Consider the following 52,405-nt stretch of genomic DNA (forward strand, 5'->3'; position numbering starts at 1 on the left):
GGCGCGCTGCCCGCCCGCGCCGAGGCCGAGGCGATCCGCCGCCGGGTGCTTTCGGCGATGGCCAACGAGGGCGCGCGGCTGGTGGGGTCTGGGGCGGCGCTGCGGCCCTCGGACATTGATGCCGCGCTGTTTCTGGCGATGGGCTTTCCGCGCTGGCAGGGTGGGCCGATGCACTGGGCCGATACCGAGGGGCTGATGGTGCTGCGCCGCGATTTGCGGCTTTGGGCCGAGGAGGCGCCGGAACTTTGGGGCGTGGCGCCGCTGATCGACCAGTTGATCGGCATGGGCCTGCATTTTTCCGACATGAACGCCGGGTAGATCAGCCCAGCAGGATGCCCGCCACCACCGCCATCAGCCCGATCACCGAAACCCCAAGGGCCGCCATGTTCAGCATCACCACATGCTGCAGCCGGGCGCGCAGCACCTCGTCGGGCAGTTTGGCACGGCGGGCCTGCATCGCCAGAAAGATGCACCAGATCAGCCCGCCCACCCCGGCCAGCGACAGCACCGCACCGATCCAGATCAGATATTGCATGGTCTTGTCCCTTCGTTGCTGGCGGCTGCGGCAGGGGCTTTCCCTTTGCGCCGCTTCGGCGTAACCGAGGCGTCGGGCCAAGACAAGGCCCGCGCAACACGAGGTGTCGGGATGGACGAGTCTGCAGCAGCAGCGGTGCGGAACATGCGGCAAAGGCTGGGCGAAATCGCCCCCGATGGGCTGGACCTGCTGTTTCGCGACGCCCGGACCCATTACGGCTGGGACGGCCGCCCGGTGACCGATGCCACGCTGCAACAGGCGCTGGCTCTGGCGGCGATGGGGCCGACCGCCTTCAACCAGCAGCCGCTGCGGGTGATCTTCGTGCGCTCGCCCGCGGCCAAGGCGCGGCTGGCTCCGGCGCTGAGTGCGGGCAATCTGGAAAAGACCATGGCGGCCCCGGCAACGGCGATCATCTGCTTTGATCTGGAATTCTGGCGCAACCTGCCAGAGCTGTTTCCGGCCTTTCCGGCGGCGCAGGGCATTTTCGAGGGCAATCCCGACGGGGCGCGGGCTTCGGCACAGCGCAACGGCACCTTGCAGGCGGGCTATTTCATACTGGCCGCGCGGGCGCTGGGTCTGGATTGCGGGCCGATGTCGGGTTTCGATGCGGCCAAGGTGGCGGCAGCCTTTCTGGACGGTCGGCCCTGGGAGGTGAACTTTCTGATCAACCTCGGCCACGGCGACCCCGCACAGGTGCAACCCCGCGGGCCGCGGCTCAACTTCGCGCGGATGGCGCAGATTCTGTGACCGCGGCGGCTTGATCCGGCCCCCGGCCAAGGGTAGGGAGGGCGGCAATCCGCACCGCAGAAAACGAGGCCGCCATGTCCGATCCGACCGACAACTACGCCGTCACCGCCGAAGAGCTGCGCCAGTTCATCGAACGCTTCGAACAACTGGAAGCCGAAAAGAAGGACGTGACCGAGCAGCAGAAAGAGTTGATGGCCGAAGCCAAGGGTCGCGGCTATGACACCAAGGTGCTGCGCAAGGTGGTGGCGCTGCGCAAGCGCAAGCCCGACGACATCGCCGAGGAAGAAGCGGTGCTGGAGCTTTACAAGACCGCGCTGGGGATGGCCTGAGCCTTACGGCGCCAGAAAGGTGACGCCCGGCATCTGCGCGATCCAGGCGGCATCCTGTTCGTATTGCAGGGTCATCGCCGCCACCAGATCCTCGGTCCAGCCGGGCATCTGCAGCTCCAGGTCGATCTGCTCGGGCCGGGCGAACTTGTCCAGAAACGCCGAAACGATGCGCCGCCGCTGTTCCACGGTCTGCGGCGCATGGCTGTCCAGATAGCCGGTCATGCGGCGGAAGCCGTCTTCGGTCATGATCGAGGCCAGCAGGTCGTCGCAATCGTCAAGCCGGGTCAGCGGCGCGTGGCCCGACACCGATTGCAGCACCTCGGGCCAGATCAGCGGCGTGTCCTCGTCGCACCACACATGCAGCGGCACGCCGGGGTTGCGGGCCAGGATATTCTCGATCAGGTCCGACCAGCGCAGGTCCATGGGCTGACTGCCCTCGATGAACTCGGCATAGCTTTTGCCGCGCAGCTTTTTCAGCAGGCAGGGCAGGAAGGTGGCCGGGTTGCGGATGGCCAGGTGAAACTCGGCGTCGATTTCGGGGAAGATCTGGGTGATGGCGCGCAGCCGCTCGCCGCCCGAAGGGTAGAGCGAGCCTTTCAGAACCCATTGCGGGAACGACAGAAATCCGTCCCACGAAAGCACCAGCCGTTCGGCCACGTCTTCGTCCATGATCTGATCCAGCACCAGCGCCTGGGTGTCGCGGCTGGCGGCGGTGCCTTTCAGGGTGATGGCGGTATCGCGGATCAGGCTGCGGTAGCGGGCAGGGCCGGGCACCACGATACCCTGCGCCGACAGCGCGCCGCGGTTCTTCAGCAGGCATTTCAGCAGCCGCTCTTCATCGGTGCAATGGGCGCCGAGGTGATAGACGATGCGCATCGGGTGTCGGGGTCCAGCGTTTGAAAAGGCGGTTTTGCTGGCGCGACTATACGGGCTTTTCTGGACAGTTAAACCGGTTTCCTGTAATTCGGGGCGGTGATGACCAAGCAAAACAGTCAAGTTCAGCCCCGCAGGCTGCCGCGCCCCGATCTGTGGTCGCTGGGGGCGCTGCTGATTGCCGCCCTGGTGGCGGCGCCGATCTTGTCGGTGCTGTGGATCGCCTTTCATCCGGTGGAAAACATCTGGCCGCATCTGCTGGCCTCGGTGCTGCCGCGCTATCTGGCAAATACCGCGGTGCTGATGCTGGGGGTGGGGCTGCTGACCGCCGCGGTGGGGGCGGGGGCGGCCTGGCTGGTGACGATGTATCGCTTTCCCGGCAGTCGGGTTCTGGATGTGGCGCTGCTGTTCCCGCTGGCGGTGCCGGCCTATGTCGGCGCCTATGCGCTGGTGGATTTCTTCGATTATTCCGGCGTGGTGCAGGTGGGCCTGCGCAGCGCCGCGGGCTATGCCTCGGCGCGCGACTACTGGTTCCCCGAGGTGCGCTCGCGTTGGGCGGCGGTGCTGGTGCTGGCGGCGGCGCTGTATCCTTACGTCTATCTGCTGGCGCGGGCGGCGTTCCGCGAGCAGTCGGGCTGCTCCTACGAGGTGGCACGGGCCTTGGGCGCCGGGCCATGGGGGCTGTTTTTCCGGGTCGGCCTGCCACTGGCGCGACCGGCGATTGCCACCGGCGTGGCGCTGGCCTTGATGGAGACGGTGGCTGATTACGGCACCGCCACGCATTTCGGGGTGCAGACCCTGACCACCGGCATCTTTTCGGTCTGGCTGACCGGGGGTAATGCCGGGGGGGCGGCGCAGATCGCGCTGGTGATGCTGGCGGTGATCGTGCTGTTGCTGGCGCTGGAGCGCAGCAGTCGCCGCAACGCCCGCTATCACCGGCTGTCGCGGGCCAGCCGTCCGGTGGAACCGACGGTTTTGCCGGGGGCTCGCGGGTTGCTGGCCATGGGGCTGTGCGCGGTGCCGTTCGGGATGGGCTTCGTGTTGCCGGTGGCGGTGATGGCGGGGCATGCGCTGCGCAACCCGCAGGCCTGGGTTTCGCCCGGGCTGGGGCAGGCGCTGGTCAACACGTTGCTGGTCGGTGGCTCGGCGGCGGCGCTGACGGTGGCGGCGGCGCTGTTTCTGGTTTACGGCGTGCAGCTTTCGGGCCGCGCCTTGCCACGCCTGATGCTGCCGGTGACGACTTTGGGCTATGCCGCACCCGGAGCGGTGCTGGCGGTGGGCCTGCTGGTGCCGCTGGCGGCGCTGGACCATCGGCTGGCGGATGGCATACTGGCGCTGACCGGGCATGACCCCGGCCTGCTGCTGACCGGCACTTCGGCGGCGATCGTGCTGGCCTATGTGGTGCGGTTCTTTGCCATTGCCCAGGGCGCGGTGGATGCGGCCTTCGGGCGAATCTCGCCCAATCTGCCGCTGGCGGCGCGGTCGCTGGGGCGCGGCGCGGGCGGCACCTTGCGCAGCGTCTATCTGCCGTTGATGCGCGGCTCGGTCGCCACGGCACTGCTGGTGGTGTTCGTCGATTGCGTCAAGGAACTGCCGGCGACGCTGCTGCTGCGGCCCTTCAACTTCAACACCCTGGCCACCCGCACCCAGGAACAGGCCAGCCTGGAGCGGCTTGGCGAGGCGGCGCCCGCGGCTTTGCTGGTGATGCTGGTGGGGCTGGCCGCGGTGGTGCTGCTGGCCCGGGCCAACATCCGCAGCGCCCGCGGCTGAAACGTCGCGGGTGCCTGCGAGCCTCCGACAGGCCGCGCCCGCGCGTCTTTTGTGCTTCCTTGACGCATGTCATGGCGATTTTGCCATGTTGGTCGTGAAATTCCGCCGTTGGTGACAACTCGGAGAGGTGCGACATGCGCGACAATTCTCTGAACCGGAGCCGTTTCTTTCTGGCATTGGCCGTGTGCACGGGCGTGGCGGTGGGCGTGGCCTCGCGGGCGCAGAACACCCTGAGCGAGGCCGATCTTGTTGGGGTCTGGCAAGGCGCGGAGATCACCGGTGATCTGGTGATTTCGGGCGAGGTGATGTTCTTTCCCGACGGCCATTACCAACGCAGCCATGTCCTTGGGCAGTTGATGACCATGACCAGCGGGCCTTACCGCGTGGCTGAAAACTGGGTGCATTTCGCAGTCGATGACTATGAGCCCAAATGGTATGCCGGGGTGGCGCAATATCCGCCGCCATCGGAAACCTGGGTTCTGGAGCAGTTCGATGGCGTCCAGCTGAGTGGATCGGTAGGCATCACCCGGATCGACTATCACCGGGTGCAATGAAGCGGTGGTATGGCTGCGGATTGGGCTGCGGTTTGGGTTGCGGTTTGGGTTGCGGTTTGGGTTGCGACTGGTTTGCGAAGCGGCTATAAAACGCGCGAAGCACCCGTAGCTCAGCTGGATAGAGCGCTGCCCTCCGAAGGCAGAGGCCACACGTTCGAATCGTGTCGGGTGCACCAATCTGATCAATAGCTTGGGTGGTGTTTGGCCCGGTGCCTTCTGAAACGGGATGCACCCGGACAGCACGAAGTGGGTCAGGGCAGGTTCTGTCACGCGAATCCGCGCGCATCACGCTTGATCCTGCGCGGGTCCCTGGTGCCCGGTCACGGATCACCCCAGCAGCCGTCCGATCATCCCGGTCAGCCGGTTCACCCCGCTTGTATAGGGCGGGAACAGCAGCGGCAGCGCCGAAAAGCGGTTGGCAAGGATCGCGCGTTCGTGACTGAAGGCGCGGAAGCCGTGCAGCCCATGCGCAGCCCCGATGCCGGAATTGTTGACGCCGCCGAACGGCAGGCCGGGATGGCTGTAGTGCAGCATCGTCAGGTTCACCCCGACCGCGCCGGAACTGGTGGCGGCGATGATCCGGTCCACCCGGGCGCGGGTTCGGTCAAAGACATACAGCGCCAGCGGCTTGGGGCGGGCGTTGATGCGGGCCAGAACCTCGGCCAGATCGTCATAGGCGATTATCGGCAGGATCGGGCCGAAGATCTCTTCGCGGTCGATGGCCATTTCCGGGGTGATCGCCTCGATCAGCGTCGGGCCAAGCCCGCGGCCTTGCTGGCCACCGTCCAGCAGCAGGCGCGCACCGCGGGACAGCGCGTCGCGGGTCAGCCCGGCCAGGCGGGCGGCATGGGCGTCGTTGACGATCCGCGCCAGATTTGGGCTGGTGGGGCCTGAACCATAGGCATGGGCGATGCGCTCGCGCAGCAGCGCCAGAAAGCGGTCCTTGACCGCGACATGCACGAACAGATGATCGGGCGCGATGCAGGTCTGGCCGGCATTGGCGAACTTGCCGAAGGCCAGCCATTTCGCCGCCTGCTCCAGATCGGCATCCGGGCCGATGATGGCCGGGGATTTGCCGCCCAGCTCCAGCGTGACCGAGGCCAGATGCTGCGCTGCCGCCGCCATCACGATCTTGCCCACCTCCGGACTGCCGGTGAAAAAGATGTGATCGAACGGCAGCGCCAGCAGCGCCTGCGCCACTTCCTTGCCGCCCTCGACCACCGCCACCAGGTCGGGCGGGAAGGTGTCGGCCAACAGCCGCGCCAGCAGCGCCGAGGTGGCGGGTGTCAGTTCCGAGGGCTTCACGATGGCGCTGTTGCCCGCCGCCAGACAGGACACCAGCGGCCCCAGCGCCAGGTTGAACGGGTAATTCCAGGGGGCGATGATCAGGCAGACCCCGCGCGCCTGCGGGGCGATGCGCGCCGAGGTGCCGAAGGTCGTCAGCGTCGGTGCCACCCGGCGCGGCCGCATCCAGCGGCGCAGATGCCGCGAGGTGTGGCTGATCTCCTGCAAGACCGGCAGGATCTCGGTCAGGATCACCTCGGCCTCGGGCTTGCCGAAATCCTGTGCCAGGGCTGCGATGATGGCCGCCTTATGGGCGCGGATGGCCGAAGCCAGCCGGTGCAGCGCGGTGCGGCGCTCGGCCAGCCCGAAGGTCAACCGGCGGTTTTCCACCCCGGCCTGCTGGGCGGCAAAAAGCGGCTCTGGCCCGTGGTCCGCTAGGTCTTTCACACGCGCCTCCTTCGGCCCGGCGCCGTGCGATGGCGGCGAAGGGCGTTTGGCATCAGGCCGCTGCGGATCGAGGCCGCGGCCAGTGCTGATCCTGACACCGCGCGCCGATCTGCGCAACACGCACGGGCAAATCCGTGCCGCTGCCCGACAAGGCAAAGGCCGCGCCGGTTGCCCGACGCGGCCTTTGATTGCGGTTGGGAAGGCCTTAGAGGTCTTCGCCGTCCTGCGCCGCACCCATTTCGTCGAACAGGTTGGCGATTTCGAAATCGGCTTCGGCTTCGGCTTCGGCTGCCAGTTCCTGGATCGACTTGCCCGAGGCTTGCAGTTCGGCCTCTTCGACCGAACGGGCGACGTTCAGGGTGATCTTGACCACGACTTCCGGGTGCAGCACCACGGAAACCGCGTGCAGGCCCAGATCCTTGATCGGACGGTCGAGCACCACTTGCGCCCGGTTCACGCTGAACCCGGCGGCGGTGGCAACCTCGGCGGCGTCACGCGTGGTGACCGAGCCGTAAAGCGCGCCCGAATCGGAAGCCGAGCGGATGACCACGAAGATCTGGCCATCGAGCTTGGTGCCGACGACTTCGGCTTCCTTGCGGGTTTCCAGGTTCTCGGCTTCGAGATGCACCTTCTTGGCCTCGAACGAGGCGATGTTGGCGGCATTGGCACGCAGCGCCTTGCCTTGCGGCAAAAGGAAGTTGCGCGCGAAGCCGTCTTTCACGTTGACGACTTCGCCCATCTGGCCAAGCTTGGCCACGCGTTGCAGAAGAATGACTTGCATGGGTTTTGCTCCTTAGCGCACGGCATAGGGCAGCAGGGCAAGGAAGCGGGCGCGCTTGATGGCCGTGGCCAGTTCGCGTTGCTTCTTGGCCGAGACCGCGGTGATGCGCGAGGGCACGATCTTGCCACGCTCGGAGATGTAGCGCTGCAGGGTGCGGGTGTCTTTGTAGTCGATGGCCGGTGCATTGTCGCCCGAGAACGGGCAGACCTTGCGGCGGCGGAAAAACGGTTTGGTCGCCATTTGGTTGGTCCTTTCCTGTCTGGGGATCAGCGACGCGGGCCGCCGCCGAAGCCGCCCCGGTCACCACCGAAGCCGCCACGGTCGCCGCCACTGCGTTCGGGACGATCACCAAAGGCCGGGCGTTCGCGGCGTTCGCCGCCAAAGCCGCCTTCGGGCCGGTCGCCGCGGTCACGCTCGTCACGCTTCTGCATCTGGACCGAGGGCCCTTCGACATGGGCATCGACCTTGATGGTCAGCACGCGCATCACGTCGTCATGCAGGCGGGCAAGGCGTTCCATTTCCTGAATGGCCGCCGACGGCGCGTCGGTTTTCAGGAAGGCATAGTGGCCCTTGCGATTCTTGTTGATCTTGTAGGCCATCGTCTTGACGCCCCAGTATTCGTGTTCAACGACTTTGCCGCCGTTGTCCGCGATGACCGTGGAGAAGTGTTCGATGAGGCTTTCGGCCTGCGTCGAGGAAATATCCTGACGCGCGATCATGACATGCTCGTAAAGCGGCATGTAGGCTCCGTTCTGTCTGGGCGCATTTCATCGGTCGGGCGTGTGCTTGCCGCTGCCGGACCACGAGGGGATGCGCCGGGTCAAGGGACTGCGGCAAGATGCGGGTTTCTACACGGCGGGCTGGGGGGATGCAAGCGGGAAGATTGGTGGGTTTCGATTTGGCAGGGTATTGAAATTGTGGGGATTTGCGGGGGGGCAAGCAGGGGGGCTGTCTGCCCCCCTCGGCCTTCGGCCTCACCCCCCGAGGATATTTTCGCAAAGGAGAATGGGGAAGGGGTGGAATTGCTTGTGGGGGAGGGCGGGCTTAGGGTGAGCGGGGCGATTGGAGGGCATGGGGTGCGGCATCCGCGATTTCTGGTGTTTCTGGCGGTGTTGGCGCTGGTGGGCGGGGCGGCGGCCTGGGGCCTTGGCGCGGTGTCGGGGATCGTGATCGGCTTTGATGCGGCGGCGGCGGTGTTTCTGGCGACCTGTCTGCCGTTGTGGCTGGACGATCATCCCGACCGGATGCGGGCGCGGGCGGCGCGGGACGATGGCGGGCGGGGCTTGCTGTTGCTGGTGTCGGTCAGTGCGCTGGTGGTGGTGGTGCTGGCGTTGGCGCAGTTGATCGGCGGGCGGCAGGCGCAGGATATGGGAAGTTTCGCGCTGCTGGTGGGGACGCTGCTTTCGGCCTGGCTGTTTGTCAATCTGGTCTTCGCCTTTCACTATGCGCATGTGTTCTATGATCAGGCGGGCGGCAAGGATGTGGGCGGTTTGGGGTTTCCGGGGGCCGAGCCGCCGATCTTTGCCGATTTCTGCTATTTCTCCTTCGTGATCGGCATGACCAGTCAGGTGTCGGACGTGCCGGTGCTGGCGCGCAGTTTGCGGCGGGTGGTGATGGTGCAGGGGATCATCGCCTTTCTGTTCAATCTGGGGGTGCTGGCGCTGACGGTGAACGTGCTGGCGGCGGTGCTTTAGCCGGGCCACGCAGTTGTGAGTGTTCGGCGGTGAACAGGGGCTGTTCGGGGCTGTGCATTGAGGCGGGGCGGCGGATCGGGCAAGTTGGGGGCAGCCGGAATTCTTCGGCAGAGCAATCGTTTACCAGAACCGGAGATCTTACCCATGCGTTTCACCCCTGTCGCGCTGATCGGCGCGCTGCTGGCCGCCCCGGCCTTTGCCGCCCCCGAGGCCTATGTGCTGGACCCCAGCCATTCGCAGATCGTGTTCAGCTACAACCACCTGGGCTATTCGACCACCACCGCGATGTTCTCGGGCTTCGAGGGGACCATCAGCTTTGACGCCGAGGCCCCCGCCGCATCGTCGGTGTCGGTGGCGTTTCCGGTCAAGACCATGCTGACCGGCTGGCAGGCGCGGTTTGATCATTTTATGACGCCGGATTTCTTTGGCGCCACCGATGACGAGATGGTGTCGTTTGTCTCGACCGGCATCGAGGTGACGGGCGAGAAGACCGCGAAGATCACCGGCGATTTCACCCTGAATGGTGTCACCAAGCCGGTGGTGCTGGACGCGGTGCTGAACGCCGCGGGCGAGCATCCGATGGAAAAGAAGCCGTGGCTGGGGTTCAGCGCCACCACCGCGTTGCTGCGGTCGGATTTCGGGCTGGGGGCGTTTGCGCCCTATGTGTCGGATGAAGTGCCGGTGACGATCTCGATCGAGGCGATGAAGGCGGAGTGATCCGGCTGCAAGCGTAAGGAAAGGCCGCCGGGGAAACCTGGCGGCCTTTTGCGTTTGCGGTCAGCGGCGGGTGGCGGTCAGGGCGATACTGACGGTGACGGGGAAGCCCACGGTGGCCTCGTCGGGGTAGGCGGTGCCGATCTGGAAGGCGCGGCGGTCGAGGGTCGCGGTGCCTTGCATCTGTGCGGTGTCGCCGGTGATCTGCAGGGTGAAGGGCAGGGTCAGCGGCTGGCTGATGCCGTGCAGCGACAGGGTGCCGGTGGCAAGGTAGGCTGTGCCATCGGCGGTGATCTCGGCGGTGAAGATGGCCGTGGGGTGCAAGGCGGCGTTCAGGAACTCGGGGCCTTTGGCCTGGTCGGTGACAGCACCGAGGGTCAGGGAGCTGGTGTCGATGCGGGCGGTGACGTGGTTGCCGGTGGCGGCCTCGGGGTCGAAGGTGATCTCGGCCGACCAGGTGGCAAAGCTGCCTTCGACCGCGGTGCCGAGGCGGGAGACCGAGAAGCTCAGGGTGCCGGAGGTGATTTGCCAGTTGCCGCTGGTGGCGGTCTGCGGGGCTTGCGCCGTGGGGGCGGGCGGGATCAGGGCGACGGCGAGGCCCGCGCCGAGGATATAGACGGCGAGGGCGGTCAGCAGCGGTTTGGTGGCGCGGCTGGCATGGGTTTGGCCTGCAGGGGTGCCGCGCAGCATGCGGGCCAGGGTGGAATCGCGGTCGATCAGGGCGTGTTTCAGCGCGCCTGCAACGTGCAGCAGGATTGCTGCGGCCATAAGCTTGGTGAACACCCAGTGCAGGGCGCTGGCCGCAGCGGCCAGGCTTTCGGATTTCGGCACCAAGGGCAGGTCTTGCCCCAGCGGCCACAGGATCGGCGCGAAGCCGGAGGTGGCGGCGTGATGCACCCAGCCCGACAGTGGCACCGCCAGCAGCGAGAGGTACAGCAGCCAGTGGGTCGCCTCGGCGGCGAAGGTTTCCAGCCGCCGTTCGGGGTGCAGCGGCGCGGGGCGGGTTTCGGTCAGCATGTAGGCGATGCGCAGCAGGGCCACGAAGAAGGTGGCGATGCCGAGGGTCTTGTGCAGCGAGAAAACGGCGGCCTTGGCTGCGGCGGCCTCGGCGCCGTCCACCGGCAGGGCATTGGCGTAAAGGCCAAGCGGGATGGCGGTCAGGATCAGCAGGGCGGTCAGCCAATGCAGGCTGCGGGCGGCTTTGCCGTAGGATCGGGTTGTGTTGCGCATGGGGTTTCTCCTGTTGCCGGGAAGGTAGCAGGGCGGGCCGGGGCCTTATACGGGGTGCGGCGCACAGGCCTTGTGCGAAAGATTGCACCCGGGCCGGGGGCGGAGTAACCAAGGGCAGGGTTGAAAAGGGGACCAAGATGAGCCGCGCATTCGTTTTTCCGGGGCAAGGGGCACAGACCATCGGCATGGGGCAGGCGCTTGCTGCGGCCTATCCGGCGGCGAAGGCGGTGTTCGACGAGGTGGACGAGGCCTTGGGCGAGAAGCTGTCGGCGCTGATCTGGCAGGGCGACATCGCGGCGCTGACGCTGACGCAGAACGCGCAGCCGGCGCTGATGGCGACCTCGATTGCGGCGCTGCGGGCGTTGCAGGCCGAGGGGATCGGAGTCGAGACGGCGGCGTTTGTGGCGGGACACAGCTTGGGGGAATATTCGGCGCTTTGTGCGGCGGGGGCCTTGGGGCTGGCTGATACGGCGCGGCTGTTGCGCATCCGCGGGGCGGCGATGCAGGAGGCGGTGCCGGTGGGTGTGGGGGCGATGGCGGCGCTGCTGGGCCTCGATTTTGCCGCTGCGGTGGAAGTGGCGGCAGAGGCGGCGCAAGGGGAAGTGTGTCAGGCGGCGAATGACAACGATCCGGGGCAGGTGGTGGTTTCCGGCCACAAGGGCGCGGTGGAGCGGGCGTTGGAGATCGCCAAGGCGCGGGGTGCCAAGCGGGCGCTGTTGCTGCCGGTCAGCGCGCCTTTCCATTGCGCGCTGATGCAGCCTGCGGCGGCGGTGATGGCCGAGGCTTTGGCGGGGGTGGTGATTGCAGCGCCTTCGGTGCCGGTGGTGGTGAACGTGCGGGCCGAGGCTGTGACCGAGCCTGACCGCATCCGCGATCTGCTGGTGGCGCAGGTCACAGGCTCGGTGCGCTGGCGGGAATCGGTGCTGTGGATGCAAGGGGCCGGGGTGACCGAGTTCTGGGAAATCGGTGCGGGCAAGGCGCTTTCCGGCATGATCAAGCGCACGGCTACGGGGGCTGTGACCCGCGCGGTGGGCACGCCCGAGGATGTGGCAGCGGCGGTGGCAGGGTAGGTTTCAGAGGCTTTCGATCACCGTGATGTCTGCTGCGGCGCTGGGGGGCAGGGTGTTGGCGGTCAGGATGCGGCGCAGCCGGGCCGTCACCTCGCCCGCGGTGAAGTTCGCATCGACCTCGATATAGGGCACCCCGGCCTTGCGCACCGCCTCGCGCTTGACGGAATCGCGCAGGAAGGCGCGGTTCTGGTAGTGGCCGCTGCCCTGATATTCGATGGCGGCGACCAAGCGGCCGGCGCGGTTGAACACCGCGAAATCCAGCCGTTTGGAGTTGATCGAGGCGAAGGCGGCCTGACGGTCGGCATCCGAGCCAAAGCCTTGCCGTGGCCGGATCACCTCGCCCAGCGATGTTTGCGCCATGACCCGGTGGCCGTCGCCAACCTCGCGGATCACGCTCTCCAGCACCGGAAGCAATCGGGCCTCCTCGCGGTTCAGCAGGGTGCAGACCTCGAATTCGACGGCGGCAATGGCATCCATCTGGGCGTGCGGGTTGGTCATTGCGGCCACTTGCGGCACGGCAAAGGGCACCACCTTGCGCCCCGGGGTTGGTCCTGACCGCAAGCTTGGGGTGCGGCGGCGCTTGCGACTGAACCGGGTGACCACCCAGCCGACCAGCAACAGGCAGATCACCGCCAGCCCTGCGGACAGACCCGGATCGTTGCCGAGCGCCGAGAAATGCGGGTTTTGCAGAATCATGGGACGACGCCGATTGCCAAAGCTGCCCCGTTCTGCACGCAGATTGCGGCGGCGGCATGGCCACGGGCAGGGCATGGCCGACCAGCCCCGGTTCAGGGCCTTGGCAAGCCGCCGGAATTGCCGCATGACGGCGGCGGGTTTGCAGGCAGGGCGCGGCGATGGCACAGGGCTTCGGGTTTCAGGTGGCGGCACGCGATGGCGCGGCGCGGACGGGCGTGATCTCGACCCCGCGTGGCGAGATCAGGACGCCCGCCTTCATGCCGGTGGGCACGGCGGCGACGGTGAAGGCGATGCTGCCGGACTCGGTGCGCGCCACGGGTGCCGATATCCTGCTGGGCAACACCTATCACCTGATGCTGCGCCCCACCGCCGAGCGGATTGCCCGGCTGGGCGGGCTGCACCGCTTCATGAACTGGGACCGGCCGATCCTGACGGATTCCGGCGGTTTTCAGGTGATGAGCCTGGCGTCCTTGCGCAAGCTGACCGAAGATGGCGTGACGTTTTCCAGCCACATCGACGGCTCGAAACACATGCTCAGCCCCGAACGCAGCATGGAGATCCAGAAGCTGCTGGGCAGCGATATCGTGATGTGTTTCGACGAATGCCCGGCGCTGCCCGCCACCGATGCCGAGGTGGCGAAAAGCATGGCGCTGTCGATGCGTTGGGCGCAACGCTCTCGCGATGCCTTTGGGAGCCGGCCCGGCCACGCGCTGTTCGGCATCATGCAGGGCGGCGTGACGCGGGAGTTGCGCGAGCAATCCGCCAAGGCGCTGACCGCGATCGGCTTTGACGGCTATGCCGTGGGCGGCCTTGCGGTGGGCGAGGGGCAGGAGGCGATGTTTTCGGTGCTGGACTACGCGCCCGGAATGCTGCCCGAGGACAAGCCGCGCTACCTGATGGGGGTGGGCAAGCCCGACGACATCGTGGGGGCGGTGCAGCGCGGCATCGACATGATGGATTGCGTGCTGCCCTCGCGGTCCGGGCGCACCGGGCAGGCGTTCACCCGGCACGGTGTGGTCAATATCAAGAACGCCCGGCATATGGATGACCCGCGGCCCCTGGACGAGGCCTGCACCTGCCCGGCCTGCCGCAGCTACAGCCGCGCCTATCTGCATCATGTGTTCAAAAGCGGCGAGATCATCGCCTCGATGCTGCTGACCTGGCACAATCTGCAATATTATCAGGACCTGATGGCAGGCTTGCGCGGGGCGATTGCGGCGGGGCGGCTGGGCGATTTTGCGGCGGATTTCCATGCCCAGCGGGCGGCGGGGGATATCGAACCGCTGTAAGGCCGGGAAAGACAAAATCCTTGGAAGGATTTTGCCAAGAATTTTCGAAAATTCTTGGGTCCGGACGGCGGGGCGGTCCGGTCAGTTCTTGCGCCGCAGTTCCAGCAGGATGGTCGCGCCGGGTTCAACCTTGCCGTCAAACTGGCTGTCCACCAGCCCGTCCTCGCAGATCACCGACAGGTAGGCGTTGGCGTTCAGCGAAATATCAGCCGTCATCTTTTGCCGCCCCGCGGTTTCCTGCAGCTTCCAGTCGGGTTCGGCCTTGAAGGCGTTCTTGAAATAAACCGAGGCCGCCACCAGCGCCAGCCGCACCGCGGTGGCACGGGCGAACTGGATGCCGACCACCGTTTCGGCCATCACCACGCCTGCGGACCTCTCGCGGCTGGCGGCGACCTGCATGCCGTTCGGCATCGGCTGCACCTGAAAGCCTGCCGCCGCGTTCATGCAACCCAGAAAACTGCCGGTCTGCATCAGCCCGGCCATCACCTGGGCGATCACCTCCATCATGCAGGCCGAATCGGGCGGTGCCAGCGCGGCATCTGCGGGGTGCATCTTCGCTGCGGCATCGGGATTCGGGCGGAAAATGTGGAACATTCTATTCAGTTTCCTCGGGGGCTCACAGCATCGGATTTCCGCCGCGATTGCGGCGCGATCAGGGCCGGATTCCGACGATTTCGCGGATTGCCGCCGCTGCAGCGCCCCTGCGGCACCGTGTCACCGCCGGTTTGGCAGGGGGAAGGGGCGCTCGATTGTGCCCTTGCCCCCACACCCGCTCGGGCGCATCATTCCTGACAAGCGATGGTTGACACGGGGCCACCCCGCCACCAGATATGACTGCTGACAGAGGGGAGGGGCGCGCTGCCGATGACCGGGGCCAGACCCTCCTGCCATACGAGGACAAGAGCATGAGCGACCAGCTTTTCCCCAGCTACCCGGTGTTGCCGCTGCGCGATATCGTGGTGTTCCCGCATATGATCGTGCCGCTGTTTGTGGGGCGCGAAAAATCGGTGCGGGCTTTGGAAGTGGTGATGGCCGAGGACCGGCAGATCCTGCTTTCCAGCCAGATCGACCCCACCGTTGACGACCCCGCCGCCGACGGCATCTATCGCGCGGGTGTTTTGGCCAACGTCTTGCAACTGCTGAAACTTCCCGATGGCACCGTCAAGGTGCTGGTCGAGGGCAAGTCGCGGGTGCGCATCACCGAATTCGTCGCCAACGACAGCCATTTCGAGGCCCGCGTGGCCCCCTTGACCGAACTGCCGGGCGATCCGGCGGTGGTCGAGGCGCTTTTGCGCACCGTGGCCGAGGAATTCGAGCGTTACGCCAAGGTCAAGAAGAACATCCCCGAAGAGGCGATGGCGGCGGTGTCTGATGCCACCGAACCGGCACGTCTTGCCGATCTGGTGGCAGGCCATCTGGGCATCGAGGTCGGGCTGAAACAGGCGCTGCTGGAGACGCTCGACGTCGCGGAACGCCTGGAAAAGGTTTACGGCCACATGCAGGGCGAAATGTCGGTCTTGCAGGTCGAGAAGAAGATCAAGTCCCGCGTCAAGACCCAGATGGAGCGCACGCAGCGCGAATATTATCTGAACGAGCAGATGAAGGCCATTCAGAAGGAGCTGGGCGACGGCGAGGATGGTCAGAACGAGGTGACCGAGCTGGAAGCCCGCATCGCGAGGACGCAGCTTTCCAAGGAAGCCCGCGACAAGGCCGATGCCGAGCTGAAGAAGCTGAAATCCATGTCGCCGATGAGCGCCGAAGCCACGGTGGTGCGCAACTATCTGGATTGGCTCTTGGGCGTGCCCTGGGGCACCAAATCGCGCACCAAGAAGGATCTGGGCAAGGCCCAGGCGGTGCTGGATGCCGACCATTACGGGCTGGAAAAGGTCAAGGAACGCATCGTCGAATACCTGGCGGTGCAGGCGCGCTCGGCCAAGCTGAAGGGGCCGATCCTGTGCCTGGTCGGCCCTCCGGGTGTCGGCAAGACCTCGCTTGGCCGGTCGGTGGCGCGGGCGACGGGGCGCGAGTTCATCCGTATCAGCCTTGGCGGCGTGCGCGACGAATCCGAAATCCGTGGCCACCGGCGCACCTATATCGGCTCGATGCCGGGCAAGATCATTCAGGCGCTGAAGAAGGCGAAAACCACCAACCCGCTGATCCTGCTGGATGAAATTGACAAGATGGGGCAGGATTTCCGCGGCGATCCGGCCAGCGCCATGCTGGAGGTGCTGGACCCCGAACAGAACTCGACCTTCACCGACCACTACCTGGAGGTCGAATACGACCTGTCGAACGTGATGTTCATCACCACCGCCAACAGCTACAACATGCCCTCGCCGCTGTTGGACCGGATGGAGATCATCCCGCTGGCCGGCTACACCGAGGACGAGAAGCGCGAGATTGCCAAGGGGCACCTGATCCCCAAGCAGATCGCCAACCACGCGCTGCGCAAGGGCGAGTTCAAGATCACCGATGCGGCGCTGACCGAGATCATCCGCACCTATACCCGCGAGGCCGGGGTGCGGAACCTGGAACGCGAGATTGCCAAGCTGGCGCGCAAGGCGGTTACGGAAATCGTCAAGGCCAAGTCCAAGACCGTCGAGGTGACGCCCGAGTCGCTGGAAAGCTGGCTGGGGGTGAAACGCTACCGTTACGGTCTGGCCGAGGCTACTGATCAGGTGGGGGTTGTTACTGGCCTCGCCTGGACCTCGGTTGGGGGGGAGCTTCTGTCGATCGAGGCGCTGCGCCTGCCCGGCAAGGGCCGGATGAAGACCACCGGCAAGCTGGGCGACGTGATGAAGGAATCCATCGAGGCGGCCTCCAGCTTCGTGCGCTCGATCAGCCCGGAACTGGGGATCAAGCCGCCGAAGTTCGAGACCATCGACATCCACGTTCACGTTCCCGAAGGGGCAACCCCGAAGGACGGGCCGAGTGCGGGCGTGGCGATGGTGACCTCGATCGTGTCGGTGCTGACCGGGATCGCGGTGAAGAAGGACGTGGCGATGACCGGCGAGGTGACGCTGCGTGGCAATGTGCTGCCCATCGGCGGCTTGAAGGAAAAGCTGCTGGCAGCACTTCGGGGCGGCATCAAGACCGTGCTGATCCCGGAGGAAAACGCCAAGGATCTGACCGAGATCCCCGACAACGTGAAGCAGGGGATGACGATCATCCCGGTTTCCAACGTGCGCGAGGTGCTGCGGCATGCCCTGGTGCGGATGCCCGAGCCGGTGGAATGGGACGAGGCCGCCGAGGAAGCCGCCGCTGCCGCCAAGGCCGCGGGTGGGGCGGCAGCCCCGGCGCAGACCGCGCACTAAGCGCAACGGCCAGAACAGCAAGGGGCGCGTCCTGCGGGGCGCGCCTTTTTCATGCCGCGGGGCAGGGGAAAGGCTTGGCTTTTCTGTTTCTTGGCAGTTCCGTTATCTGCCGATCTGGCGTAGTCTCGTTGCCAGAACCGCAACAATAACGGGACATCGCCCATGACCGCGCCCAAACCCGCCTCTACCGCCAAACCGGCTGCGAAACCGGCTGCCCGGCCCGCCCCGAAGGCTGCCGCCAAACCGGCGGCCAAACCGGCTGCCAAACCCGTGGTGGCTGCAAATCCTGCGCCGGTGGAAGGGGCTGTGGTTGCCGCCGCCAAAGCCAAACCGGCCAACGCCAAGGCCGCCTCGGTGCTGAAGCTGAAGGACCTGGTGGACCGGGTGGTGAAGGCCACCGGCGGCAAGAAGAAGGGCATCAAGGAGATCGTGGTGGCGACGCTGGCCAGTCTGGGTGATGCGCTGACCAAGGGCGAGGATCTGAACCTGCCGCCCTTGGGCAAGGCCCGCGTCGGGCGGCAGAAAGACCAGGCCGAGGGCGAGTTGCTGGTGGTCAAGCTGAAGCGTGGCGGGGCTGGCGGTGCAGGCCGGAAAGCCGCGAAAGAAGCGCTTGCAGCCGCCGAAGACAACGGCTAAGACGCGCTCCACGGGTGATTAGCTCAGTGGTAGAGCGCTTCGTTCACATCGAAGATGTCAGGGGTTCAAATCCCTTATCACCCACCATTCCATTTTTTCCGACTTGATCGACGAATGTGCCGGGGTGCAACCATGGGGCTGCACAACGGCAGTTTTTTCTGTTAGGATGCTTGGATGCGCTGTGCCGAAGGTGCGGGGCTCGGGTTCACATCGGGAAAGGGAATTGGCGTCATGGCTGACTTGCCTTCAAAGGAAGACCTCGCCGCGGCGGGCGTGCAACTTGATCCGCTGCGCGGGCTGGAATCGGTGACCCAGGCGGCGCGCGATCTGGCCGACAGCCTGCGTCGCGGCACCATCGTCGCGGGCAATCTGGCCGAGCGCGAGTTGTCGATCGTGATCGGGCTGGCCGAGACCATCCGCGACCAGACGGTTTCCGAGCCGCTGCTGAAACGGGCGCGGGCGGTGCCGGTGGTGCGCGGGCTGCGGGTCAGCTCGCACCGGGCGCTGGACCTTGGCTTTGACGCGCTGGGGGTCAGCCTGACGCTGGGCTCGGGCGCGGTGGATGCTTTCCTGTCGGCGCCGCGCGGGGCAGAGAAGGTCGCTTAAGACCCGGCCGCAACCACTTGAAAACTCAAGGTTATCGGGGCGTCGTCGGCGCCATCGGTCAGCCGGAAACTGACGCTCCAGCGGCCCGGTGCGGCGTCGGCGGGCACCTCGACGCTGACCACCAGCTTTTCGAAATCGCGCGGCTGCACCGTCAGGGTTTCGGGGGTGAAACTGACCACCAGCCCGGCCTGCGGTGCGCCTTCGTGCAGCACCTGGGTCAGCCGCGGAGTGATGGCCTCCATCACCTCTTGCCCCGGATTGTCCACCGACAGCGGCACCCGCAGCGTGGTGCCGGCGCTGACCGTGGCACCCGGAGCGGGCTTTGGCGGTTCGGGTTCGGCGGCGCGGGCGGTGCGGCTGGCGGCCATCACCGTGGCGAACATCGCCGTTGCCGCCGTGCTGCCATGGCGGATGATGGATTGCAGCGGGGTTTCCCCGGCGCGGTTGGGTTGCGGCTGACCCGAGACCGCCTCGGCCACCACCTGCGTCACCGAGGCCGACAGCTTCAGCGCGCTGTCCACCAGATCTGCCACCGCATCGCGCGGGCCGGGGTCTTTGGCATCGCTCATGGGTGAACGGCCACCTGCGGCGCCGGGGCGCAGTCGTCATCGCAAGGCTTGGGCGTGGCCACGGTGGCGCCGGTCAGCCGGATATCCAGAAACGGCTTGCCGCGCAGCCCGACCGAGACGGTGTAATCCGAGGCCACCTGCCAGGTGTTGCAGAACCGCACCTGCAGCGGCGTGCGCATCTGCAGCGCGTGATGGATCGGCGCATCCAGTGCCGTCTTCATCTCGTGGCTTTGCGCATGGGTGTCGGGAAAGCGGTGGGCCAGGTTCACCGGCTTGTCAGGACCGGCGTCGAACCGGACCTCGTGTTCCAGCTTGCAGGCGCAATCGTCGTCCCACAGGTGCATGTGCACCATCGGCTTGTCGGTGCGGTGGACAAAATCCGCCTGCACCCGGTGGCTCAAGGGATCGTGCCGGTCGCTGCCCGCCAGCGCAAAAGCCGCCCCGGCGGGCTGGCTGACGATCAGGTGCCGGGTTTCTTCGTCTGACATGCAAAGCCCCTCGCGTTAGCGGATTCTGTAAACATCCATATCAAATTTGGCGTTGCATTGCCAATTTTCAAAGACGATGCGAATCTCGTGCTCGCCGCACAGACAGGCATGGCCGAAGGCGGTCTTGCCTTCCTCGTCCAGATGCACACAGATCTCGGCACCATCGACCCAAAGCGTGAACACCCGGTCGGTGACGATCTGGATGCGGTAAACCCCGGCATTGAAGCAGCCCTTGCCGACCCAGGCGGCGCGGTAGGGCAGGTTGATCTCGCGCAGGCTGCGCGGGCGCATGTCGCTGCTGGGCAGGCCTTCGGCGCAATTGGCGTCGGGGCCGATGTCCAGCGCCTGGCGGTTGACGGTGATCCAGACCGGCCGGCTGGCCGAGCACAGCGCGTGCTGCAAGGTGACGCCGCGCACCAGATGCACCTGATCGGGCAGGCCGCGCGCGGCTCCCAGTTCGGGCGAGGCATTGGTGAAGCCGCGCCGCACATAGACCGGCGTGCCCACCTCGCCATGGTTGATGTCGCCACCGTCCTTCGGTTTTTCCGCCGGTTTGGCGGCAAACACCTCGACCCGCAGCTTGTCGCGCAGCGCCGCATTCAGCAGCGCGTATTCCGGCGAGCCTTGCACCACCGCCAGCAGCAGCCGTTCCGGGGCAAAGCGGTCCAGCGGCACCACATTGCCTGCCGCCGAAAACTCGGGCGCCGTGGTGACGGCGATCAGCATCAGGTTCGAGATCGGCATATGGGTGATTTCCTCGACGAAGGCCGAGAATTGCGCCAGTTCCGCGCCGTTGCCGCCCAGGCCCGCCAGATCGCTTTGCTCGATCATCACCACCTGGCGCTGCTTGACGTCATAGGTCACCGCGACCGAGGCCCCCGCCGCCTGTGCCGCCCGCGCCAGATCGACCATCGCCAGCGCCACACCGCGTTCGGGCGCTTGCAGGTTGATGGTGAAAATCTCGACCCCGGCATCGGTCAGCAGCGCCAGCTTGGCGCGGTCGGCGGCTTCGCCATGCGGGCCGATGTTGACCTCGAATTCGATGCCGACGCCGACCACCGTGCCCTGCGCCACCGAGGTATCCCTTGGCCAGTCCAGCGCGTCGCGGGTCAGGCGTTTCACCGCGTCGATCGCGCGGCCCTGATCGTCCTGCTTGTCATAGATGATCTCGACCGGCTCGGCGCGGTTCATCGCATCGCGCAGGATACCCAGCTTCGACAACCGCTCGTTGAAGCGTTCGGGGTCGGCGTCCAGATCGGCCACGGTATAGACCTGCGTGCTGCCATCGGCATGCAGCACCGTGGCCTCGACCAGACCGGCGCGGCCCACGCCCAAGGCTTCGACAAATCCCCTTTCCGTCGGCATCGCATCGTCCTTTCCCTGTTGGCGACCCGGTCAGGGCCGCGGCAAATCTCCGCTTTCCTGCAAATCCTCGAAACTGGTGCCCTCGCGGCGCAGCCGCAGCTTGCCGGGCAGCACCAGCCCCTGCGCGCTGGTCTGGCACGACAGCAGGCAAGCCTGCACCTCGGCCACGCCCATCACGAAACTCGGGATCGGGCTCATCTTGCGTTCCTGCTGCCCGGCGATTTCCTCGGCCAGCTCGCCCCCCACCCGGTCGATCATCGATTCCACCACCGCCAGCATGATCCAGCCGACAATCGGAATGATCAGATCGACGAACACGTCGCAGCAGCTTTGCCCGGCGTCGAACTCGCCCATCTCGGCGCGGAAGGTGGCGCTACATTCGGTGTCGGTTTCCACCACATCCAGCCGCAGGAAGATCGGGCCGTCAAAGCTGACATCCGGATCAGGCCAGCAGTCGATATGCACCTCGGCCTCGCCCGAGACCCACAGATGGCCTTCGGCGGTGTCATGGTCGCCGGGGTTCGACGGCGTGACCGACAACGATGTCAGCGTGGCATCGCCCTCGTCGGTGCTGATCTCCTGCGCGCCGCCCGCCAGATCGGGGAATTCCTCGGCGATGGCACTGGCGATGTTTTCATCCAGCACCGCGCGGCTGAGCGCCAATGCCAGAGTATTGGCGCCGCGGAAATTGTCGGGCGCCACGTCATCGGCGGCGGTGCCGGTGCGGCGGTTCATCAGGATGGCAAGGGTCTGGCTGGCCACCAGCAGAAAACCCACCGGGGTCGCCAGCGTCACCGCCGGATCGCCCGACTGCGGCGTGTAAAGCGGAAAGCGGCGGGGCGCGAGGTAACTTGCCGCTTCCGATTGCAGCAGGGCGCGGGCGGCGGCCTCGTCGAACCAGGGTTCCTTGACCGGGGCAAACTCGGCCAGTCGCGGCAGCAGCAGGGGTTTCAGCGCGTTGGCCACCGCTGTTGCAACCGGGCCGCTGGTATCGAAGGTGATCGTGGTGGCCAAGGTCGGGTCAACCGGCTCTTGCGCCATCTTCACCTCGACCGTGCCGTTGCCCAGCACCACCTCGCGCCAAAAGGTCGCCACGCCGTAGCTGACAAAGCCGATCGGATTGGTGACGGTGGCATGCAGCGGCAGCGTCACCTTCAGGAACTGCTTGGTGGCGTGGGTTTCCAGCGCGCCGGTGATCTCGGGGTTGCCGGGCTTGTTGGCCGGGTTCAGCGTGGCATCGCGGTTGCCATCGTAAATCCGCAAGGTGTTGCCGGCGGCGGAAAACACATGGCTGGGCAGCGCCACATAGCGGGTGTGCAGGGCGGCGGTGAAGCGGCCACTGTCCAGCACCGGCAGGCCGGTGAGCGTCGGCACGGCGATCTGCGCCGCCGTCACCCCGGCAAAGTCGATGCCCAACTGATCCTGCCCGTCCACCGGCCAGGTTGCCAGCGCACCGGGCGCCTGCACCGTCGCCGCCAGCACGATCTGCGCCAGGCTCGGGTCGGGCGAATCCGGCACCTGCACGGTGATCTCGATCGGCAGGTCGAACAGCATGTGCTTTTCGTCCTGAAACGCCAGATCGGCGCTGGCGGTCTGATCATCCAGCAGCCGCACCAGCACGGTGACGTTCTGCCCCGAAAGGTTGCGGGTGATCGGCGCCAGGTTGTGGGGAAACATCGCCTCGTTCTTCAGCGCCAGATGGAACACCTCGCGCACCATCGAGATGGCGAACTGCACGCAATAGTCGAAGTTCGAGGTGTTGCTCATTTCGGGGCCGGCGCTTTCAGCCGCACCGCGCGCACGAAGCTGCGGAAGGCATCGACGCGGGCGCCCTTGGCGATCTCGCGGAACTCGGCCGGGGTGCGGAACGGAAAGCCGCGCCGCATGATCTGGCCCAGTTCCACCGCGTCATGCACCACCGGGTCGTCCTTGTAGAACCAGGCCTGTTCCAGCGTCAGCGTAGCCTGCGGCTTGGCCGCGGGGGCCAGATCGGGCAGGGGGGCGTCAAGGTCCATCCGCCGCAGCGCCGGGTTCTCCGGGGCCACTGTCAGGCTGAAGCCGGTGGTGAAATGCCGCTGCTCGGGATAGCGCGGCACCGCCTTGGGGCGGGCGGCTTGCAGGCGGGCGATCGCCGTGGCGTTCAGCGCCGGTTTGTAGGCCGGTTGCAGCCCCTCGATGGCCCGCGGCTTCATCTTGCGCAACTTGAACACGAGCCCCGCCATCCAGGCCGGATCGGTGGGTTTGACCGAATCACCCAAGCTTTCCTTGAGCTTTGCCTCCAGTTCCTCGCGCCTTGTGCGCAGTTTCGGCGGATGGCGCAGGGTGGTCAGAACATGGTGCTGCATCTCAGGGTTGAGGTGGATGCCATAGGCCTCCAGCGCCAGCACCGGATTGGCCAGAAACATGCCGCTGAAGCCGGGCGCCGCCTGCACCCTGCGGGCGATTTCCTTCGCCTTGGCAATCAGTTCGCGGTGGCTGTTGATGTTGATGACCGTCTGCTTTTCCGGCGCGGCAAGCGCCACCACCGGGGCTCTGAGCCCTTGCAACCGGACGGGGGATTTTTCTGCCATTGCCACCTCCGAGACCTGAAACACGGCTGCTGCCAGCCCATTCGGGAACAATTCGCAAGCTTTGGAGACTGAGAGATTTAATGTTACCATCTCTATGGCGAATTTGCATGATTTCTTTCCGGGGGTGCGGTTGGAGCGGTCGTTTCGCTATACGGACAGCATCGCGGCGCCCCGGATCGGCCTTGGCCCGGCGGGGCCGTTTCCCAATTCCGCGCTGCACGATCCGACCGACCGGCGCTGGCTGCACTACGCCTTTCTGTCGCGCGATGGCACACGCGCCATGGTGGCCAATTCCTCCTGGCTTGGCCCGGCAGAGGGCGAGCCTGCGGGGACCGAGCGGTTTGCCACCATCCTGTTGCTGCACGATCAGGGCGGCTGGCACTCCAGCCAGTTCAACGCCGAGACCGAGCGCCCGCCGTGGTCGGCCTTCACCCGGCCGCATGGCCACGGCGAGGCCGGAAACCTGCGCATCGCGGCGGCCAGCGGCAGCCCGGCGGTCGATCTGGCGCTGACGCGCTCCAGCAGGCCCTGCACCAGCCAATGCGCGGTTTTCGCGGGCAACCAGCATCTGCGCTGGCAATCGGAAACCGGGGTGACGGCGCGGGGCCGCTGGCAGACCGACGGCCCGCCGGTCGAGGTGGACCTGGTGGGTTATCACGAAAGGGTGCGGGGCCGCTGGGGCTGGCCCGATCTGGGCGAATGGGTGTTCGGCTTTGCCAACGATCTGGGCGGCGACCCCGATTGCCCGCCGGAATGGGCCGGGGTGTTCACCTTCATCCGGCCCTCGGCAGCGCCGCTGGAGGCCACGGCGTCGTTCATGCTGTGGCACAAGGGCCGGATGATCCGGCATTTCCCGCGCCGCTGTGTCAGCTTTGCCGTGCGCGGCGAGATCGACCGCGACCGGGTATCCATCGCCCCCCCCCTGGCGCGGCTGCTGGGGGTGCCGCCCGCCGCCCCGGTGCCGCGCCGGTTGGCGATCACCGCGCGGCAGGGCGACGACTGGCTGGTGCTGGATTTCGACGCCGACGCTGCGGTGCGCATCGTCATCCCGTCGGAAACCAGTCTGGCGGCGTTCTCGGTGCACGAGGTGGTCGGGCCTTGCCTGCTGGAGGGCTGTGTCGGCGGGCGGCGGTTCCAGATCGAAAGCCGCGGCATCGTTGAATTTTCCGGGGGGGCCGCGGGCGATGCAGGCGGCTGAGGTCTTGCGCGACACCATCGGCGCGCTGGTCAAACGCGCCCCCGCCATCATCGCCGCCGCGGCGCGCGAACTGGGGGCGGTGCGGCTGCTGCTGCGGTTTGGCGATGGTTCCTGCGCGCGGCTGCTGGGGCACAGCAGCACGCTGCGGGTGCAGCTTTCGCCTGCCGATCAATCCGCCGAGGTCGAGGTGTATTTCGACGACCGCGCGCTGGGTCTTTTATTCGACGCCGCCGCCCGGCCCTCGGAACAGGCGTTGGAACAAAGCCTGGACATGCGCGGCAGCCGCGAGGATCTGCTGGCGGCCTGGCGCTGCTTTCGGCTGCTGTCGCAGCGCGCCTCGGGGCTGCGGATCGTGCAGGCGATCTGGGCCGATTACCGCGACAGCCGGGCTGCGGGCTGGGCGCCGCCGCCGATGCCCGAGGCAGCCCCCCGTCCGCGCGGCCCGGCGCATTGGGAAGACGCGCATTGGCCGGCGCTGGACTGGCTGGACCGCCGCCACCCGGCAGGCCGTGACCTGCTGGCGCGCGGCGAACCGGTGCTGGCCCCGGCGCGGTCGCTGTGGAACGGCCGCGATGCCGAAAGCTGGCAGGATGCGGCGCAAATCTTCGACAATGACCTGATGGAGACCATGGCCCGCTGCAAGGCCCGGGTGGTGGATGAAATTCTGAGGCTGATCCCGAACAAGCAGCCGCAGCGCGACCTTTACAGCCTGATGCGCGACTATGTGCAACGCGAGGGCAAGGGCCTGCGCCCGACGCTGGTGATCGCCACCTGCATGGCCTTGGGCGGGCGGTTCGAGGATGGCGTGCGGGCGGCGGCGGCGCTGGAGATGTTTCACAACGGCTTTCTGGTGCATGACGACATTGCCGACGAATCCACCCACCGCCGCGGCCTGCCGACGCTGCACATGTCGCACGGCATTGGCCTTGCGGTGAACGCGGGTGACGGCATGCACCTGTTCGCCGTCGATATGACGCTGTCGAACCTGCAATCGGTCGGCCTTGCCCGCACGCTGGGCATCATCCACGAAATCCTGCACATGTGCCGCGAGACGGTGGAGGGCCAGGCCATCGAACTGGGCTGGATCCGGCGCAATTTCGTGCCCGCCCGCGATGCCGATTACAGCCGGATGAGCACCAAGAAAACCGGCTGGTATACCTGCATCTCGCCCTGCCGGGTGGGGCGGTGGCGGCGGGGGTTACCGAACCGCGGCTGCTGGACCGCTTCAACGAGGCGTTCCGGCTGACCGGCATCGCCTTTCAGATTCAGGACGACATCCTGAACCTGATCGGTGAAACCGAGCTTTACGGCAAGGAGGCGCTGGGAGACTTGCTGGAGGGCAAGCGCACGGTGATGATGATCCACCTGTTCCGCGGCGCTTCGGAGGCGGTGCGCCGCCGCATGCACGCGATCAACGCAAGGCCGCGCACCGCCAAGACCGATGCCATGGCGCAGGAAATGCTGCGGGCGATGCAGCGGGCGGGGTCGATCGACTATGCCATCGGCCTTGCCGACCGGCTGGCCAACGAAGGCGTGCGCCGGTTCGAGGCCGATCTGCGTTTCATTCCCGAAACGCCCGGCAAGGCGGTGCTGCGGCAGGTCTCCAACTATGTCACCACAAGGGCGCTGTAGCCATGATCAACCCGACCGCCTTCGGCCCCGCCGACATTGCCCTGCTGACCCGGCTTGGGGCGCTGAGCGAGGATTTGCGCGGCATCGCCTGCACGCTGGCCCGGCTGGGGGTGCGCTGGCGCCGGGCCGAACCTGCGCGCTGCGCAGGCTGGATCGACGCGGTCGAGCCGCATCCGTTCTACAAGCTGGGGCAGGTGATGTTCGACCTGCTGGAATGGGAAGATTTCATGCTGGACGAGGCCGCCCCGCCTGCCAGCGCCCAGCGGCTGCTGGATGTGGCGGGGCGGCTGCTGGCCCAGGCCGGGGTGCAGATCACCCAAGTGACCCTGCCCGCCGACCTGCCGCCGCTGGAGGCGGGTTTCTACCTTTACCGCGACGTGGTGCTGGGGCTGATCTGGCTGGCCATCACCGGCGTGCCGGGCAATTAGGCAGGGGGGATGGAGCGGGTGAAGGGAATCGAACCCTCGTATTCAGCTTGGGAAGCTGCTGCTCTGCCATTGAGCTACACCCGCGTCGGGCCTTGAAGTAGGCCAGCCGCGCGCCGCCGTCAAGCGGTTGCGCGGCTGGCTTTGGCATCAGGGCACCGCAACCTCGCTGCGCTCGCCGGCCTTGACGCTGACCGGCACTTCGGTTTTCACGTCGCCGCGGAAAACCAGCACCACATAATCGCCCGCTGCCGCCACCAGCGACAGTTCGGCGTCATAGCTGGTGTGCAGCCGTGGGCGCTTGCCTTCGATGTTTTTCTTGGCACCCTCGATCTCGATCGAGGTGGCCCCCGGCGCCGAGATCGCCATCACCCCGGCGTTCAGGATCACCGGCACATCGACCCGCTCGCCGGGTTTGACGGTAAAGGCGGACTCGGCGCTGGCGAGGTCTTGTTCAACCCGCACCAGATAATCGCCCGGCGGCAGGGTGAACTGCGACCCCGCGCCATAGGCGGTGTCGATCCGCTCGCGCGAGCCGTCCAGCGCCTGCTTGGCGGCCAGGATGGTCACGGTATGGTCGCCGCCCTCCATCTGCGTGCCTTCGGCATAATAGCCCTCGATGGCGGCAAGCCCGGCGGCGGCGATCATGTCAACCTCCAGCCGTTCGCCCGCCACCACGGTCAGGGTCTGGCGCACCGAGGCCTTGCCGACCGTCACCTCGACATCCAGCGGACCGGCGGGAACGATGCGGCTGGTGTCGCCGTAATGCGTGGTGATGCGTTCCTCGCCCTGCCAGAAGATCACCGCGGCGTCGTCCTCCACCGGGCCATCGGCGCTGCCGCGCGGATGGATGACCAGCACCCCTGCGTTCAGGATCACGTCGGGGCGGGCCACGGCATCGGCGGTCGGGGTGACATCGGTTTCAACCCGGGCTTCATCAAGGCTGACCAGCAGCCGATAGCTGCCGGGCGGATAGTTCAGCTTGATGCTGCCGTATTCGGTGGTCAGCCGCTCGCCGGTGCTGCCATCGGCGTTGATGAGGTGCAACTCCCAGGCAGCGCCCAGATCATCGGCCACTTCCTCGCCACCCGCCGCGTAGAACAGCCGCGGCATCAGGTTGAATTCCACCGCGGCGGGGGCGGGTTTCGGCGCGGGTTTCGGTTCGGGCGCGGGGGGCGGCGGCGGCGGCTCGGCCACCACCACGGTGGTTTTGAGCGCCTCGGTCAGCGATCCGGCATCCTTGGCTTCGATGTAAAGCCCGCCGGTGGCATCGGCCAGGCAGGCCACCTGCTTGCCCTCTTCGGCGGTCAGCCCGAACCCCACCACATGTGCGGTGAAATCGACGCCCGAGGCTTCCAGTTCCGCCCCCAGCGCGCAGGGGTCGGCGTCGCAGGTCTCGATGCCGTCGGTGATCAGGATCACCGTGGCTTTCTCCTCGGTGGAGCGCAACTCGGCGGCGGCGCGGCGCACCGCTTCGGTCAGCGGCGTCTTGCCCAGAAACTGCATCCCTGCCGCAGCGGCGGCAATCGCGGGGCCAGTGCCCGCGGCGGGCGGCACCATCAGTTCGATGTCGTTGCAATCGCCCTTGCTGCGGTGGCCATAAACCATCAGCCCCAGTTCGGTTTCCGGCGCCACCCCAGCCAGCACGCCCGACAGCGCCTCACGCGCTATCTCCAGCTTGGCGCGGCCGTCGATCTGGCCCCACATCGAGCCGGAGCCGTCCAGCACGATGATGGATTTGCCCTCGGCCTGCGCGGCCAGGGGGGTGGCAAGGCCAAGGGCGCAAAACGCCAGAACGCGCAGCAGGGATGCGGGGTGGGGAGGCATGAAAATCTCCGGATGATAAAACCAATTCCGGCAGCCTAGACGGGGAAACCGGATCGGGCAAGCCGCGGGATTCGGCCGGATTCAGCGCGGTTTGGCCAGAAAATGCCGGGCGGCGGCCTGGGCGGCGGGGTCGGCCTCGATCTCGCCCGGGCCATCGGCAATGCCGTGCAGCGCGCCGCCCCAGGCCATTTGCAGCCACTCAGCGGTGCGGCGCACCATCGCCTCGGGCAGGTCGGCCACATCCGGGGCGGGGTCGGCGCGGGTGGTGATCAGCCACAGCCGACGCGCCCTGATCCAGTCGCCAAAGCCAAGCTGCGGCAGGTCCAGCCAGCCCGACCAATGGTCCAGCAGCAGCTTGGCAGGGGCGGGCAGGGCGTACCAATAGACCGGCGCCACCAGCACGATGTCGCTGGCCGCCTGCATTTCGGCGGCGATTTCGGCCATATGGCCGGTCAGCGGCTCAGGGGCATCGCCACGCCGGTCGTGAAAGCCGGGTAGGCCGGCGCTGGCGAGGTCGATCCAGACCTGCGGTGTCGCTTGCGGCAGATGTGCCGCCGCCGCCCGTGCCAGACTTTCGCTGTTGCCGCCCGCGCGGGCGCTGGAGGTCAGGAACAGAAACGAACGATCCGGCATGGTCCCTCGCGGTTGTCTGGCGCGCACAGCCAAGCACAGCCCCCGGCAAAACGCAAAGCGGTTGCGGTTATGCCGCAGACCGAAACACATTTAATTTCCTGCATATGTATTGCGCGATGCGATGTTGCCGTTGCATCCGGAATGTGGCATCACCAATTGGCAATGAAACCAGACCGATGAGTTCAGCATGAGCGATTACGCCACCCGCCGCACCACCATGGTCGATACTCAGGTCCGCCCGTCGGATGTGACCAAGTTTCCGATCATCGCCGCGATGCTGGCAGTGCCGCGCGAAGTGTATGTGCCCGCCGAACAGCGCGAGGCCGCCTATGCCGGGCAGAACGTGCAACTGGCGGCGGGGCGGGTGGTGCTGGACCCGCGAACCCTGGCCAAGCTGCTGGACGCGCTGGATATTCAACCGACCGAGCTGGTGCTGGATCTGGGCTGCGGCCTGGGCTATTCGACGGCGGTGATCGCCCGGCTGGCCGAGGCGGTGGTGGCGGTGGAAGAAGACGAGGCGCTGGCCGCCGAGGCGCAGCGCACGCTGTCGGCCGAAGGCGTGGACAATGCCGCGGTGATCACCGGACCACTGGTGGCGGGGTGTACGAAACACGCACCCTATGACGTGATCACCATCGAAGGCGCGGTGGAAACCGTGCCCGAGCCGCTGCTGGCGCAACTGAAAGAGGGCGGCCGCATCGGCGCGCTGTTCATGCAGGGCGCGTTGGGCGTGGTGCGGGTGGGCTACAAGATCGACGGCGCGGTGACCTGGCGCTTTGCCTTCAATGCCGCGGCCCCGGTGCTGCCGGGCTTTGCGGCAAAGCCGGTCTTCACGCTGTAACAAGATGATCACCGCTCAAGCGGTGCAACAAGAGGTGCGGGCAATGGGCGTGTTCGGAAAACGGTTTGTGGCGGCGGTGGCGTTGGCCTTGCTGGTCACGGCACCGGCTGCGCGGGCGGAAACCCTGGCCGACGCGCTGATCGCGGCCTATCGCAACTCCAACCTGCTGGACCAGAACCGCGCCCTGCTGCGCGCCAGCGACGAGGATGTGGCGGTGGCGGTGTCGGCGGTGCGGCCGGTGATTGATTTCACCCTGCAATCGTCGTGGAGCAAGGGCCAAAACATGTTTGGCACCCAGACCGAAAACCTCAGCAGCTCTGCCAGCCTGTCGGCGGAACTGATGCTGCTGGATTTCGGCCGCAATGCCCTGGCGATCGAGTCCGCGAAGGAAACCGTGCTGGCCACCCGCGAGGCGCTGGTCGGCATCGAACAGAACGTGCTGGCGGCGGCGGTGCAGGCCTATGTGAACGTGCGGTTGGCGCAAGAGATCGTGGCGCTGCGCGAAAGCAACGTGCGGCTGATCACCCAGGAATTGCGCGCCGCCAATGACCGCTTTGACGTGGGCGAGATCACCCGCACCGATGTGGCCATCGCGGAATCGCGCAGGGCGGCGTCGCAGGCCAATCTGTCGGCGGCGCAGGGCGACTATCTGGTGGCCCGCGAGGCGTACAAGGCCGCGACCGGCGCCTATCCGGGCAATCTGGCCCCCTTGCCGCGGGCTCCGGCGATTCCAGGCTCGCTGGACGAGGCGCGGGCCATTGCGCTGCGCAGCCATCCGCAGGTGCGGCAGGCCCAGCATCAGGCCCTGGTGGCCGATCTGAACGTCAAGCGCGGCGAGGCGGCCATGCGCCCGACGCTGTCGGCCCGTGCCGCGGTTGGGCTGGACGACAGCGGTGCCGATTCGCAATCGGTGACGCTGTCGCTGAACCAGACCCTGTATGCCGGTGGCCGCACTTCGGCGCTGTATCGCCAGGCCATGGCCTCGCGCGATGCCACAAGGGCCGGGCTGCACCAGACCGGCGTCATCATCGAACAGAACGTCGGCAATGCCTGGTCGGCATTGCAGGTGGCAGGGGCCAGCATCTCGGCCACCGATCTGCAAATCCGCGCGGCGCAAACCGCCTTTGACGGGCTGCGCGAAGAGGCCAAGCTGGGCGCGCGCACCACGCTGGATGTGCTGAACGCCGAGCAAGACCTGCTGGACGCCCGCAATGCCCGGCTGTCGGCCGAGGCGACCCGCTATTACGGCGTCTATGCACTGTTGCAGTCCATGGGGCTGCTGACGGTGCAGCATCTGCAGCTTGGCATCCCGACCTATGATGTCTCGGCCTATTACAACGCGGTGAAATCTGCCCCGGCGACCAGCGCACAGGGTGCCAAGCTGGACCGCATCCTGCGCTCGATCGGCGGCAACTGACGGCGGGAACACGCTTTTCCTCATTCGTTAACATGCAACGCGTCCTTTTCTTGTAAGACTGGCGCAGGGCGTTTACACTTTGTGGGTGGAATGTGCGGGGCCCCGTGATGTCTGAAGCTTTGAGTTCGGTCGAGATCGAGGATGTGCTGTCGTCGATACGGCGGCTGGTGTCGGAAGACCTGCGCCCGGCATCGCGTACAGCACCGGTGCCTGCAGAAACGGAACCAGCCCACAAGCTGATCCTGACCCCGGCGCTGCGGGTGGTTGGTGCCGACGAAGCGCCCGAGACCGTTGCCGAAGGTGCCGGCGAACCGGTGGCTGAGGGTGTGGTGGAGATCGTGGCCGCCGCAGCAGCCCCCGACCCTGTAGCCGAAGTCGCGCCGGAAGCCGCAGCGGACATCGCCCCCGAAACACCGCCGGCCGCCGCACCGACCATCGAGGCGGTGGTGTCGGCGGTTGGGGCTGCAGTGGGCACTCAGCCCTGGGAAGACGAGGCCGACGACACCGCGCTGGCCACCGACTGGCCGCCGGAAGCCTGGCCTGAACCGGTGTCCGATGCAGGTGCCGAAGCGGCGCCGGAACACTCCCCGGCCGATGCGGTGGAAGATGCCGAAGTTGTGACTTCGGCCAGCCCGGCTGCGGTGATGGCCGCCATCGAATGGGGCCCGACCGAAGCCTGGGGCGAGATGGACGAACCTGCCGCGACGGTCGAAGTCCTGTCCGCGGCGCCGCCACCGGAGCCCGCAGCCCGGCTGCAGGACGATATCGCCGAAGCCGCCGCCGTGGCCGAGATCCAAAGAGCCGAAGCCCGTGCTGCCGAAGCCGCCACCGCCGAAGCCACCACTGGCAATTCCGGTCCGATCCCGCAGTTTCGCCACGCCGCACAGGCGCCGCAGCCGGAACCGCGCGTGGCGGCCCCCGACCCGGAGGGCATTGCCAGCGTCTTCGATCAGGATGACTCGGTGCTGGATGAAGAAGTGCTGCGCGAACTGGTGCGCGACATCATCCGCGAGGAATTGCAGGGCACATTGGGCGAGCGCATCACCCGCAATGTTCGCAAGCTGGTGCGGGTCGAGATCAACCGTGCCCTGTCCAGCCGCGAGTTTGACGGCAGTTGAAGTGATTTCTGAACTTCGGCTCACAATGGCCTGATCGGAAATGGAAAACGCGTCCGAATGGGCGCGTTTTCCATTTCATCTCTATCTGATTTCAGGCCGCTTCGGCTTGGTCATGATCCAGCGCATGGCGCCGTTCGCTTTCCTCGCGCGACAGCGCCACCGAGGTGCGCACGCCCTTGCTGACAAATTCCATCAGGCCCTTGACCACCCGTTCATTTGGGTCGATCCCCGAGCAGGACAGCACCTCGCGCCCGTCGCGCGACCGCGCCCAGCGGGCGATCTGCTCGGGCCCGTTGCCGTATTTCTTGTCATCGGCAATGGCATCATCCAGCGCGGCCAGAACGACAGCGGCGAACAGCTTGCGGGCGCGCTGCCCCTGTTCATAGTTGAAGGCGGTGCTGTCGATGAAATCGGCCATCTGGGTATCCTGTTCTTGCTCTTGCGTATTCCGGCGTTCAGCGAATATGACGGTTTCGCAACGATTCGGCATTTCCGGTTTGGAATGACTGCCATGCGTATAGCGCATGGCGTGCGTTAGTCCACTACCGTATCTAGTCGTCTTGCCACCGTAGTATCCGGTATATATAGAAGCGGCTTCGCATCCTTCAACCTTTTGTCAAGGTTTTGCCACAATGCCCAAGATCAACGGCAACGAAATCAAGCCCGGGTTCATCCTTGAACATGACGGGGGCCTGTGGGCCGCGGTCAAGGTCAACCATGTGAAACCCGGCAAGGGCGGCGCCTTTGCCCAGGTCGAGTTGAAGAACCTGCGCGATGGCCGCAAGCTGAACGAGCGCTTCCGGTCGGAAGACAAGGTCGAGCGCACCGAGCTGGAAAACAAGGACCAGCAGTTCCTGTATGAAACCGATGGTCGGCTGGTGTTCATGGACGCCGCCACCTACGAGCAGATCGAGATCGACGCCGAACTTCTGGGCGACCGGCGCCCCTTTCTGCAAGACGGCATGACCGCCACCGTGCAGTATTTCGGCGACGAGGCGCTGAACGTCACCCTGCCGCAAAAGGTGAAATGCCGCATCGTCGAGACCGAGCCGGTGCAGAAGGGCCAGACCGCCGCCAACAGCTTCAAGCCGGCGATTCTGGACAACGGCGTGCGGATCATGATCCCGCCGTTCATCGGCCCGGATGAAGAGATCATCGTGCATACCGAGTTGCTGGAATATTCGGAACGGGCCTGACCGCCAGCCCAAAAATCTTGCAAGATTTTTGCCAAGATTTTTCCTGAAAAATCTTTGGCCTCCCGTCAGGGAGGCCTTTTTCATGCGACGCTGACGCGCACATCCCCCGCCAGCATCTCCCCCGACGCCCGGTCAAAGCGCAAAAACGCGATGCCCTGGCCGCCGCTTTGGGTGAACACTTGCCCCGCCGGCTTGCCGTCCGCCAGAATCTCGGCCCCGATCGGCACCACCCCGTCCACCCGCACCAGAACCAGACCCTTGCGCAGCTCGGTCTTGTGCTTCATCCGCGCCGTGACTTCCTGCCCGACATAGCAGCCCTTGCGGAAATCGACGCCGTGCAGCCGCTCGAACCCGGCTTCCAGAATATAGCTGTCGTCGGGGATCAGCTCGATGCCCGATTCCGGGATGCAATGGGCCACCCGGATCGCGTCCCAGTCGATCACCGCTGGCCCACCCGGCGCGCCGTAGCGGCGCCAACCCAGCGCCGGATCGCGCGGGTCGGGCAGCGCGTCAGCGGGTGCCAGCCCAAGTCCGCGCGACACCGACAGCGGGCTTTCGGCAATCTGCACATCGGCGCGCAGCCGATACATCGCCAGCCGCCGCAAAGTGGCCTCGGCCAGCACCTCGGGCAGGTCCAGCAGCAGGCCTTCGGGTTGCGCCACCACGAAGAAATCCGCCAGATATTTGCCCTGTGGCGACAGCAGCGCCGTCCACACGATCCCCGGCCCCTTGGCCAGCGGGCGCAGATCGTTGCTGACCAGCCCTTGCAGGAACTCCAGCGCGTCCTTGCCCGCAACCGCCACCAGCCGCCGCCCCGTTGCCGCTTCGCCCTGCATTGCCCGCCTCCTGCCTGAACCCCAGATATAACCGGCGGGCGGCGGATGGGAAGGCCGCAGGACGCCTTACGCCTTGAATTGCATCCGGTAAAGGTCGGCATACAGCCCGCCGCGGGCCAGCAATTCGTCATGGCTGCCCTGATCGACCACCCGGCCCTGATCCATCACCACGATGCGGTCGGCCTCGCGCACCGTGGCCAGCCGGTGCGCGATCACCAGCGTGGTGCGGCTGTGGCCCAGCTTCAGCAAGGCCGCGGCCACCAGCGCCTCGGACTGCGCATCCAGCGCCGAGGTGGCCTCGTCCAGCAGCAGCACCGGCGCGTCGTGCAGCAGGGCGCGGGCGATGGCGACCCGCTGGCGTTGCCCCCCCGACAGCGCCGAGCCGCGCGGCCCGGCAGGGGTATCAATCCCCAGCGCCAGCAAGGGCAGGAAATCGCTGACATGGGCGGCATCAAGCGCCGCCTGCAACCGGTCGTCCGGCACCTCGCGCCCCAGCGTCACGTTTTCGCGCAGGGTTTCGTCGAACAGCGCCGCGTCCTGCGACACCACCGCGAACTGCGCCCGCAGGTCGGCCAGCGACAGCGCCGCCGCATCAATGCCACCCAGCGTGATCCGCCCGGCGGTCGGTTCGGCAAGCCCGGTCAGCAGGTGAAACACCGTGCTTTTGCCCGCTCCGGACGGCCCGACCAGCGCCGTCATCTTGCCGGCCCGGGCGGTAAAGCTGAGGCCGCGCAGCACCGGCTGGTCGGCATAACCGAACTGCACATCCTGCAGCACGATCTCGGGCGCTCCGGGGGCGGGCAGGGCGGTGGCGGGGCGCCGCAGACTGGAGGGTGTGGTGTCGAGCAACCGGTAAACCCGCTCCAGGCTGGCCGCGGCAATCTGCCAGACGCCCGACAGGTCGGCCAGCCGCCGCACCGGCTGCATGGTCAGGGTCATGGCGGTGAAGAACCCCATGAATTCGCCCACCGAGCGCCCGCCGCTGGTGATTTCCGGCCCCGCCAGCAGCAGCACGGCAAAAAACCCGGCCCCGGTGATCAGATCGACCAGCGCCGGCATCGAGGCGCGGCCCAGCGCCAGCCGCACCTCGGCCCGCACGATGGTGCGCACGATGCGGCGAAAGCGGCCGGTCTGATAGGCCTCCATCCGGTTCAGCTTGATCGCCTGGATGCCGTGAAAAATCTCGTCCAGCCTTGTGGTGCGCAAACCCGCCTGCGTGCGCAGCAGCCGCGATTTGCCGCGCACATAGCGTTTGACCACCAGCACCGGCAGCGTCAGCAGCGGCAGGCCGACCAGCGCCGCCGCCGTCCAGACCGGGTCGATGCTGACCGCCGCCACGAACAGCGACACCACCGCCACCGCGTCGCGCGCAAGGCCGGTCATCAGCGTGGCCCAGACCCCCTGCACCGCGATGGAATCGCCCTGCACCCGTTCGATCAGCGCGCCGGGCGAGACGGTCTGGAAAAAAGGTCTGGTCCAGCGTCAGCACATGGGTCAAGAGATCGGTCTGCATTGCGGTCGATGACCGTTGCGTGATCGTGGTCATCAGGCCGCGCGACATCAGCGATGTGGCGGCGCGCAAGGCGAACAGCGCGAAAATTCCCGCCCCGGCCCCCAGCAGCAGCCCTTCGCCGCCGGTGGTGAACACCCGGTCGAAAATCGGCTCGATCATGAAGCTGAGCGCCCCCAGCGTGCCGCCCTCGATGACCAGCAGCACCAGCGCCAGCGCCATCAGTCCGATATGCGGGCGCAGATAGTCGCCCCACAGCCGCCAGAACAGGCGGCCAGAGGCATAGCGTGGGTCGGCGGGGGTAGAACGGGATGCCAAGCGGCCGGACCTTTGCGTTGGGGCGCCCCGGCGGCGGGGCGTTGCGCGATCTATCCCGAACGGGCGCCCAAGGGCAAGCGGTGGCTGCCGCGGTGCCGGGGCCGCGGGACGTGTTGACCCCGCTTCCGGCGCGGCGTAGCCAGTTCGGGATGCCCTTTTTCAACCCGAAAGCCCCCCCAGATGAACCTTGCCAACGGCCGCCCCTATCTTGCCATTCCCGGCCCCTCGACCATGCCAGACCGGGTATTGAACGCGATGCACCGCGCCGCGCCCAACATCTATGAAGGCGAGTTGCATGCGATGGTGGAGGGTCTTTGGCCCGACCTGCGGGCGGTGGCGGGCACTTCCGATCATGTGGCGGTTTACCTTGGCAACGGCCATTCCGCCTGGGAGGCCGCCAATGCCAACCTGTTCAGCCGTGGCGACCGCGCGCTGGTGCTGGCCTGCGGGCGCTTTGGCATCGGCTGGTCGGAATGGGCGGCGGCGATGGGGGTGCAGATCGACCTGCTGGACTTTGGCAAGGCCAGCCCGGTGGACCTTGACCGTTTTGCCGATGCCTTGCGGGCCGACCATGGCCACCAGATCAAGGCGGTGCTGGTGACCCATGTCGATACCGCCAGTTCGATCCGCAACAACATCCCGGCCTTGCGGGCGGTGCTGGATACCGTGGGGCATCCGGCGCTGCTGGCGGTGGATTGCGTGGCCTCGCTGGCCTGTGACGAATACCGCATGGACGACTGGGGCGTCGATGTCACGGTGGGGGCCAGCCAGAAGGGGCTGATGACGCCGCCGGGCTTGGGCATCGTGTGGTTCTCGGAACGGGCGCGGCTGCGTTGTGCGGGGTCCGACCTGCGCACCCCCGGCACCGACTGGACGCTGCGGGCGCTTGGCACCGAGTTCTGGCAGCACTGGGCCGGCACCGCGCCGACGCATCACCTGTTCGGCCTGCGCGAGGCGCTGACGATGATCGGTGAAGAGGGGCTGGAAAACGTCTGGGCGCGGCATGAGGTGCTGGCAAGTGCTGTCTGGGCGGCGTTCGACGGCTGGGGGGCGGGCAATCCGGCGATTGCACTGAACGTCAGCGATCCGGTGTATCGGGGCCGGTCGGTCACCGCCGCCCGCTTTGGCGCGCCACATGCCACCCACCTGCGCCAGTGGACGGAGCATCGCGCCGGGGTGACGCTGGGCATCGGCCTTGGCATGGCCGCCCCCACCGAGCCGGCCTATCACGGCTTTCTGCGGGTGGCGCATATGGGCCACGTCAACGCCCACATGACGCTGGGGGCGCTGGCGGTGATGCAGGCGGGGTTGGTGGCGCTGAAGATCCCGCATGGCGACGGGATCTCGGCGGCGGTCCGGGTGCTGGGGCAGGCGGCGGGGGTATAAAGCGCGGAAAACCCGGGCAACCTGGTCAAACCGGCGTGAACGGCGGGCATCTGTGTGCAAATGCCGGGAAAGCGGCGGCTTTTGGGCTTTGCCACCCGGCATCGCGGGCCTATCCTGTGGCATCGCAACCGGATAAACCGCATGACCTGCACAGCCCAACGCCGCCCCGTGGTCGGCATCATCGGCAACATGAGCCTGCTGGAGCAAAGCTATCCGGTGCATGCCGGTGGCACGATGAACTCGGTTGCGGTGGCGCAGGTGGCGGGCTGCCTGCCGCTGATCATCCCCACCGATCCGCGGCTGGTCTCGGTCGAGGAACTGCTGCACCTCTGCGACGGGTTCCTGCTGACCGGCGGGCGGCCCAACGTGCATCCGTCGGAATATGGCGAGGATGAAACCCCGGCGCATGGCGATTTCGACCGCTGCCGCGATGCCATCACCCTGCCGCTGATCCGGGCCTGCGTGGCGCGCGGCCAGCCGTTCTTCGGCATCTGCCGCGGCTTTCAAGAGGTCAACGTGGCGCTTGGCGGCACGCTTTACCCGGAAATCCGTGACCTGCCGGGCCGGATGAACCACCGCATGCCGCCCGAGGGCAGCATCGACGAGAAATTCGCGCTGCGCCATCCGGTGCGCTTCACTCCGGGGGGGCGGTTCGCCCGGCTGCTGGGTGCCGATCAGGTGATGACCAACAGCCTGCATGGCCAGGGCATCGCGCGGCCCGGTCAGGGCATCGTGATCGACGGCACCGCCGAGGACGGCACCCCCGAGGCGATTTATGTCGCCGGGGCGCCGGGCTTCACCCTGTCGGTGCAATGGCACCCCGAGTTCAATGCCAGCGCCGACCCGGTGTCGCGGCCCTTGTTCGCGGCCTTCGGGCAGGCGGCGCGCGACTGGGTGGGGCGCGGGGCGCTGAAATCGGCGTAAGCTTGCGTTTGGCCGGTGGCTGCGCCAAGCTTTGCGGGCAATCCGGGGGGGCACCATGAAACGCAGCCGCATCAATCAGATCATGGACGAGGCCGAGGGCTTCATCCGGTCCTTCGGCTTCGTGCTGCCGCCCTTTGCCAACTGGAGCCCGGCGGAGTTCAGGGGCCGCACCGATGCCAGCCGCATTGTCGAGGCCCGGATGGGCTGGGACATCACCGACTACGGCCAGGGCAGGTTCGATGACCTCGGGCTGTTCCTGTTCACCCTGCGCAACGGCCAACTGGCCGATCTGCAGCGCGGCGGCGGCATGTGCTATGCCGAAAAGCTGCTGATCTCGCGCCGCGACCAGCTTTCGCCGATGCACACCCATGTGATCAAGGCCGAGGATATCATCAACCGCGGCGGCGCCACGCTGGTGGTGGAACTGTTCGGCAGCGACGATGCCGGTGGCTTTGCCGACGACCGCGGTGGCCGGGTGCGCTGTGACGGCATCGCCCGCAGCTTCGGCCCCGGCGAAAAGCTGCGGCTGGCCCCCGGCGAAAGCGTGACGCTGATGCCCGGCGACTGGCATGCGTTCTGGGGCGAGGGCGGCGATGTGCTGATCGGTGAGGTCTCGACCGTCAATGACGACATGACCGACAACATCTTCCGCGACCCGATCGGCCGGTTTTCCGAGATCGAGGAAGACGAGGCGCCGTGGCACCTGCTGGTCAGCGATTATGACCGCTGGCTGAAGTAGCCCCGAGCCGCAGCCCGGGGCCAGACGATCAGCCCGCCAGCGACGGCGGCACCGGCGGCAGCAGGGCGGGCACGAAAGCGGGCAGGCCGTTGTTGGGCAGCACCGGCGCCACCACCGGCGTCACCGGCGCCACCGGCGGAGCAACGCGGCGCGGCACCACCGGCGGCGGCAGCACCATGGCGGTCGGCACTGAGCCGTCACGGTTCAGCACGATCACCTTGGCGTTTTCCGGCACCCGCTGGAACAGGTCGATCACGTCCTGGTTGATCATCCGGATGCAGCCCGACGAGGCGTTGTGGCCGATCGACTGCCAATCCGGCGTGCCGTGGATGCGATAGCCATAATCACGGCCGTTCGAGTTCAGATACAACGCCCGCGCGCCCAGGGGGTTGGTCGGCCCACCCGGCTGACCCTTTTCCCAACGCGCCAGTTCCGGCTTGCGGGCAATCATTTCCTTGGGCGGCGTCCAGGTCGGCCACAGCTTGCGCTCGGCCACATTGGCAACCCCGGCCCATTCGAACCCGGCCTTGCCGACGGCGATGCCATAGCGGATCGCCTTGTTCTTGCCGGTGACCAGATACAGCAACCGCTCGGAGGGGTTGATGATGATGGTGCCCGGCACTTCCTCGGTCTGGTAGGCGACGGTCTGGCGCTGGAACTGGGCGGGCAGTTTGTCCAGCGGAATGGCCGGGATCGCGATGCCGCTGTCCTGGCCGGCGGCATAGGCATCGGTGAACACCGCGGGCGTCGGCGGCGCGTTCATGCCGGCCTGCACCACATTGGGGTCGGGCACGCAGGCCGACAACGCCGCAACCACAAACCCCGCCAGAACCATACCCTTAACGCCGGTCGTCATGTGTCATTTCCTCAGAGGAGCCGCAGCCCGATGCCTTCAGCCGCCATTGCATAAAGGTTGATTCTAGTCGAGGTCAGGTTAACGGTCCATTGCAAAATGCCGCAGGGTGTGGCGGTCGGGTGCCTTTGTCAGCGGTCGGCAGGCAGCAGGCCAAGGCCGCGCAGGTAGATGCCGATGCCGGCCTCCAGCAGATCCTCGGGCGGATAGGGCGATTTCGAGCCGGGGTTGCCGCGGGCGAACAGCTCCACCACGCCATGGCTCATCGCCCAGATATGCGCCGAGAACATGCTGGCGGGCGGGCGTTTTTCCGGCGGGATATGCTGCGACAGGGTTTCCGCCGCGCGTTCCAAGACGCCCCGCGCCTTGGCCGCGACCATGGCAAGATCGGGGTGGGCGTTCAGCGACAGCCCCGCCTCGAACATCGCCATGTAATGCCCGGGATAGCGGCGGGCAAAGGCGAGGTAGGCGCGGCCGGTGGCTTCAAAAGCTGCGAGGGCCGTGGGCTGGCCGTTGTTGTAGGCAAACTCCATCAGGGCGGCGAAGATGTCATAGCCTTGCCGCGCCACCTCGGCCATCAGATCATCCTTGCCGGCGAAGTGGCGATAGACCGCGGCGGGGGTGACATCGGCGGCCTTGGCGGCCTCGGACAGGGTAAAGCCCTGCGGCCCCTTTTCCTCGATCAGCGCCAAGGCTGCCTCGACCAGCGCCTGCCGCAGGTTGCCGTGGTGGTAGCCGCGTTTGGTCATTCGGCGTCGGTTGCCGGCATCATCTCCGGCCCGCCACAGATCGCCGGGTCGGGCTTGCCGATCAGTTTTTCGTCTTTGCCTTTGTAATCAACCGCTTGCAGAACGGTCTGAATGGCGGCGATGCGGGCGCGGGCCTTGTCGTCGGAACGGATCACCGTCCAGGGCGCGGGCTTGGTATGGCCGCGTTTCAGGGTCTCGTGGATCGCCTGAGTATAGGCATCCCATTTCGGCAACCCGTCGATGTCGATGCTGGACAGCTTCCACTGCTTCAGCGGGTCTTGCTCGCGGTCGAGAAACCGGCGCAACTGCTCGGCGCGGCCAACCTCCAGCCACAGCTTGACCAGCGTGATGCCGTCATCCACCAGCATCTTTTCAAACGCCGGAAGCTGTTGAAAGAACGCCGCTTTCTGCGGCTCGGTGCAAAAGCCGAACACCGGCTCCACCAGCCCGCGGTTATACCAGCTACGGTCGAACAGCACCATTTCGCCCTTGGCCGGCAGCCAGTCGATGTAGCGCTGGAAATACCACTGCGCCGCCTCGCGGTCGGTGGGTTTGGGCAGCGCCACCACGGCGGCCACCCGCGGATTGAGGTTTTCGCGCATCACGTCGATGGTGCCGCCCTTGCCCGCGGCATCGCGGCCCTCAAACAGCACGACGACGCGCTTGCCCGAGGCCTTCACATCGGCCTGCAGGCGCACAAGCTGCATCTGCAACGCCGCCATCTGCGCCTCGTAGTCCTTTTTCTTCATTTCCTCGCGGTAGGGATAGCTTTTCGACAGGATGTCGTTGCCATCGGCGGCCTCGATGGCCTTGCGCAGGGATTTCGGCGCGGTTTCGCGGAAATAGCGGCTGATGGCGCCGTCGAAGGGCAGGTCCATGGGCTTTCCTTTGCTAAGGGTCAGGTGCCGATCAAGGCCATGTCATAGGGGGTGGATTGGTAGATCTCGTTGATCCAGTTGCCATAAAGCAGATGCGCGTGGCTGCGCCAGCGGTTCTGCGGCGGGCGGCTTGGGTCGTTGTCGGGGTAGTAGTTGGCGGGCACGTTGATCGCGGTGCCATTGGCCACGTCGCGGTCGTATTCCTGTTTCAGCGTGTCGCTGTCATATTCGAAATGGTTGAACACATAAAGCGCGCGGTGGCTTGGGTCGTCGATCAGGCAGGGGCCGACCTCGTCGCTGGCCAGCAGCGTCACCAGGCCCGGCACCGCGTCGATTTCGGCCTGTTTCATCTCGGTCCAGCGGCTGACCGGGATCACCAGATCGTCGGAAAAGCCGCGCAGATAGGGCGAGGTCGGCTGCACCACCCGATGCCGGAAACAGCCGAAAGCCTTGGCCGCCAGCATGTGTTTGCGCACCCCGTGAAAGTGGTTGATCATCGCCATGCCGCCCCAGCAGACGCCAAAGGTGGAGTGCACATGGCTTTGGGTCCAGTCCATCACCTGCTGCAATTCGGGCCAGTAGGTCACGTCTTCAAACGCCAGATGCTCGATCGGTGCGCCGGTGATGATCAGCCCGTCGAACTTTTCGCCCGAGGCGGCGATGTCGGCAAAGGGGCGGTAGAATTCCTGCATATGCTCGGCGGCGGTGTTTCTGGTCTGATGCTCGGTCATGCGGATCAGCGAAAAGTCGATCTGCAGCGGCGTGGCACCGATCAGCCGGGCAAACTGGTTCTCGGTCTGGATCTTCTTCGGCATCAAGTTCAGCAGCGCAATCCGCAGCGGCCGGATTTCCTGCGTCGCCGCCCGTTCGGTCGTCATCACCATGACGCCTTCACGGCGCAGCACGGCAAAGGCGGGCAGGGTGGCGGGCAGGGTGATAGGCATGGGCAGGACTTTCCGCGGTAAGACCCCAGAGTTATGAGAGTTGTGCCGCAGCATCAAGGCCATCCGGGAATCGCAGTTGACGATGCGGGCGGGGCTGGTGCAAGTTTTTTGCGCAAGTGGCTTGGACCGGGGGGCAAGATGCGCAAGCTGGCTGTTGCGGTGATCGCGCTGTTTGCGGTGCCTGCAAGCGTGGGCGCGCAGGAAGACCCCATGGAAGCGCAGCGCTGCGTCTGGCGCTGCCTTGCGGAATATGGCGAAAGCAACCCGCAATACGGGGCTTGCGTTGAGCAGCTTTGCAACGCGGGCGAACCCGCACTGGCCCCCGAATTGTCGCCCGCACCCGCTCCAGCGGCGGGCTGGAGCGAGGGCATCACCTCGGACGGCGCCGGCGCGTTTGTCGGGCATCGGGATGCCAGCACCGGTGCTGATCTGTTTTTCCTTTGCGGCCCCGGCGGGCGCACGCATCTTCTGCTGGTGGGGCCGGAGGGGCCTTCGGCGACTCTGACACTGACGGTTGATGGTGTCGGCTATCCGCTGGTCTTTGCCGAACAGGGCGGCGGTTATTATGCCGAGGCGCCGTTGACCGCACCGGCGATGCAGGCCCTGTTGCGGGGCAGTCAGGCGCAGCTTGCCAATGAAGCAGGCACGGCGCTGGTCAGCCTGCCGCTGCAGGGGCTGGCCGAGGCGGTCAACCGCGCACTGACCCGCTGTCCGTAGCGGTGGTGATGGCGGTACCGATCAGGTCGATCAACCCCTGCGCGTCGGTCAGCCCCGCCACCTGCTCGGCGGTGATGGTGGCCCCCCAGCGCGCCATCGCGGCATAGCGCGGCTGGCGGTGCGCAAGCGCCCGGGCATAGGTCCAGCGCACGAAGGCGTCGGGATCGACCTGCGCCTCGGTCTGGCCGGTCTGGCTGCGGTAGGCTTCCCAGGCGTCATGCAGGAATTCCGGCTGGTAATACATCGGCTTGGGCGCACGATCAAAGCGGCGGATCAGTTCGGCGGTATGGGCGTCCGATCCCTTGATCCAGACCAGCAACAGGTTTTCCGACAGCGATTTCATCACCGGATCGGCGGGGTTTTCCGGGTCCACCACCTCGCAGATCGACCCGCCGCTGTCGCAGACGAAATTGGCATAGCCATAGATGTCGCGGGCGCGGTCGATGAAGCGGTGGGTGTCCAGCAACGCCGCAATCTCGGCCTCGCGGTGCTGGCTTTGGCGTTCCAGGTACTCGGCGAAGGCCAGACCGCCCTTGTCGGGATTGCCGGGCTTGCCCAGGTAGGTGGACAAGGGCGCGAGGTTGTTGAAGGTGATGTTCGAGGCGATATAGACCGAATCCGTCAGCAAAAGCTCGCGCAGGAACGGCACGCGCATCGCCTCGCGCTTGAAGTTGTCGGCGATGTATTCGCCCATGTAACGGGTGCCGATGCGGTAATCGACCGAGTAGTGGAACCACTGGCCGGTATCGCGCAGCAGGCTGGCAAGGTGGGTCTTGCCCAGGCCCGACATGCCGAAGAACAGCACCCGCTTGTCGGGGGCGGCGTGCCAGTCGGCGGCGGTGGGGTAGATCATGGCGCACCTCGGGTTTCTGCGCCCCTGATACCGCCAAAGCCGCGGGATTTCACGCGAAATATGCGCAAAGGCCCCGCGGGTTGCGCGGGGCCTTTGCGGCATTGCGGGCGGCTCAGAAGCTGAAGCCGACCTTCAGGCCAAAGCCCACCGCATGGTTGTCGCGGAAGTTGGCCGAAGGCAGGGTGCCGTTCAGCGTCGGTTGCGCATTGCCGATATCGACATAAGTGACGCCACCGCTGATCTTCATGTTGTCGCGGGTGTAGGTGGCGCCCAGCGTGATGCTGGTCTTGCCATCTGTCGGCCCGAGGTTGGTCGAGAACTTGCCCATCTTGGTTTCATAACCGACCGAAACCGCCGCCGACCAGTTTTCGCTGAACTTGCGGCCGATCCCCAGCGCATAGGACACGGTATCCTTGTGATAGCTGACCAGCGGATTGCCGGTGATCACGCCATAGGTGGCCGGCGAGATATCGAAGGCCGTCCAATCAACCCAGCGCACCGAGCCGAACAGCAGCGTGTCCTTGGCGATGCCCGACTGGAACTCCAGGTTCACCGATTGCGGCGTATCAATATCGGTTTTCGGGCTGGGTCCACCAAATTCGGTGGTGGCCAGCGAGTGCCGGATCTTCGAGTTGTAGGTCAGCGCCACCCGCAGCGCGATCTCGGGCTTTTCATAGGCCACGCCCACCAGATAACCGACAGCATCATCTTTTGCGCCATTGACGGTATAGCCGCCCACGAAGGGAATCGAGGCCTTGGCCTCGAAGGTCTGATAGCGCAGACCGCCATAGACGCTGATGTTCGACGGCAGGCGGTATTTCAGCACGCCGGTGATGGCCGAGGTGTTCAGATCGGCGGTGGTGCCTTGGGCATAATAGCCGCTGCCGGCCGGATAGGACACATCGGCCCCGAACGGTTGATCGAAGATCAGCGCCGCATCCAGGCTGTCGTTGATCTTGAATTTCAGCGCGCCACCGATCTGGGCGTAGGATTTCGACATGTCGCCCGAGGCGGCGCCGGATGTCGGTGAAAACACGGTTGCGACGCCGCTGACATCGGGACTGACCGATCCGAACGACAGTTCGGCATAGTTGCCCTTCTCGAACAGCACGCCCATGAACTGACCCGACCGGTCAATTCCGCCCGCCGTTGCAGCGCCTGCACTGATCGCCAGAACGCCCAGCGTTGCCACTGTCTTTTTCATTCTTGTCCCCCCGAGATAAGTTGTTTTCGCCGGGGTCTCCTCCCCCGTTGCGGTCAAAGCTAGGGTGCGACAAAAAGCCGGTCAATCAATGACGCCGCGTCACGCGAAATTGCCTGCCGGTTGTGGCGCGGTTGCCAAGGTTCGGCGGTCTAATCGTCGATGATATCAAAGTCGCGGCGGATATGCGCGGTGGCGGCAAACCAGGCCGAGGTGCCTGTGCGCGACTGGTGGGCCGCAAAGCTGTCGCGGTTCGCGAAGGCCTCGGCCACAAGGAACACCCGCGGGTCGGCGGTCTGGGTGACGCTGAAGCTGAGGCAACCCGGCTCGGCGCGGGTCAGGCGGATGTGCTCGGGCAGATGTTGGCTCACTACCGCCACTTCGGCGTCATTGGCGCAGATCAACTGGCCGGAAAGGCGAACCGTGCCGGTCATTCCAACTCGATGGTGCCCGGCGGTTTCGAGGTCACGTCATAGAACACCCGGTTGATCCCCGGCACCTCGTTGATGATGCGGGTCATGGTCTCGCCCAGGAACTCGTGGCTGAACGGGTAGGTGTCGGCGGTCATGCCATCGACCGACGTCACCGCCCGCAGCGCCACCGCATAGTCATAGGTGCGCCCGTCGCCCATTACGCCGACGGTCTTCATCGGCAGGATCGCGGCGAAAGCCTGCCAGATCTCGTCATACAGCCCGTGCTTGCGGATCTGGTCGATATAGACCGCATCGGCGCGGCGCAGCAGGTCCAGCTTTTCAGCCGTGATCTCGCCGGGGCAGCGGATGGCAAGACCCGGGCCGGGGAAGGGGTGGCGGCCGATGAAACTTTGCGGCAGGCCCAACTCGCGGCCCAAAGCGCGGACCTCGTCCTTGAAGAGCTCGCGCAAGGGTTCCACCAGTTGCATGTTCATGCGGGCAGGCAAGCCGCCGACGTTGTGGTGGCTTTTGATGGTGACGCTGGGGCCGCCGGAAAAGCTGACCGATTCGATGACATCGGGATAAAGCGTGCCTTGGGCCAGGAATTCAGCGCCGCCGATGGCCTTGGCGTGTTTCTCGAACACCTCGATGAACAGCCCGCCGATGATCTTGCGCTTGGTCTCGGGGTCCGACACCCCTTCCAGCTTGCCCAGAAACAGCGCCGATTCGTCGGCGTGGATCAAGGGCAGGTTGTAATGCTCGCGGAACATCGACACGACCTGTTCGGATTCGTTCAGCCGCATCAGCCCGTGATCGACATAGACGCAGGTCAACTGATCACCGATCGCCTCGTGGATCAGGATGGCCGCGACCGAGCTGTCCACGCCGCCCGACAGCGCGCAGATCACCCGGCCCTTGCCCACCTGCGCGCGAATCTTGGCAATCGCGTCGGCGCGGTAGGCGCCCATGGTCCAGTCGCCCTTGAAGCCAGCCATTTCCACGAAATTCTCGTAGAGTTTCGCGCCCTTCGGGGTGTGATGCACCTCGGGGTGGAACTGCACGGCATAGAAGTGCCGCGACGGGTCGGCGGTGATGGCAAAGGGCGCGTTGGGCGAGGTGCCATAGACCTGAAAACCGGGGGCGAGGCGCGAGACGTGATCGCCGTGCGACATCCACACCTGCTCGCGCCCGGCCTGGAACCAGCCGTCCAGCAAGGGCGAGGTGGCTTCGGTCGGCGTCACGAAAGCCCGGCCGAACTCGGCAGTGCCATGGCCGCGTTCGACCAGACCACCCAGGCAATGCATCATCACCTGCTGGCCGTAGCAGATACCGAGGATCGGCACGCCAAGGGTAAAGGCGGCGGCGGGCGGCATCGGCGCGTTCTCGGCAAACACCGAGGCCGGGCCACCGGAAAAGATGATGGCCTTGGGGGCAAAGGCGCGCAGGAAAGCGTCGTCCACCTTGTTGAAGGGATGGATCTCGCAATAGACGTTCAGCTCGCGCAGCCGACGCGCGATCAGTTGCGTCACCTGCGAGCCGAAGTCGATGATCAGAAGGCGGTCATGCTGGGTCATGCCTGTGGCATAAGTTGTGCCGCGCGCAGGCGCAAGAGGCCGGATGCCGCTTGCCAGCCGGGGCGCGGCGGGCGTAGCCATGCAATATCGGCAACAGGAGGTGGCGATGCGTGGAATGGCAAGGACGGGGATGATCGGGGCCGGGATGGTCGGGGCGCTGCTGCTGGCGGCGGGGGCGGCGGCGGCGGGCGAAACCGCGCTGGTGCTGGAGGGTGGCATTGCCGCCACGCTGAACCTGCCCGATGGCGTTCCCGCGGCACCGGCGGTGCTGATGCTGCACGGCTTCGGGTCGTCGCGCGACGAGGTTGGCGGCATGTATGCCCGCGAGGCGGCGGCGCTGGCGGCAAAGGGCGTGGCCTCGCTGCGCATTGATTTCCACGGCTTTGGCCAAAGCGACGGCGACACCGGCGCCACCACGGTGCCGGGGCAACTGGCCGATGCCGAAGCGGCGCTGGCAGCCCTTGCCGCGACGCCGGGGGTGGATGGTCAACGCATCGGCGTGCTGGGATTCTCGCTGGGCGGCGGGGTGGCGATGCTGCTGGCCTCCGGGCATCCCGATGCGGTGAAGGCGCTGGCCACCTGGTCCTCGGTCGGTGATTTCCACGCCGATTTCCTGGAGGAACTGGGTCAGCCCGCCTTTGACCGCGCCGCCGCCGATGGCATCGTCGGGCTGGATCTGGGCTGGCGCACCATCGCGCTGAAGGCCTCGTTCTTCGACACGCTGCAACACCACGACCTGATGGCGGCGCTGGTCTCCTATCCCGGCCCCTACCTTTCGGTGACCGGCGAGAAGGATTTCGCCGCCACCTACGCGCCGGGCTTTCTGGCCGCCGCCGCCAACCCGATGAAAGAGGCGGTGATCGTGCCGGGGGGCGACCACATCTATGGCGTGCTGTCCGAAGATCAGAGCATGGCCGAAGGCGTGATTGCCAAGACCGCCGTATGGCTGGCAGGCGCGCTTTAGCCTTCTGCCGCCTGCCACGGCCCGCCACCGCCCGAATGTCGTTTTCGCAACCAAACAGCCGCAAATCCGACACACGCGGGCGGACGGTGCGGCTATCAGCGGGGGACACGCCATGGAAGGACGATGCGGATGAGTGATGTTGCCGAACCAACTTCTGGCCGCCGGGTGCGCGGTGGTGGCGGGGCGTCGCGGCGGGCCGAACGTACCGCGGTCAGTTTCGACACCGCGCGCTTCATCACCCGCAACATTCCGAACTTCGAGATCCTGAACGCCGAGGCTTTGGAGATCATCGAATGGAACGCCGATACCGTGCTGGAGGAAGTCGGTGTCAACTTCCTTGAAAACCCCGGCGCATTGGCCTTGTGGCGGGCGGCAGGCGCCGATGTGAAGGGCGAGCGGGTGCATATTCCGCGCGGCCTTGCCCGCAAGCTGTGCGCCACAGCCCCTTCGGCCTTCACCCAGCACGCCCGCAATCCGGCGCGCAATGTCGAGGTCGGCGGCCGCAATCTGGTGCTGGCGCCGGTCTATGGCCCGCCCTTCGTGCGCGATCAGTCAGGCGGGCGGCGCTATGCCACCATGGCTGATTTCCGCAATTTCGTGAAGCTGGGCTACATGTCGAAATGGCTGCACCACTCGGGTGGCACGGTCTGCGAGCCGACCGACGTGCCGGTGAACAAGCGGCATCTGGACATGCTGCACGCGCATATGACGCTTTCCGACAAGCCCTACATGGGGTCGGTGACCGAACCGGTTCGGGCGGCGGATTCGGTCGAGATGTCGAAGATCCTGTTCGGTGCCGATTTCGTCGATCAGCACACGGTGATGACCAGCCTGATCAACATCAACAGCCCGCTGACCTTTGATTCGACGATGATGGGGGCGCTGGAGGTTTATGCCCGCGCTGGCCAGGCGGCGATCATCTCGCCCTTCATCGTCGGGGGCGCGATGGCGCCGGTGACGGTGGCGGGGACGCTGACGCAGGTGCTGGCCGAAGTGCTGGCCGGGGTGGCCTACAGCCAGTTGGTGCGCCCCGGTGCGCCGGTGATCTTTGGCGCCTTCGTGACCTCGATCGACATGAACTCGGGTGCGCCGACGTTTGGCACGCCCGAGGCCGCGCATATCACCTATGGCGCCGGGCAGTTGGCGCGGCGGCTGGGCTTGCCCTATCGCTCGGGTGGCAGTTTCTGCGGCTCGAAACTGCCGGATGCACAGGCGGCCTACGAGACCGCGAACAGCCTGAACATGGCGCTGCTGGCCGGGGTGAACTTCATGCTGCACGCCTGTGGCTGGCTGGAGGGCGGGCTGGTGTCGTCCTACGAGAAGTTCGTGATGGACGCCGACCAGTTGGGTTGCCTGCATCATCTGGCGCAGGGCGTGATGATGGATGCCAACGGCCAGGGCATGGATGCGATCCGCGAGGTCGGCCCCGGCGGGCATTATCTGGGCTGCGAGCACACGCAAGCCAACTTCAAGACCGCGTTCTGGCGCAGCGACCTGTTCGACTACAAGCCGTTCGAGACCTGGGACGAGGAGGGTGCGCGCGACACCGAGACGCTCGCGGCGGAACGGGTGACCAAGATGCTGGGCGACTACCAGCAGCCCGATCTGGACCCGGGTGTGGCCGAGGCCTTGGCCGACTATGTGGCGCGCAAGAAGGCGGCGGAGCCGGACGCCTTCATCTGAGTGTTGCGCATCCGGCAACAGTAATTGTTTCGGAATCAGACACAGCAAGGGGCCGCCATCGCGGCCCCTTTTGCGTTACCCCCGCACCTCGCGCCCCAGCAGCCGGGCCTCGGCCATCAGCGCGATCAGCACCTCGACATGGCGCGACAGCGAATAGCCCAGATCGCCGGAACGGCGGGTGTCTTCCAGCCGTTCCTCTTCGCAAAACAGCTTTGGCAGGGCGGATTCCGGGGTTGCCGGGGTCTGCGCGTCGATCAGACGCTTCAGATCGCGGTCGCGGCGGTAGTCGGCCATGCCGAAACGGGCGGCACGGATCAACAAGCGCGGACGGCGCAGGTCGGCAAGCAGGGCGCGGAAATCGGTCATGGCAACTCTCCTGAACAAGATTTCGCCACAATGCACCGGCGCAACCGGTCGTTGCACCCGAGCCTGATTCAGCGCGCGGAGGTTTCTCATTTGTTTAGGTTTTAGAAACAATTATCAACGAAAGACGCATTATTAACGAACTGCTAACGAATGCCACTCAGGGTTGCCTTCGTCCATGGCTGGACAAAGTGCCACCGGGGGGCAGCACGGGAAGATACGATGACACCGAACCTGAGTGCCAACCCCACCCTGCCGGACTGGCTGCCCGAAGCGGTGCGGCTGTATCTGGATCACACCGAGGAAGGGCTGAGCTTGCGGGCTCTGGCGCGCCGCGAAGGCTGCCATGCCTCGACCGTGATGCGCCAGGTGCGCCGCTACGAGAACCGCCGCGACGACCCGTTGGTCGACGAGGCGCTGGCGGCCCTCGGGCAGGTGCCGCGCGCGAAAACAGCTTTTCCAGCCAGCAAGAAGGACGCCTCTGACATGACGGCACCGATCCGCACGCCTGTGACCCAACCGGGTCTTCCCCTCGACGAAGCCGGCATTGCCCGCGAGGCGCGACGGGTGTTGCGGCGTTTGGCTGAACCCGGGGCGGTGCTGGCGATTGCCGCCGACATGGACAAGGCGGCGGTGCTGCGGGCGTTGCCCGACGGCAAGATGGCGCAGACCGCGGTGGTGGACCGGGCGGCGGCGCAGGCCTTCGCGCTGAAGGACTGGATCGCCTGTCGCAAGACCGGGCGGATTGCGACCTACGAGATCACGCCGGCCGGGCGGGCGGCGCTGAAGCGGATGATCGACGAGGCCGACCGGGCGCGGATGGGCATGTCGGAGGCGGCGACGCCGTTCGGTGACCAGCACCGGGTCTGGGGCGAGCGCGAAGTCGGTGGCGAGGACGGGCGGCGGCGGCTGCGCTACAACATGGCCGAAAGCCCGGTGGCGGTGCTGGCGCGGCGGCGCGACAAGGACGGGCGGCTGTTTCTGGAGCCGGAACTGGCCGACGCCGCCGAGCGGTTGCGCGAGGATTTCGAACTGGCGCAGATGGGGCCGCGGGTGGCGCAGAACTGGGACCGGTTTCTGACCGGCGGCGACCGTGGCGGCTTTCGTGCCGATGCCGGCAAGGCCGAGGGGCCGACTGCGGCGCGCGACCGGGTGGCCGCGGCGCTGCGCGATCTGGGGCCGGGGCTGGGGGATATGGTGCTGCGCTGCTGCTGCTTTCTGGAGGGACTGGAGGTGGCGGAAAAGCGCATGGGCTGGTCGGCGCGTTCCGGCAAGATCGTGCTGCGCATCGCCTTGCAGCGGTTGCGGCGGCATTGTGACGAGAAATACGGGCGGTCAGGGCCGCTTATTGGGTGAGGCATGGTCCCGGCCAACGGCCGGGAGAAAACGCTCCAGTGGAGCGTTTTCAATGCCGAACGCGCGGGGCCACTGCACCGCGCCGGATGGGCGGGACAGGAAAAGCTCACTGGAGCGTTTTCAGCAGCGAACGGGCGCGCACACCTGCGCGCCCCGGCAGGCGCGAAGTGCCGAACGCGCGGGGCCACCGCACCGCGCCGGACTCTCCGCCAAAGCCGGGGGGCCAGCCCCCAGCCCGGCCACGGGTCGGGCGTTCGTCGCTGAAAACCTTCCACCGGAAGGTTTTCCGGGCGCGT

At 66.3% G+C, this 52,405-nt stretch carries 52 protein-coding genes, 3 tRNA genes and 2 pseudogenes; 28 read left to right on the forward strand and 29 right to left on the reverse strand.

The window, feature by feature from the left end:
* Positions 1-318: 3-hydroxyacyl-CoA dehydrogenase family protein (locus RSW2DRAFT_RS04900; RefSeq protein ID WP_008028647.1), on the forward strand; the 318-nt coding region annotated here is incomplete at its 5' end.
* Between the two features lies 1 nt (position 319).
* Here RSW2DRAFT_RS04900 and RSW2DRAFT_RS04905 read toward each other — a convergent pair.
* Positions 320-535 carry a hypothetical protein gene (locus RSW2DRAFT_RS04905; RefSeq protein ID WP_008028649.1) on the reverse strand — a complete coding sequence of 72 codons (216 nt, stop codon included), beginning with the start codon at positions 533-535 and terminating at the stop codon, positions 320-322.
* 111 nt (positions 536-646) lie between these two features.
* Between RSW2DRAFT_RS04905 and RSW2DRAFT_RS04910 the strand changes: the two genes are divergently transcribed.
* Both RSW2DRAFT_RS04910 and RSW2DRAFT_RS04915 read left to right on the forward strand, forming a co-directional pair.
* The gene (locus RSW2DRAFT_RS04910; RefSeq protein ID WP_008028651.1) at positions 647-1,282 is read left to right on the forward strand and encodes a malonic semialdehyde reductase; all 636 of its coding nucleotides are present in this window, start codon (positions 647-649) and stop codon (positions 1,280-1,282) included.
* Between the two features lie 74 nt (positions 1,283-1,356).
* Positions 1,357-1,611 (forward strand): DUF2312 domain-containing protein, encoded by a 255-nt coding sequence (locus RSW2DRAFT_RS04915; protein WP_008028653.1) that lies wholly within the window; start codon positions 1,357-1,359, stop codon positions 1,609-1,611.
* Positions 1,612-1,614: 3 nt separating this feature from the next.
* Here RSW2DRAFT_RS04915 and RSW2DRAFT_RS04920 read toward each other — a convergent pair whose 3' ends face one another.
* Positions 1,615-2,487 carry a hypothetical protein gene (locus RSW2DRAFT_RS04920; protein ID WP_008028654.1) on the reverse strand — a complete coding sequence of 291 codons (873 nt, stop codon included), beginning with the start codon at positions 2,485-2,487 and terminating at the stop codon, positions 1,615-1,617.
* A gap of 99 nt (positions 2,488-2,586) precedes the next feature.
* On the opposite strand from RSW2DRAFT_RS04920, the gene RSW2DRAFT_RS04925 reads away from it, so the two are divergent.
* From RSW2DRAFT_RS04925 to RSW2DRAFT_RS04935, 3 genes are all read left to right on the forward strand, one after another.
* Positions 2,587-4,254: an ABC transporter permease gene (locus RSW2DRAFT_RS04925; protein WP_008028658.1), complete on the forward strand. Its 1,668-nt coding sequence runs from the start codon at positions 2,587-2,589 to the stop codon at positions 4,252-4,254.
* A gap of 134 nt (positions 4,255-4,388) precedes the next feature.
* Positions 4,389-4,808 (forward strand): hypothetical protein, encoded by a 420-nt coding sequence (locus tag RSW2DRAFT_RS04930; protein ID WP_008028659.1) that lies wholly within the window; start codon positions 4,389-4,391, stop codon positions 4,806-4,808.
* 99 nt (positions 4,809-4,907) lie between these two features.
* Positions 4,908-4,984 (forward strand) — tRNA-Arg (locus RSW2DRAFT_RS04935).
* Positions 4,985-5,135: 151 nt separating this feature from the next.
* Here the strand turns inward: RSW2DRAFT_RS04935 and RSW2DRAFT_RS04940 are convergent.
* From RSW2DRAFT_RS04940 to rpsF, 4 genes are all read right to left on the reverse strand, one after another.
* Positions 5,136-6,539: an aldehyde dehydrogenase family protein gene (locus RSW2DRAFT_RS04940; RefSeq protein ID WP_008028661.1), complete on the reverse strand. Its 1,404-nt coding sequence runs from the start codon at positions 6,537-6,539 to the stop codon at positions 5,136-5,138.
* A 205-nt stretch (positions 6,540-6,744) separates the two neighbouring features.
* Positions 6,745-7,320, reverse strand: coding sequence for a 50S ribosomal protein L9 (gene rplI / locus RSW2DRAFT_RS04945; protein ID WP_008028664.1), 576 nt, complete (start codon positions 7,318-7,320; stop codon positions 6,745-6,747).
* A 12-nt stretch (positions 7,321-7,332) separates the two neighbouring features.
* On the reverse strand, positions 7,333-7,560 hold the full coding sequence (gene rpsR, locus RSW2DRAFT_RS04950; RefSeq protein ID WP_008028665.1) for a 30S ribosomal protein S18: 228 nt from the start codon (positions 7,558-7,560) through the stop codon (positions 7,333-7,335).
* Between the two features lie 26 nt (positions 7,561-7,586).
* Positions 7,587-8,060, reverse strand: a complete 474-nt coding sequence (gene rpsF / locus RSW2DRAFT_RS04955) for a 30S ribosomal protein S6 (protein ID WP_008028667.1) — start codon at positions 8,058-8,060, stop codon at positions 7,587-7,589.
* 336 nt (positions 8,061-8,396) lie between these two features.
* Here rpsF and RSW2DRAFT_RS18225 point away from each other — a divergent pair, with 336 nt between their 5' ends.
* Together RSW2DRAFT_RS18225 and RSW2DRAFT_RS04965 are read left to right on the forward strand one after the other, a co-directional pair.
* Positions 8,397-9,014 carry a DUF1345 domain-containing protein gene (locus RSW2DRAFT_RS18225; protein ID WP_008028669.1) on the forward strand — a complete coding sequence of 206 codons (618 nt, stop codon included), beginning with the start codon at positions 8,397-8,399 and terminating at the stop codon, positions 9,012-9,014.
* 144 nt (positions 9,015-9,158) lie between these two features.
* A complete protein-coding gene (locus RSW2DRAFT_RS04965) occupies positions 9,159-9,731 on the forward strand; it encodes a YceI family protein (protein WP_008028671.1) in 573 nt (190 codons plus the stop codon).
* A gap of 60 nt (positions 9,732-9,791) precedes the next feature.
* Here RSW2DRAFT_RS04965 and RSW2DRAFT_RS04970 read toward each other — a convergent pair whose 3' ends face one another.
* Positions 9,792-10,958, reverse strand: coding sequence for a cytochrome b/b6 domain-containing protein (locus RSW2DRAFT_RS04970; protein ID WP_008028673.1), 1,167 nt, complete (start codon positions 10,956-10,958; stop codon positions 9,792-9,794).
* 137 nt (positions 10,959-11,095) lie between these two features.
* On the opposite strand from RSW2DRAFT_RS04970, the gene fabD reads away from it, so the two are divergent.
* Positions 11,096-12,028, forward strand: a complete 933-nt coding sequence (gene fabD / locus RSW2DRAFT_RS04975) for an ACP S-malonyltransferase (RefSeq protein ID WP_008028675.1) — start codon at positions 11,096-11,098, stop codon at positions 12,026-12,028.
* A 3-nt stretch (positions 12,029-12,031) separates the two neighbouring features.
* Here fabD and RSW2DRAFT_RS17120 read toward each other — a convergent pair whose 3' ends face one another.
* Positions 12,032-12,724, reverse strand: coding sequence for a DUF2726 domain-containing protein (locus tag RSW2DRAFT_RS17120; RefSeq protein ID WP_008028678.1), 693 nt, complete (start codon positions 12,722-12,724; stop codon positions 12,032-12,034).
* A gap of 158 nt (positions 12,725-12,882) precedes the next feature.
* Between RSW2DRAFT_RS17120 and tgt the strand changes: the two genes are divergently transcribed.
* Entirely contained in the window at positions 12,883-14,013 is a 1,131-nt protein-coding gene (tgt, locus tag RSW2DRAFT_RS04985; protein ID WP_008028680.1) for a tRNA guanosine(34) transglycosylase Tgt, read from the forward strand.
* An 81-nt stretch (positions 14,014-14,094) separates the two neighbouring features.
* Here tgt and RSW2DRAFT_RS04990 read toward each other — a convergent pair whose 3' ends face one another.
* Positions 14,095-14,607: a hypothetical protein gene (locus RSW2DRAFT_RS04990; protein WP_008028681.1), complete on the reverse strand. Its 513-nt coding sequence runs from the start codon at positions 14,605-14,607 to the stop codon at positions 14,095-14,097.
* Positions 14,608-14,918: 311 nt separating this feature from the next.
* Here RSW2DRAFT_RS04990 and lon point away from each other — a divergent pair, with 311 nt between their 5' ends.
* The 4 genes from lon (at position 14,919) to RSW2DRAFT_RS05010 (ending at position 18,569) form a co-directional block, all read left to right on the forward strand.
* Positions 14,919-17,327: an endopeptidase La gene (lon, locus tag RSW2DRAFT_RS04995; protein ID WP_008028683.1), complete on the forward strand. Its 2,409-nt coding sequence runs from the start codon at positions 14,919-14,921 to the stop codon at positions 17,325-17,327.
* A gap of 162 nt (positions 17,328-17,489) precedes the next feature.
* Positions 17,490-17,963 (forward strand): HU family DNA-binding protein, encoded by a 474-nt coding sequence (locus tag RSW2DRAFT_RS17125; protein WP_008028685.1) that lies wholly within the window; start codon positions 17,490-17,492, stop codon positions 17,961-17,963.
* Between the two features lie 12 nt (positions 17,964-17,975).
* Positions 17,976-18,050: transfer RNA gene (locus tag RSW2DRAFT_RS05005), tRNA-Val, on the forward strand.
* 144 nt (positions 18,051-18,194) lie between these two features.
* Positions 18,195-18,569, forward strand: a complete 375-nt coding sequence (locus RSW2DRAFT_RS05010) for a hypothetical protein (RefSeq protein ID WP_040671646.1) — start codon at positions 18,195-18,197, stop codon at positions 18,567-18,569.
* Here the strand turns inward: RSW2DRAFT_RS05010 and RSW2DRAFT_RS05015 are convergent.
* The 5 genes from RSW2DRAFT_RS05015 to RSW2DRAFT_RS05035 are packed head-to-tail and all read right to left on the reverse strand — an operon-like array spanning position 18,566 to position 23,561.
* Positions 18,566-19,138: a hypothetical protein gene (locus RSW2DRAFT_RS05015; RefSeq protein ID WP_008028689.1), complete on the reverse strand. Its 573-nt coding sequence runs from the start codon at positions 19,136-19,138 to the stop codon at positions 18,566-18,568. The genes RSW2DRAFT_RS05010 and RSW2DRAFT_RS05015 overlap by 4 nt on opposite strands.
* A complete protein-coding gene (locus RSW2DRAFT_RS05020; RefSeq protein WP_008028691.1) occupies positions 19,135-19,626 on the reverse strand; it encodes a hypothetical protein in 492 nt (163 codons plus the stop codon). The genes RSW2DRAFT_RS05015 and RSW2DRAFT_RS05020 overlap by 4 nt, the downstream gene beginning before the upstream one ends.
* Positions 19,627-19,641: 15 nt before the next feature.
* On the reverse strand, positions 19,642-20,991 hold the full coding sequence (locus RSW2DRAFT_RS05025; protein WP_008028693.1) for a hypothetical protein: 1,350 nt from the start codon (positions 20,989-20,991) through the stop codon (positions 19,642-19,644).
* A 30-nt stretch (positions 20,992-21,021) separates the two neighbouring features.
* Positions 21,022-22,758: a hypothetical protein gene (locus RSW2DRAFT_RS05030; RefSeq protein WP_008028694.1), complete on the reverse strand. Its 1,737-nt coding sequence runs from the start codon at positions 22,756-22,758 to the stop codon at positions 21,022-21,024.
* Positions 22,755-23,561, reverse strand: coding sequence for a hypothetical protein (locus RSW2DRAFT_RS05035; protein ID WP_008028697.1), 807 nt, complete (start codon positions 23,559-23,561; stop codon positions 22,755-22,757). Before RSW2DRAFT_RS05035 ends, RSW2DRAFT_RS05030 begins: the two co-directional genes overlap by 4 nt.
* Before the next feature lie 94 nt (positions 23,562-23,655).
* Between RSW2DRAFT_RS05035 and RSW2DRAFT_RS05040 the strand changes: the two genes are divergently transcribed.
* The 3 genes and pseudogenes from RSW2DRAFT_RS05040 to RSW2DRAFT_RS05050 all read left to right on the forward strand — a co-directional run bounded on the left by RSW2DRAFT_RS05040 (position 23,656) and on the right by RSW2DRAFT_RS05050 (position 26,819).
* Positions 23,656-24,759 carry a hypothetical protein gene (locus RSW2DRAFT_RS05040; protein ID WP_008028698.1) on the forward strand — a complete coding sequence of 368 codons (1,104 nt, stop codon included), beginning with the start codon at positions 23,656-23,658 and terminating at the stop codon, positions 24,757-24,759.
* 712 nt (positions 24,760-25,471) lie between these two features.
* Positions 25,472-26,391, forward strand: a pseudogene (locus RSW2DRAFT_RS18450) (polyprenyl synthetase family protein).
* A gap of 2 nt (positions 26,392-26,393) precedes the next feature.
* Positions 26,394-26,819: a hypothetical protein gene (locus RSW2DRAFT_RS05050; RefSeq protein WP_008028704.1), complete on the forward strand. Its 426-nt coding sequence runs from the start codon at positions 26,394-26,396 to the stop codon at positions 26,817-26,819.
* A 10-nt stretch (positions 26,820-26,829) separates the two neighbouring features.
* Here the strand turns inward: RSW2DRAFT_RS05050 and RSW2DRAFT_RS05055 are convergent.
* The 3 genes from RSW2DRAFT_RS05055 to RSW2DRAFT_RS05065 form a co-directional block, all read right to left on the reverse strand.
* Positions 26,830-26,903, reverse strand: a tRNA-Gly gene (locus tag RSW2DRAFT_RS05055).
* A 63-nt stretch (positions 26,904-26,966) separates the two neighbouring features.
* Positions 26,967-28,643: a vWA domain-containing protein gene (locus RSW2DRAFT_RS05060; protein WP_008028705.1), complete on the reverse strand. Its 1,677-nt coding sequence runs from the start codon at positions 28,641-28,643 to the stop codon at positions 26,967-26,969.
* A gap of 81 nt (positions 28,644-28,724) precedes the next feature.
* A complete protein-coding gene (locus RSW2DRAFT_RS05065; RefSeq protein ID WP_040671649.1) occupies positions 28,725-29,276 on the reverse strand; it encodes a flavodoxin family protein in 552 nt (183 codons plus the stop codon).
* A 187-nt stretch (positions 29,277-29,463) separates the two neighbouring features.
* On the opposite strand from RSW2DRAFT_RS05065, the gene RSW2DRAFT_RS05070 reads away from it, so the two are divergent.
* The 3 genes from RSW2DRAFT_RS05070 to RSW2DRAFT_RS05080 all read left to right on the forward strand — a co-directional run bounded on the left by RSW2DRAFT_RS05070 (position 29,464) and on the right by RSW2DRAFT_RS05080 (position 32,652).
* A complete protein-coding gene (locus RSW2DRAFT_RS05070; RefSeq protein WP_008028707.1) occupies positions 29,464-30,117 on the forward strand; it encodes a protein-L-isoaspartate O-methyltransferase family protein in 654 nt (217 codons plus the stop codon).
* Between the two features lie 43 nt (positions 30,118-30,160).
* Positions 30,161-31,534, forward strand: coding sequence for a TolC family outer membrane protein (locus RSW2DRAFT_RS05075; RefSeq protein WP_008028708.1), 1,374 nt, complete (start codon positions 30,161-30,163; stop codon positions 31,532-31,534).
* A gap of 107 nt (positions 31,535-31,641) precedes the next feature.
* Positions 31,642-32,652 (forward strand): hypothetical protein, encoded by a 1,011-nt coding sequence (locus tag RSW2DRAFT_RS05080; protein ID WP_008028709.1) that lies wholly within the window; start codon positions 31,642-31,644, stop codon positions 32,650-32,652.
* A gap of 91 nt (positions 32,653-32,743) precedes the next feature.
* Here RSW2DRAFT_RS05080 and RSW2DRAFT_RS05085 read toward each other — a convergent pair whose 3' ends face one another.
* Positions 32,744-33,070 (reverse strand): DUF6280 family protein, encoded by a 327-nt coding sequence (locus RSW2DRAFT_RS05085; protein ID WP_008028710.1) that lies wholly within the window; start codon positions 33,068-33,070, stop codon positions 32,744-32,746.
* Between the two features lie 214 nt (positions 33,071-33,284).
* On the opposite strand from RSW2DRAFT_RS05085, the gene efp reads away from it, so the two are divergent.
* Positions 33,285-33,848: an elongation factor P gene (efp, locus tag RSW2DRAFT_RS05090; protein WP_008028711.1), complete on the forward strand. Its 564-nt coding sequence runs from the start codon at positions 33,285-33,287 to the stop codon at positions 33,846-33,848.
* Between the two features lie 80 nt (positions 33,849-33,928).
* On the opposite strand, the gene ygfZ is transcribed toward efp, so the two are convergent.
* On the reverse strand, positions 33,929-34,684 hold the full coding sequence (gene ygfZ / locus RSW2DRAFT_RS05095; protein WP_008028712.1) for a CAF17-like 4Fe-4S cluster assembly/insertion protein YgfZ: 756 nt from the start codon (positions 34,682-34,684) through the stop codon (positions 33,929-33,931).
* Between the two features lie 66 nt (positions 34,685-34,750).
* Positions 34,751-36,419, reverse strand: a pseudogene (locus RSW2DRAFT_RS05100) (ABC transporter ATP-binding protein).
* Positions 36,420-36,692: 273 nt separating this feature from the next.
* Between RSW2DRAFT_RS05100 and RSW2DRAFT_RS05105 the strand changes: the two are divergent.
* From RSW2DRAFT_RS05105 to RSW2DRAFT_RS05115, 3 genes are all read left to right on the forward strand, one after another.
* Complete coding sequence (locus tag RSW2DRAFT_RS05105; RefSeq protein ID WP_008028714.1) at positions 36,693-37,898, forward strand: pyridoxal-phosphate-dependent aminotransferase family protein; 1,206 nt, start codon at positions 36,693-36,695, stop codon at positions 37,896-37,898.
* Positions 37,899-38,039: 141 nt separating this feature from the next.
* Positions 38,040-38,822 carry a gamma-glutamyl-gamma-aminobutyrate hydrolase family protein gene (locus RSW2DRAFT_RS05110; RefSeq protein ID WP_008028715.1) on the forward strand — a complete coding sequence of 261 codons (783 nt, stop codon included), beginning with the start codon at positions 38,040-38,042 and terminating at the stop codon, positions 38,820-38,822.
* 55 nt (positions 38,823-38,877) lie between these two features.
* The gene (locus tag RSW2DRAFT_RS05115) at positions 38,878-39,561 is read left to right on the forward strand and encodes a D-lyxose/D-mannose family sugar isomerase (RefSeq protein ID WP_008028716.1); all 684 of its coding nucleotides are present in this window, start codon (positions 38,878-38,880) and stop codon (positions 39,559-39,561) included.
* A gap of 28 nt (positions 39,562-39,589) precedes the next feature.
* On the opposite strand, the gene RSW2DRAFT_RS05120 is transcribed toward RSW2DRAFT_RS05115, so the two are convergent.
* From RSW2DRAFT_RS05120 to metA, 4 genes are all read right to left on the reverse strand, one after another.
* Positions 39,590-40,417, reverse strand: coding sequence for a L,D-transpeptidase (locus RSW2DRAFT_RS05120; RefSeq protein ID WP_008028717.1), 828 nt, complete (start codon positions 40,415-40,417; stop codon positions 39,590-39,592).
* 128 nt (positions 40,418-40,545) lie between these two features.
* On the reverse strand, positions 40,546-41,163 hold the full coding sequence (locus RSW2DRAFT_RS05125; RefSeq protein WP_008028720.1) for a TetR/AcrR family transcriptional regulator: 618 nt from the start codon (positions 41,161-41,163) through the stop codon (positions 40,546-40,548).
* On the reverse strand, positions 41,160-42,041 hold the full coding sequence (ppk2, locus tag RSW2DRAFT_RS05130; protein ID WP_008028722.1) for a polyphosphate kinase 2: 882 nt from the start codon (positions 42,039-42,041) through the stop codon (positions 41,160-41,162). Before ppk2 ends, RSW2DRAFT_RS05125 begins: the two co-directional genes overlap by 4 nt.
* A 20-nt stretch (positions 42,042-42,061) precedes the next feature.
* Entirely contained in the window at positions 42,062-42,985 is a 924-nt protein-coding gene (metA, locus tag RSW2DRAFT_RS05135) for a homoserine O-acetyltransferase MetA (RefSeq protein ID WP_040671650.1), read from the reverse strand.
* A gap of 138 nt (positions 42,986-43,123) precedes the next feature.
* Between metA and RSW2DRAFT_RS05140 the strand changes: the two genes are divergently transcribed.
* Entirely contained in the window at positions 43,124-43,702 is a 579-nt protein-coding gene (locus RSW2DRAFT_RS05140) for a hypothetical protein (RefSeq protein ID WP_008028727.1), read from the forward strand.
* Here RSW2DRAFT_RS05140 and RSW2DRAFT_RS05145 read toward each other — a convergent pair.
* The 4 genes from RSW2DRAFT_RS05145 to guaA form a co-directional block, all read right to left on the reverse strand.
* Positions 43,674-44,555: a hypothetical protein gene (locus RSW2DRAFT_RS05145; RefSeq protein ID WP_008028729.1), complete on the reverse strand. Its 882-nt coding sequence runs from the start codon at positions 44,553-44,555 to the stop codon at positions 43,674-43,676. The genes RSW2DRAFT_RS05140 and RSW2DRAFT_RS05145 overlap by 29 nt on opposite strands.
* 112 nt (positions 44,556-44,667) lie before the next feature.
* A complete protein-coding gene (locus RSW2DRAFT_RS05150; protein ID WP_008028731.1) occupies positions 44,668-45,759 on the reverse strand; it encodes an OmpP1/FadL family transporter in 1,092 nt (363 codons plus the stop codon).
* Positions 45,760-45,908: 149 nt separating this feature from the next.
* Positions 45,909-46,190: a putative quinol monooxygenase gene (locus RSW2DRAFT_RS05155; RefSeq protein WP_008028733.1), complete on the reverse strand. Its 282-nt coding sequence runs from the start codon at positions 46,188-46,190 to the stop codon at positions 45,909-45,911.
* Positions 46,187-47,743, reverse strand: coding sequence for a glutamine-hydrolyzing GMP synthase (gene guaA, locus RSW2DRAFT_RS05160; protein ID WP_008028736.1), 1,557 nt, complete (start codon positions 47,741-47,743; stop codon positions 46,187-46,189). The genes RSW2DRAFT_RS05155 and guaA overlap by 4 nt, the downstream gene beginning before the upstream one ends.
* Positions 47,744-47,849: 106 nt before the next feature.
* On the opposite strand from guaA, the gene RSW2DRAFT_RS05165 reads away from it, so the two are divergent.
* Together RSW2DRAFT_RS05165 and RSW2DRAFT_RS05170 are read left to right on the forward strand one after the other, a co-directional pair.
* Positions 47,850-48,707: an alpha/beta hydrolase gene (locus RSW2DRAFT_RS05165; RefSeq protein ID WP_008028738.1), complete on the forward strand. Its 858-nt coding sequence runs from the start codon at positions 47,850-47,852 to the stop codon at positions 48,705-48,707.
* A gap of 129 nt (positions 48,708-48,836) precedes the next feature.
* Entirely contained in the window at positions 48,837-50,390 is a 1,554-nt protein-coding gene (locus RSW2DRAFT_RS05170) for a trimethylamine methyltransferase family protein (RefSeq protein WP_008028740.1), read from the forward strand.
* 75 nt (positions 50,391-50,465) lie between these two features.
* On the opposite strand, the gene RSW2DRAFT_RS05175 is transcribed toward RSW2DRAFT_RS05170, so the two are convergent.
* Entirely contained in the window at positions 50,466-50,756 is a 291-nt protein-coding gene (locus tag RSW2DRAFT_RS05175) for a DUF6477 family protein (protein WP_008028742.1), read from the reverse strand.
* Positions 50,757-50,975: 219 nt separating this feature from the next.
* Between RSW2DRAFT_RS05175 and RSW2DRAFT_RS05180 the strand changes: the two genes are divergently transcribed.
* The gene (locus tag RSW2DRAFT_RS05180) at positions 50,976-52,109 is read left to right on the forward strand and encodes a DUF6456 domain-containing protein (RefSeq protein ID WP_008028743.1); all 1,134 of its coding nucleotides are present in this window, start codon (positions 50,976-50,978) and stop codon (positions 52,107-52,109) included.
* Positions 52,110-52,405: the final 296 nt, after the last annotated feature.

This window comes from Rhodobacter ferrooxidans (assembly GCF_000176015.1).
GTDB lineage: Bacteria > Pseudomonadota > Alphaproteobacteria > Rhodobacterales > Rhodobacteraceae > Pseudorhodobacter_B > Pseudorhodobacter_B ferrooxidans.

Excerpts from the sequence above, each read along its gene's own strand:
- RSW2DRAFT_RS04905 (WP_008028649.1), bottom strand. The coding sequence starts at position 535 with ATGCAATATCTGATCTGGATCGGTGCGGTGCTGTCGCTGGCCGGGGTG.
- RSW2DRAFT_RS04910 (WP_008028651.1), top strand. The coding sequence starts at position 647 with ATGGACGAGTCTGCAGCAGCAGCGGTGCGGAACATGCGGCAAAGGCTG.
- RSW2DRAFT_RS04915 (WP_008028653.1), top strand. The coding sequence starts at position 1,357 with ATGTCCGATCCGACCGACAACTACGCCGTCACCGCCGAAGAGCTGCGC.
- RSW2DRAFT_RS04920 (WP_008028654.1), bottom strand. The coding sequence starts at position 2,487 with ATGCGCATCGTCTATCACCTCGGCGCCCATTGCACCGATGAAGAGCGG.
- RSW2DRAFT_RS04925 (WP_008028658.1), top strand. The coding sequence starts at position 2,587 with ATGACCAAGCAAAACAGTCAAGTTCAGCCCCGCAGGCTGCCGCGCCCC.
- RSW2DRAFT_RS04930 (WP_008028659.1), top strand. The coding sequence starts at position 4,389 with ATGCGCGACAATTCTCTGAACCGGAGCCGTTTCTTTCTGGCATTGGCC.
- rplI (WP_008028664.1), bottom strand. The coding sequence starts at position 7,320 with ATGCAAGTCATTCTTCTGCAACGCGTGGCCAAGCTTGGCCAGATGGGC.
- rpsR (WP_008028665.1), bottom strand. The coding sequence starts at position 7,560 with ATGGCGACCAAACCGTTTTTCCGCCGCCGCAAGGTCTGCCCGTTCTCG.
- rpsF (WP_008028667.1), bottom strand. The coding sequence starts at position 8,060 with ATGCCGCTTTACGAGCATGTCATGATCGCGCGTCAGGATATTTCCTCG.
- RSW2DRAFT_RS04965 (WP_008028671.1), top strand. The coding sequence starts at position 9,159 with ATGCGTTTCACCCCTGTCGCGCTGATCGGCGCGCTGCTGGCCGCCCCG.
- RSW2DRAFT_RS04970 (WP_008028673.1), bottom strand. The coding sequence starts at position 10,958 with ATGCGCAACACAACCCGATCCTACGGCAAAGCCGCCCGCAGCCTGCAT.
- fabD (WP_008028675.1), top strand. The coding sequence starts at position 11,096 with ATGAGCCGCGCATTCGTTTTTCCGGGGCAAGGGGCACAGACCATCGGC.
- RSW2DRAFT_RS17120 (WP_008028678.1), bottom strand. The coding sequence starts at position 12,724 with ATGATTCTGCAAAACCCGCATTTCTCGGCGCTCGGCAACGATCCGGGT.
- tgt (WP_008028680.1), top strand. The coding sequence starts at position 12,883 with ATGGCACAGGGCTTCGGGTTTCAGGTGGCGGCACGCGATGGCGCGGCG.
- RSW2DRAFT_RS04990 (WP_008028681.1), bottom strand. The coding sequence starts at position 14,607 with ATGTTCCACATTTTCCGCCCGAATCCCGATGCCGCAGCGAAGATGCAC.
- lon (WP_008028683.1), top strand. The coding sequence starts at position 14,919 with ATGAGCGACCAGCTTTTCCCCAGCTACCCGGTGTTGCCGCTGCGCGAT.
- RSW2DRAFT_RS17125 (WP_008028685.1), top strand. The coding sequence starts at position 17,490 with ATGACCGCGCCCAAACCCGCCTCTACCGCCAAACCGGCTGCGAAACCG.
- RSW2DRAFT_RS05010 (WP_040671646.1), top strand. The coding sequence starts at position 18,195 with ATGGCTGACTTGCCTTCAAAGGAAGACCTCGCCGCGGCGGGCGTGCAA.
- RSW2DRAFT_RS05015 (WP_008028689.1), bottom strand. The coding sequence starts at position 19,138 with ATGAGCGATGCCAAAGACCCCGGCCCGCGCGATGCGGTGGCAGATCTG.
- RSW2DRAFT_RS05020 (WP_008028691.1), bottom strand. The coding sequence starts at position 19,626 with ATGTCAGACGAAGAAACCCGGCACCTGATCGTCAGCCAGCCCGCCGGG.
- RSW2DRAFT_RS05025 (WP_008028693.1), bottom strand. The coding sequence starts at position 20,991 with ATGCCGACGGAAAGGGGATTTGTCGAAGCCTTGGGCGTGGGCCGCGCC.
- RSW2DRAFT_RS05030 (WP_008028694.1), bottom strand. The coding sequence starts at position 22,758 with ATGAGCAACACCTCGAACTTCGACTATTGCGTGCAGTTCGCCATCTCG.
- RSW2DRAFT_RS05035 (WP_008028697.1), bottom strand. The coding sequence starts at position 23,561 with ATGGCAGAAAAATCCCCCGTCCGGTTGCAAGGGCTCAGAGCCCCGGTG.
- RSW2DRAFT_RS05040 (WP_008028698.1), top strand. The coding sequence starts at position 23,656 with ATGGCGAATTTGCATGATTTCTTTCCGGGGGTGCGGTTGGAGCGGTCG.
- RSW2DRAFT_RS05050 (WP_008028704.1), top strand. The coding sequence starts at position 26,394 with ATGATCAACCCGACCGCCTTCGGCCCCGCCGACATTGCCCTGCTGACC.
- RSW2DRAFT_RS05060 (WP_008028705.1), bottom strand. The coding sequence starts at position 28,643 with ATGCCTCCCCACCCCGCATCCCTGCTGCGCGTTCTGGCGTTTTGCGCC.
- RSW2DRAFT_RS05065 (WP_040671649.1), bottom strand. The coding sequence starts at position 29,276 with ATGCCGGATCGTTCGTTTCTGTTCCTGACCTCCAGCGCCCGCGCGGGC.
- RSW2DRAFT_RS05070 (WP_008028707.1), top strand. The coding sequence starts at position 29,464 with ATGAGCGATTACGCCACCCGCCGCACCACCATGGTCGATACTCAGGTC.
- RSW2DRAFT_RS05075 (WP_008028708.1), top strand. The coding sequence starts at position 30,161 with ATGGGCGTGTTCGGAAAACGGTTTGTGGCGGCGGTGGCGTTGGCCTTG.
- RSW2DRAFT_RS05080 (WP_008028709.1), top strand. The coding sequence starts at position 31,642 with ATGTCTGAAGCTTTGAGTTCGGTCGAGATCGAGGATGTGCTGTCGTCG.
- RSW2DRAFT_RS05085 (WP_008028710.1), bottom strand. The coding sequence starts at position 33,070 with ATGGCCGATTTCATCGACAGCACCGCCTTCAACTATGAACAGGGGCAG.
- efp (WP_008028711.1), top strand. The coding sequence starts at position 33,285 with ATGCCCAAGATCAACGGCAACGAAATCAAGCCCGGGTTCATCCTTGAA.
- ygfZ (WP_008028712.1), bottom strand. The coding sequence starts at position 34,684 with ATGCAGGGCGAAGCGGCAACGGGGCGGCGGCTGGTGGCGGTTGCGGGC.
- RSW2DRAFT_RS05105 (WP_008028714.1), top strand. The coding sequence starts at position 36,693 with ATGAACCTTGCCAACGGCCGCCCCTATCTTGCCATTCCCGGCCCCTCG.
- RSW2DRAFT_RS05110 (WP_008028715.1), top strand. The coding sequence starts at position 38,040 with ATGACCTGCACAGCCCAACGCCGCCCCGTGGTCGGCATCATCGGCAAC.
- RSW2DRAFT_RS05115 (WP_008028716.1), top strand. The coding sequence starts at position 38,878 with ATGAAACGCAGCCGCATCAATCAGATCATGGACGAGGCCGAGGGCTTC.
- RSW2DRAFT_RS05120 (WP_008028717.1), bottom strand. The coding sequence starts at position 40,417 with ATGACGACCGGCGTTAAGGGTATGGTTCTGGCGGGGTTTGTGGTTGCG.
- RSW2DRAFT_RS05125 (WP_008028720.1), bottom strand. The coding sequence starts at position 41,163 with ATGACCAAACGCGGCTACCACCACGGCAACCTGCGGCAGGCGCTGGTC.
- ppk2 (WP_008028722.1), bottom strand. The coding sequence starts at position 42,041 with ATGGACCTGCCCTTCGACGGCGCCATCAGCCGCTATTTCCGCGAAACC.
- metA (WP_040671650.1), bottom strand. The coding sequence starts at position 42,985 with ATGCCTATCACCCTGCCCGCCACCCTGCCCGCCTTTGCCGTGCTGCGC.
- RSW2DRAFT_RS05140 (WP_008028727.1), top strand. The coding sequence starts at position 43,124 with ATGCGCAAGCTGGCTGTTGCGGTGATCGCGCTGTTTGCGGTGCCTGCA.
- RSW2DRAFT_RS05145 (WP_008028729.1), bottom strand. The coding sequence starts at position 44,555 with ATGATCTACCCCACCGCCGCCGACTGGCACGCCGCCCCCGACAAGCGG.
- RSW2DRAFT_RS05150 (WP_008028731.1), bottom strand. The coding sequence starts at position 45,759 with ATGAAAAAGACAGTGGCAACGCTGGGCGTTCTGGCGATCAGTGCAGGC.
- RSW2DRAFT_RS05155 (WP_008028733.1), bottom strand. The coding sequence starts at position 46,190 with ATGACCGGCACGGTTCGCCTTTCCGGCCAGTTGATCTGCGCCAATGAC.
- guaA (WP_008028736.1), bottom strand. The coding sequence starts at position 47,743 with ATGACCCAGCATGACCGCCTTCTGATCATCGACTTCGGCTCGCAGGTG.
- RSW2DRAFT_RS05165 (WP_008028738.1), top strand. The coding sequence starts at position 47,850 with ATGCGTGGAATGGCAAGGACGGGGATGATCGGGGCCGGGATGGTCGGG.
- RSW2DRAFT_RS05170 (WP_008028740.1), top strand. The coding sequence starts at position 48,837 with ATGAGTGATGTTGCCGAACCAACTTCTGGCCGCCGGGTGCGCGGTGGT.
- RSW2DRAFT_RS05175 (WP_008028742.1), bottom strand. The coding sequence starts at position 50,756 with ATGACCGATTTCCGCGCCCTGCTTGCCGACCTGCGCCGTCCGCGCTTG.
- RSW2DRAFT_RS05180 (WP_008028743.1), top strand. The coding sequence starts at position 50,976 with ATGACACCGAACCTGAGTGCCAACCCCACCCTGCCGGACTGGCTGCCC.